At 72.9% G+C, this 57,671-nt stretch carries 46 protein-coding genes (2 of these 46 cut by a window edge); 27 read left to right on the top strand and 19 right to left on the bottom strand.

Translation table 11 applies throughout. The annotated features are described in order from the left end of the window. On the bottom strand, nt 1–1,049 hold the 5' portion of the coding sequence (locus tag ACFP3R_RS05520) for an aldehyde dehydrogenase family protein (RefSeq protein ID WP_380633468.1). Its footprint begins 379 nt before the window's first position; the window shows 1,049 of its 1,428 coding nt (coding positions 1–1,049); the start codon lies at nt 1,047–1,049; its stop codon lies beyond the left edge, outside the window. 151 nt (nt 1,050–1,200) lie between these two features. On the opposite strand from ACFP3R_RS05520, the gene ACFP3R_RS05525 reads away from it, so the two are divergent. The 3 genes from ACFP3R_RS05525 to ACFP3R_RS05535 all read left to right on the top strand — a co-directional run bounded on the left by ACFP3R_RS05525 (nt 1,201) and on the right by ACFP3R_RS05535 (nt 4,550). Continuing rightward, nucleotides 1,201–2,481, top strand: coding sequence for a PucR family transcriptional regulator (locus tag ACFP3R_RS05525; RefSeq protein ID WP_380633470.1), 1,281 nt, complete (start codon nt 1,201–1,203; stop codon nt 2,479–2,481). Nucleotides 2,482–2,529: 48 nt separating this feature from the next. Further along, nucleotides 2,530–3,012, top strand: a complete 483-nt coding sequence (locus ACFP3R_RS05530; RefSeq protein ID WP_380633471.1) for a hypothetical protein — start codon at nt 2,530–2,532, stop codon at nt 3,010–3,012. Nucleotides 3,013–3,245: 233 nt separating this feature from the next. After that, nucleotides 3,246–4,550, top strand: a complete 1,305-nt coding sequence (locus tag ACFP3R_RS05535; protein WP_380633472.1) for a serine/threonine-protein kinase — start codon at nt 3,246–3,248, stop codon at nt 4,548–4,550. Nucleotides 4,551–4,593: 43 nt separating this feature from the next. Here ACFP3R_RS05535 and ACFP3R_RS05540 read toward each other — a convergent pair whose 3' ends face one another. The 3 genes from ACFP3R_RS05540 to ACFP3R_RS05550 are packed head-to-tail and all read right to left on the bottom strand — an operon-like array spanning nt 4,594 to nt 6,996. Beyond that, nucleotides 4,594–5,556: an LLM class F420-dependent oxidoreductase gene (locus ACFP3R_RS05540; protein ID WP_380633473.1), complete on the bottom strand. Its 963-nt coding sequence runs from the start codon at nt 5,554–5,556 to the stop codon at nt 4,594–4,596. 10 nt (nt 5,557–5,566) lie between these two features. Beyond that, the gene (locus ACFP3R_RS05545) at nt 5,567–6,217 is read right to left on the bottom strand and encodes an HAD family hydrolase (protein WP_380633474.1); all 651 of its coding nucleotides are present in this window, start codon (nt 6,215–6,217) and stop codon (nt 5,567–5,569) included. A 50-nt stretch (nt 6,218–6,267) separates the two neighbouring features. Beyond that, entirely contained in the window at nt 6,268–6,996 is a 729-nt protein-coding gene (locus ACFP3R_RS05550) for an alpha/beta fold hydrolase (protein ID WP_380633476.1), read from the bottom strand. A gap of 275 nt (nt 6,997–7,271) precedes the next feature. Here ACFP3R_RS05550 and ACFP3R_RS05555 point away from each other — a divergent pair, with 275 nt between their 5' ends. From ACFP3R_RS05555 to ACFP3R_RS05570, 4 genes are read left to right on the top strand one after another with little or no spacing between them, the layout of a single operon-like run. Further along, nucleotides 7,272–8,180, top strand: a complete 909-nt coding sequence (locus tag ACFP3R_RS05555) for an ABC transporter ATP-binding protein (RefSeq protein WP_380633477.1) — start codon at nt 7,272–7,274, stop codon at nt 8,178–8,180. Nucleotides 8,181–8,188: 8 nt separating this feature from the next. Continuing rightward, entirely contained in the window at nt 8,189–8,914 is a 726-nt protein-coding gene (locus tag ACFP3R_RS05560) for an ABC transporter permease (RefSeq protein WP_380633478.1), read from the top strand. Between the two features lie 2 nt (nt 8,915–8,916). After that, the gene (locus ACFP3R_RS05565; RefSeq protein WP_380633480.1) at nt 8,917–10,116 is read left to right on the top strand and encodes a sensor histidine kinase; all 1,200 of its coding nucleotides are present in this window, start codon (nt 8,917–8,919) and stop codon (nt 10,114–10,116) included. Beyond that, the gene (locus tag ACFP3R_RS05570) at nt 10,113–10,730 is read left to right on the top strand and encodes a response regulator (protein ID WP_380633482.1); all 618 of its coding nucleotides are present in this window, start codon (nt 10,113–10,115) and stop codon (nt 10,728–10,730) included. The genes ACFP3R_RS05565 and ACFP3R_RS05570 overlap by 4 nt, the downstream gene beginning before the upstream one ends. A 273-nt stretch (nt 10,731–11,003) precedes the next feature. On the opposite strand, the gene ACFP3R_RS05575 is transcribed toward ACFP3R_RS05570, so the two are convergent. The 5 genes from ACFP3R_RS05575 to ACFP3R_RS05595 all read right to left on the bottom strand — a co-directional run bounded on the left by ACFP3R_RS05575 (nt 11,004) and on the right by ACFP3R_RS05595 (nt 16,937). Continuing rightward, entirely contained in the window at nt 11,004–11,486 is a 483-nt protein-coding gene (locus tag ACFP3R_RS05575; RefSeq protein WP_380633484.1) for a nucleoside deaminase, read from the bottom strand. A gap of 138 nt (nt 11,487–11,624) precedes the next feature. Continuing rightward, nucleotides 11,625–13,961 (bottom strand): xanthine dehydrogenase subunit D, encoded by a 2,337-nt coding sequence (gene pucD, locus ACFP3R_RS05580; protein ID WP_380633485.1) that lies wholly within the window; start codon nt 13,959–13,961, stop codon nt 11,625–11,627. Between the two features lie 251 nt (nt 13,962–14,212). Beyond that, entirely contained in the window at nt 14,213–15,571 is a 1,359-nt protein-coding gene (locus ACFP3R_RS05585) for an 8-oxoguanine deaminase (RefSeq protein ID WP_380633487.1), read from the bottom strand. Next, nucleotides 15,568–16,062 carry a (2Fe-2S)-binding protein gene (locus tag ACFP3R_RS05590; RefSeq protein ID WP_380633489.1) on the bottom strand — a complete coding sequence of 165 codons (495 nt, stop codon included), beginning with the start codon at nt 16,060–16,062 and terminating at the stop codon, nt 15,568–15,570. Before ACFP3R_RS05590 ends, ACFP3R_RS05585 begins: the two co-directional genes overlap by 4 nt. A gap of 2 nt (nt 16,063–16,064) precedes the next feature. Beyond that, complete coding sequence (locus tag ACFP3R_RS05595; RefSeq protein ID WP_380633491.1) at nt 16,065–16,937, bottom strand: FAD binding domain-containing protein; 873 nt, start codon at nt 16,935–16,937, stop codon at nt 16,065–16,067. Nucleotides 16,938–17,225: 288 nt separating this feature from the next. Between ACFP3R_RS05595 and ACFP3R_RS05600 the strand changes: the two genes are divergently transcribed. Then, nucleotides 17,226–18,839, top strand: coding sequence for a PucR family transcriptional regulator (locus ACFP3R_RS05600; protein ID WP_380633493.1), 1,614 nt, complete (start codon nt 17,226–17,228; stop codon nt 18,837–18,839). Between the two features lie 118 nt (nt 18,840–18,957). Here the strand turns inward: ACFP3R_RS05600 and ACFP3R_RS05605 are convergent, their stop codons facing one another. After that, nucleotides 18,958–20,370 carry a DUF1996 domain-containing protein gene (locus tag ACFP3R_RS05605; protein ID WP_380633495.1) on the bottom strand — a complete coding sequence of 471 codons (1,413 nt, stop codon included), beginning with the start codon at nt 20,368–20,370 and terminating at the stop codon, nt 18,958–18,960. Between the two features lie 284 nt (nt 20,371–20,654). Between ACFP3R_RS05605 and ACFP3R_RS05610 the strand changes: the two genes are divergently transcribed. After that, on the top strand, nt 20,655–22,703 hold the full coding sequence (locus ACFP3R_RS05610; RefSeq protein WP_380633497.1) for a tetratricopeptide repeat protein: 2,049 nt from the start codon (nt 20,655–20,657) through the stop codon (nt 22,701–22,703). Between the two features lie 151 nt (nt 22,704–22,854). Here ACFP3R_RS05610 and ACFP3R_RS05615 read toward each other — a convergent pair whose 3' ends face one another. Together ACFP3R_RS05615 and ACFP3R_RS05620 are read right to left on the bottom strand one after the other, a co-directional pair. Beyond that, on the bottom strand, nt 22,855–24,072 hold the full coding sequence (locus ACFP3R_RS05615; RefSeq protein WP_380633499.1) for a hypothetical protein: 1,218 nt from the start codon (nt 24,070–24,072) through the stop codon (nt 22,855–22,857). After that, a complete protein-coding gene (locus ACFP3R_RS05620; protein WP_380633501.1) occupies nt 24,069–25,355 on the bottom strand; it encodes a nucleotide sugar dehydrogenase in 1,287 nt (428 codons plus the stop codon). Before ACFP3R_RS05620 ends, ACFP3R_RS05615 begins: the two co-directional genes overlap by 4 nt. Nucleotides 25,356–25,709: 354 nt before the next feature. Between ACFP3R_RS05620 and ACFP3R_RS05625 the strand changes: the two genes are divergently transcribed. The 7 genes from ACFP3R_RS05625 (at nt 25,710) to ACFP3R_RS05655 (ending at nt 34,573) form a co-directional block, all read left to right on the top strand. Next, nucleotides 25,710–28,691 (top strand): AfsR/SARP family transcriptional regulator, encoded by a 2,982-nt coding sequence (locus ACFP3R_RS05625; protein ID WP_380633503.1) that lies wholly within the window; start codon nt 25,710–25,712, stop codon nt 28,689–28,691. Between the two features lie 129 nt (nt 28,692–28,820). Further along, nucleotides 28,821–29,027, top strand: coding sequence for a hypothetical protein (locus ACFP3R_RS05630; RefSeq protein ID WP_380633504.1), 207 nt, complete (start codon nt 28,821–28,823; stop codon nt 29,025–29,027). Between the two features lie 511 nt (nt 29,028–29,538). Next, nucleotides 29,539–30,468, top strand: coding sequence for an SMP-30/gluconolactonase/LRE family protein (locus ACFP3R_RS05635; RefSeq protein ID WP_380633506.1), 930 nt, complete (start codon nt 29,539–29,541; stop codon nt 30,466–30,468). Nucleotides 30,469–30,683: 215 nt separating this feature from the next. After that, nucleotides 30,684–33,146, top strand: a complete 2,463-nt coding sequence (locus tag ACFP3R_RS05640; RefSeq protein ID WP_380633508.1) for a sensor histidine kinase — start codon at nt 30,684–30,686, stop codon at nt 33,144–33,146. Between the two features lie 44 nt (nt 33,147–33,190). Next, nucleotides 33,191–33,628 carry a roadblock/LC7 domain-containing protein gene (locus ACFP3R_RS05645; protein ID WP_380633510.1) on the top strand — a complete coding sequence of 146 codons (438 nt, stop codon included), beginning with the start codon at nt 33,191–33,193 and terminating at the stop codon, nt 33,626–33,628. Continuing rightward, a complete protein-coding gene (locus tag ACFP3R_RS05650; RefSeq protein WP_380633512.1) occupies nt 33,628–33,999 on the top strand; it encodes a DUF742 domain-containing protein in 372 nt (123 codons plus the stop codon). Before ACFP3R_RS05645 ends, ACFP3R_RS05650 begins: the two co-directional genes overlap by 1 nt. Beyond that, a complete protein-coding gene (locus ACFP3R_RS05655; protein WP_380633514.1) occupies nt 33,980–34,573 on the top strand; it encodes a GTP-binding protein in 594 nt (197 codons plus the stop codon). Before ACFP3R_RS05650 ends, ACFP3R_RS05655 begins: the two co-directional genes overlap by 20 nt. A gap of 126 nt (nt 34,574–34,699) precedes the next feature. Here the strand turns inward: ACFP3R_RS05655 and ACFP3R_RS05660 are convergent, their stop codons facing one another. From ACFP3R_RS05660 to ACFP3R_RS05670, 3 genes are all read right to left on the bottom strand, one after another. After that, a complete protein-coding gene (locus tag ACFP3R_RS05660; RefSeq protein ID WP_380633516.1) occupies nt 34,700–36,067 on the bottom strand; it encodes a tryptophanase in 1,368 nt (455 codons plus the stop codon). Between the two features lie 10 nt (nt 36,068–36,077). Further along, entirely contained in the window at nt 36,078–37,169 is a 1,092-nt protein-coding gene (locus tag ACFP3R_RS05665) for a tryptophan dimethylallyltransferase family protein (protein WP_380633518.1), read from the bottom strand. A 422-nt stretch (nt 37,170–37,591) separates the two neighbouring features. After that, complete coding sequence (locus tag ACFP3R_RS05670; RefSeq protein WP_380633519.1) at nt 37,592–38,455, bottom strand: 3-hydroxybutyryl-CoA dehydrogenase; 864 nt, start codon at nt 38,453–38,455, stop codon at nt 37,592–37,594. A 58-nt stretch (nt 38,456–38,513) separates the two neighbouring features. Between ACFP3R_RS05670 and ACFP3R_RS05675 the strand changes: the two genes are divergently transcribed. Then, nucleotides 38,514–41,672 carry an NACHT domain-containing protein gene (locus ACFP3R_RS05675; protein WP_380633521.1) on the top strand — a complete coding sequence of 1,053 codons (3,159 nt, stop codon included), beginning with the start codon at nt 38,514–38,516 and terminating at the stop codon, nt 41,670–41,672. Nucleotides 41,673–41,733: 61 nt separating this feature from the next. On the opposite strand, the gene ACFP3R_RS05680 is transcribed toward ACFP3R_RS05675, so the two are convergent. Both ACFP3R_RS05680 and eat read right to left on the bottom strand, forming a co-directional pair. After that, nucleotides 41,734–42,195, bottom strand: coding sequence for a CAP domain-containing protein (locus tag ACFP3R_RS05680; RefSeq protein ID WP_380633523.1), 462 nt, complete (start codon nt 42,193–42,195; stop codon nt 41,734–41,736). Nucleotides 42,196–42,326: 131 nt separating this feature from the next. Beyond that, a complete protein-coding gene (gene eat / locus ACFP3R_RS05685) occupies nt 42,327–43,748 on the bottom strand; it encodes an ethanolamine permease (protein ID WP_380633524.1) in 1,422 nt (473 codons plus the stop codon). A gap of 207 nt (nt 43,749–43,955) precedes the next feature. On the opposite strand from eat, the gene ACFP3R_RS05690 reads away from it, so the two are divergent. Genes ACFP3R_RS05690 through ACFP3R_RS05710 form a run of 5 tightly spaced genes read left to right on the top strand, consistent with a single transcriptional unit; the run spans nt 43,956 to nt 48,930 of the window. After that, nucleotides 43,956–45,296 (top strand): glutamine synthetase family protein, encoded by a 1,341-nt coding sequence (locus ACFP3R_RS05690; protein ID WP_380633822.1) that lies wholly within the window; start codon nt 43,956–43,958, stop codon nt 45,294–45,296. Beyond that, complete coding sequence (locus tag ACFP3R_RS05695) at nt 45,277–46,098, top strand: gamma-glutamyl-gamma-aminobutyrate hydrolase family protein (protein ID WP_380633526.1); 822 nt, start codon at nt 45,277–45,279, stop codon at nt 46,096–46,098. The genes ACFP3R_RS05690 and ACFP3R_RS05695 overlap by 20 nt, the downstream gene beginning before the upstream one ends. Continuing rightward, entirely contained in the window at nt 46,095–47,453 is a 1,359-nt protein-coding gene (locus ACFP3R_RS05700; protein ID WP_380633528.1) for an aldehyde dehydrogenase family protein, read from the top strand. The genes ACFP3R_RS05695 and ACFP3R_RS05700 overlap by 4 nt, the downstream gene beginning before the upstream one ends. An 11-nt stretch (nt 47,454–47,464) precedes the next feature. Next, complete coding sequence (locus ACFP3R_RS05705) at nt 47,465–48,232, top strand: 3-oxoacyl-ACP reductase (protein WP_380633530.1); 768 nt, start codon at nt 47,465–47,467, stop codon at nt 48,230–48,232. Beyond that, nucleotides 48,229–48,930: a FadR/GntR family transcriptional regulator gene (locus ACFP3R_RS05710; protein ID WP_380633532.1), complete on the top strand. Its 702-nt coding sequence runs from the start codon at nt 48,229–48,231 to the stop codon at nt 48,928–48,930. The genes ACFP3R_RS05705 and ACFP3R_RS05710 overlap by 4 nt, the downstream gene beginning before the upstream one ends. On the opposite strand, the gene ACFP3R_RS05715 is transcribed toward ACFP3R_RS05710, so the two are convergent. Continuing rightward, nucleotides 48,927–49,259, bottom strand: a complete 333-nt coding sequence (locus ACFP3R_RS05715; protein ID WP_380633533.1) for a hypothetical protein — start codon at nt 49,257–49,259, stop codon at nt 48,927–48,929. The genes ACFP3R_RS05710 and ACFP3R_RS05715 overlap by 4 nt on opposite strands. 154 nt (nt 49,260–49,413) lie before the next feature. Here ACFP3R_RS05715 and ACFP3R_RS05720 point away from each other — a divergent pair, with 154 nt between their 5' ends. Continuing rightward, nucleotides 49,414–49,626: an RNA polymerase subunit sigma-70 gene (locus tag ACFP3R_RS05720; protein WP_380633534.1), complete on the top strand. Its 213-nt coding sequence runs from the start codon at nt 49,414–49,416 to the stop codon at nt 49,624–49,626. A 4-nt stretch (nt 49,627–49,630) separates the two neighbouring features. Then, nucleotides 49,631–50,290 (top strand): peptidase, encoded by a 660-nt coding sequence (locus tag ACFP3R_RS05725; RefSeq protein WP_380633536.1) that lies wholly within the window; start codon nt 49,631–49,633, stop codon nt 50,288–50,290. On the opposite strand, the gene ACFP3R_RS05730 is transcribed toward ACFP3R_RS05725, so the two are convergent. After that, on the bottom strand, nt 50,261–54,136 hold the full coding sequence (locus ACFP3R_RS05730; RefSeq protein ID WP_380633537.1) for a CHAT domain-containing protein: 3,876 nt from the start codon (nt 54,134–54,136) through the stop codon (nt 50,261–50,263). The two genes, ACFP3R_RS05725 and ACFP3R_RS05730, sit on opposite strands and share 30 nt — an antisense overlap. 157 nt (nt 54,137–54,293) lie before the next feature. Between ACFP3R_RS05730 and thrS the strand changes: the two genes are divergently transcribed. From thrS to ACFP3R_RS05745, 3 genes are all read left to right on the top strand, one after another. Further along, nucleotides 54,294–56,309, top strand: a complete 2,016-nt coding sequence (gene thrS, locus ACFP3R_RS05735) for a threonine--tRNA ligase (protein WP_380633539.1) — start codon at nt 54,294–54,296, stop codon at nt 56,307–56,309. Continuing rightward, nucleotides 56,306–56,851, top strand: coding sequence for an HIT family protein (locus ACFP3R_RS05740; RefSeq protein ID WP_380633540.1), 546 nt, complete (start codon nt 56,306–56,308; stop codon nt 56,849–56,851). The genes thrS and ACFP3R_RS05740 overlap by 4 nt, the downstream gene beginning before the upstream one ends. 321 nt (nt 56,852–57,172) lie before the next feature. Then, on the top strand, nt 57,173–57,671 hold the 5' portion of the coding sequence (locus tag ACFP3R_RS05745; protein WP_380633541.1) for a helix-turn-helix domain-containing protein. 341 nt of this gene lie beyond the right edge of the window; only the first 499 of its 840 coding nucleotides appear in the window; the start codon lies at nt 57,173–57,175; its stop codon lies off the right edge, out of view.

Raw genomic sequence — 57,671 nt, forward strand, 5'->3', positions numbered from 1 at the left:
CCGCCGGTCAGCACCCGGGCGCCCGCGGCGACCGCCTCGTCCACCCACTCCTGCACCCGGCGCGCGGCGGCCTCGTCGATCAGCGGACCGACGTCGGTGGCCGGGTCGGCCGGATTCCCCACCCCGAGCCCGCGCACGTGCGCCACCACCGCCCGCTCCAACTCCGGGTAGACCTCCCGGTGCGCGTACACGCGCTGCACCGAGATGCAGGACTGCCCGCCCTGGTACATGGCGAACGTGGCGATGCGCGAGGCGGCGAAGTCCAGGTCGGTCCAGTCCGGGCACACCACCGCCGCCGCGTTGCCGCCCAGCTCCAGCACCACGTGCTTGCGCGGCACCCGCTCCTGGATCGAGTACCCCACCGGACCCGAACCGGTGAACGACACCACCGGCAGCCTCGGGTCCTCGGCCAGCGCGCCCGCCACCTCGTTGGGCACCGGCAGCACCGACCACGACCCGGCCGGCAGGTCGGTCCCGGCCAGCAGCTCGCCGAGCAGCAGCGCCACCAGCGGCGTCGCGGGCGCGGGCTTGACCACGATCGGCGCGCCCACCGCCAGCGCCGGGGCGACCTTGTGCGCCACCAGGTTCAGCGGGAAGTTGAACGGCGCGATGCCCAGCACCGGCCCGCGCGGCACCCGCCGCACCAGCGCCAACCGGCCCGTCGCGGCCGGGTCGGTGTCCAGCCGCTGGAGCTCGCCGGAGAACCGCCGCGCCTCCTCCGCCGCCCACCGGAACACCGACACCGCCCGCGACACCTCCACCCGCGCCCACCGCACCGGCTTGCCCGACTCCGCGGTGATCAGCGCGGCCACCTCGTCGGCCCGCTCGGCCAACCGGCGCGACACGTGGTCCAGCGCCGCCGCGCGGGCGTGCGCGGGCAGCACGGCGAACCCGCCGGCCGCGGCGTGCGCGGCGGAGACCGCCCGCTCCACGTCCAGGGCCGACGCGTGCGACGTCACCCCCGCCAGCGCGCCGTCGTGCGGGCTGCGGACCTCGACCCGGTCCTCGCTCGTCGCGGGCTGTCCCGCGACCCAGTACGGCGTGCTCACTCCACGGCTCCTTCCACCACGTCCGGCCCCTCGGCCGGGTCGGTCACCCGGGTGCCGTCCACGTCGCGCGGGCTGGTCACGGTTCCAGGATCGTCCACCCGGACCAGGGGCGGCAGTGGTCGGACCGGCCACCGCGCTGTACACAGTGTCCATGCCGTTGACGGTGGGGGCGCTGGCCCGCGGGGTCGGTCTGCCGGTGGTGGTCGACGCGGGGCTGGACCGCGTGGTGGCCTGGGCGCACAGCACCGAGCTGGCCGACCCGACGCCGTTCCTGGAGGGCGGTGAGCTGCTGCTGACCACCGGCCTCGCGCTCGGCCCGCACGGGGACTACGTGCGGCGGCTCGTCGCGGCGGGGGTGGTCGGCCTGGGTTTCGGCACCGGCCTGAGCCACGACCGGGTGCCCCCCGACCTGGTCACGGCGGCGGAGGAGGCCGGGCTGGCGCTGCTGGAGGTGCCCAGGGCCACGCCGTTCATCGCGATCACCAAGGCGGTGGCCGCCGATGGCCACGCGGCCCTCACCCGGGTCGCCGAGGCGCACCGCGCGCTGGAGGGCGGCGCCGTCGCCGGGGGAGCCGGGGGCGTGGTGCGGCGGCTCGCCCGGCTGCTCGACGGGGCCGCGGTCCTGCTGGACGGGGCGGGCGCTCCCGTCCACGTCGCCGGCGACCCGCCCGAGCCCGTCCTGGCCGACTTCGCCGCGCAGGCCCGCCGGCTCGCGTCGTCCGGCGGACCGGCCGGGGCCGCGTGGCAGGTGGGGGAGCGGCACGCCGCGGTGCAGGCGCTCGGGCGACGCGGGTTCCTGGCCGTGCTGGCGCCGCGGCCGCTGGAGTCGGGGGTGGTCAACACCGCCGCCTCGCTGCTCACCCTGGCGCTGGTCCGGTCCGACGAGGTCGACCGGGTCCACCGGGAGTTGCGCGCCGAGCGGTTCCGGCTGCTGCTGGCGGGGGTGGCGGTGGCCGGGCTGCCCGAGGCGCCGTTCCGCGTGTTCCTGCCGGCGGCGCCGGTGCCCGACCCGCCTGGGTTCTGGGCCGAGGTCGACGGGCGGCAGGTGGTGCTCGCCCGGGACCTCGACGTGCCGGCCGCCGCGTCGAGCCCGGTGGGCGCGACGAGCGTCGCGCGCGGCTACCGCGAGGCGCTGCGGGCGCTGGAGGAGGGCGTGGCCAGGTTCGAGGACGTGGCCGCCGCGGGGCTGCTGGCCCCCGACGCGGCCGAGCACGCCGCGGCCCTGCTCGCCCCGCTGGACGACGTGCAGCGGGAGACGCTGCGGGTGTGGCTGGCGTGCCACGGCCAGTTCGACCCGGCCGCCGCCCGGCTCGGGGTGCACCGGCACACCGTGCGCAACCGCTTGCGGCGCGTCGAGCGGCTGCTCGGGCGCTCGCTGGACCCCGCGGGAACACGTGCGGAACTCTGGTTGGCCCTGCACGCCGCGCACTAGGCTCGAACCGCACCGCCACGCCCATCCCCAACCCACGAGGGGGTTGCTTTGGCGCGCTTGCGCTTGTTCGCGCACACGGCCGGTGTCCTCACGGCCACCGCCACGTTGATCGCCGCGGTGCTGACCAGCCCGGCGAGTGCGTGCAGCTGTGTGCCCGGCGACACCGAGCCCCAGCGGTACCAGCGGGCGAACCACGTGTTCAGCGGAACGGTGGTCGCCTCCGAGACCGAGGCGAACGACCCGTCCACGGTCGGCGACGACCGGTACCGCTACCGGGTCGAGGTGGACGTGGAGTACAAGGGCGACGTGCCGCCCATGGTCGACGTCCTGACCTCCGTCCACAGCTCCACCTGCGGCACCACGCTGGCGGTGGGGACGGAGTACCTCGTGTTCGCCTTCGGCGACTCCTCCGACGCCAGGGTGGACACCCACTCGTGCAGCGGCACCCGGCACGCCTCCGGCGGCCCGCCCACGAGCCAGGGCCCGACCGGGTCGTCCACCACGCCGACCTGTTCGACGCCCACGCCGTGACCCGTCGCCCCGGGACCTCTCGACCGGGTGGTCCCGGGGCCTGGTCCTTTCGCACCCCTCCGTGATCGGTTACGACCGGAAGTCCGCAAAAATTCAGAAGATCGGGTGGTTTACGGTTCGCCGTAGTGGGTAGGCGTCCCCGACGGAGGAGATGAGGCGGCCTGACCGCACCACGCGACCGGGTAGTTTCCGGCGTCCGAAAAACCTCGTCGACGCACGGAGGGACGACCCGGATGTGGGACGGTGACCTGACCGGAGAGGTCGTCGACGAACGGTACGAACTGGCCGACCTCTACGGCTCGGGTGGCATGGCCGAGGTGTACCGGGCGTCCGACCGACGGCTCGACCGCGGGGTCGCGATCAAGTTCTTCCAGGGCGAGGCGACCTCCGAGGACCGCATCCGGCTCGTCCGCGAGGCGGAGGTGCTGGGCGCCCTGCGCTGCCCCGGTCTGATCGAGGTCTACGACACCGGTGTGCACCGGGGCCGGCCGTACTTCGTGATGCAGCCGATCGAGGGCGGCACGCTGCGCCGACGGATGCGCGAGGCGCTGGCGCCCGCGGTGGTGGCCCACCTGGGCGCGCAGGTCGCCGAGGTGCTGGCCCACGTGCACGCCAACGGCGTGGTGCACCGCGACGTGAAGCCCTCGAACATCCTGCTCGACACCGGCGGCAGGCGCGCCTACCTGGCCGACTTCGGTCTGGCGCTCCAGGCGCAGGTCACCCGGGTCACCCGCACGGGCGTCCTGGTCGGCACCGCCGGCTACCTCGCCCCGGAGCAGGTGCGCGGCGCCGACGTGGGACCCGCCACCGACGTCTACGCCCTGGGCCTGGTGCTGCTGGAGTGCCTGACCGGCAGGCCCGAGTACCCCGGCGGAGACACCGAGGCCGCGCTCGCCCGCCTGCACCGCGAACCCCGCGTCCCCGTCAACCTGCCCCGGGCGTTCACCGCCGCGCTGACCGCCATGACCGCCACCGACCCCGACCACCGGCCCACCGCGGCCGAGTGCGCGCGCCTGCTCACCACCGCCGAACGCCTCTGCGCGGGCCTGCCGCCCCTGGCCCGGGTGGCGGTGGCGACGCCGAGCCCGGCCGCCCCGGCGCGCCGGCGGGGCAACGGCGTGCTGCTCGGCGGTGCGGTGGCGGCCGCGGCGGCGCTGACGCTGCTGGTGGTGCTGAACCTCGGGGACGCGCCACCCGGGGAGAACCGGACCGGGCAGCCGGAGCAGCCCGCCGGGACGACCACCGCCGTCCAGCCCGTCGTGCGGGTCCCCGCCACCACCGACGACCCGCGCCCGGAGGACGACCGGTCCCCGGTGACCGTGGTGCGGGAGGCGCCCGTCCAGGCGCCGCCGACCACGACCACCGCCGACGTCACCACGACCGGTGCTCCCGCCGCCACCGGGACCGGGAGCGCGGTCGACCACCGCGCGGTGGCGCCGACGACCGCCGGTCCCGCGATCCCGCACCTGCCCAACCAGGCCAAGACGCCCGCCAACCCGCAGTCGAAGTCAAAGGAACGCGGGCCGGGCAACGGCTGAACGGGACGGTCGGCGCAGGAGTTCGGCGCTCCGCGGTCAGCGGTCAGCGCAGGGCCGGCAGCAACTCGCCCTTGGCGAAGTCCAGGAACTCCCGCTGGTGGTCGCCGCCGATCTGGACCAGGGCCAGGTCGGTGAACCCGGCGTCGCGGAACTTCGCCGCCGCCTCCACGATCGGCCCCACCTCCGGCCCGCACGGGATCTGCTCGGCCACGTCCTCCGGCCGCACGAACCGCGTCGCGCCCGCGAACCCGGCAGTGCCGGGCAGCTCGGAGTTGACCTTCCACCCGCCCGCGAACCAGCGGAACTGCTCGTGCGCCCGCTCGACGGCCCGGTCCCGGTCGGTGTCCCAGCACACCGGCAGCTGGCCGATCTTGCGCGACGAGCCGCCCCCGCCCTGGAAGACGTCCCACTCCCGGCACAGCGCCGGTTCCGCCTCGGTCGACACCATCGCGTCGGCCAGCGGCGCGAACGTGCGCACCGACTGGTTCCCCGACACCGCCACCGCGATCGGCACCCGCTGCTCGGGCAGGTCCCACAGCTTCGCCGAGTCCACCCGGAAGTGCTCGCCGGAGTAGTTCACGTACCCGCCGTCGAACAGCAGCGAGATGATCTCCACGGCCTCGCGCAGCAGCTCGTGCCGCACGTTCACGGGCGGCCAGCCGCGGCCCACCACGTGCTCGTTGAGGTTCTCGCCCGCGCCCAGGCCCAGCGTGAACCGGTTGCCCGACAGCAGCTGCACGGTCGCGGCCTTCTGCGCCACCACGGCCGGGTGGTAGCGCACGGTCGGGCAGGTCACGTAGGTCATCAGCTCCACCCGTTCGGTGGCCTGGCTGACCGCGCCCAGCACGCTCCACGCGTACGGCGCGTGCCCCTGCTCGTCCAGCCACGGCGAGTAGTGGTCGCTCATGACCTCGAAGTCGAAGCCCGCGCCCTCGGCCAGGGCGGCGTGCTCGACCAGCTCGCGTGGACCGGCCTGCTCGGTCATCAGGGTGTAGCCGATCCGCACGATCGTCCTCCTAGGCCATCGGCAGGTCGGTGAGGTCCGCCCGCAACTGGTCGAGTTCCTCGTAGACTGCCGACGCCCCGTGCTCCCGCAACTCGGCCTCGCCGAAACCACCCGTGCGGAGGCAGACCACGGGCAGGCCGGCGCGGTGCGCGGCGTCGCAGTCCCACACCGAGTCTCCGATCACCACGGCCCGCCCACCGTCGCGGTCCACCTGCCGCAGCGCGACCTCGACGAGGTCGGGCGCGGGCTTGCTCTCCGCCACGTCGTCCGAGGACGTGGACGGCACGTCCGCCGCGTCGATCAGCCCGAGGTAGTGGTCCACGTGCCGGCGCTTGCCGGAGCTGGCCAGCACCACCGCGAGGTCCTGCTCCCGCGCCGCCGACACCAGCCGGTGCGCGCCCTCCAGCGGCCGGACCTCGGCCAGCATCGGCTCGAACTCCGCCACCCACGCCTCGCGCAGCTCGTCACCGCGGTCGCGCTCGACGTGCTCGCCCGCCACGGCCGCGACCAGCTTGTCGCCGCCCATGCCGATGGCGCGGTGCAGCCGCCAGGTCGGCACGGTGAGGTCGAAGCGGCGGAACGCGCGGAACCAGGCCACGGCGTGGTGGTAGTTGGTGTCCACCAGCGTGCCGTCCACGTCGAGGACCAGCGTGTTGGTCATGGGCCGGGGTTAGCCCGGCCGGACGACCCGCAAACCGGCCCCGGCCGGGGTCAGCCCAGGAACTCCTCGATCAGCCGGGCCCACTCGCGGGGCGCCTCCAGCGCGGGCGCGTGACCGCTGTCCAGCTCCGCCCACCGCGCGCCCGGGACCAGGTCGGCCAGCGCGCGGGTGGCGCTCGGCGAGATCAGCCGGTCGTGCTTGGTGCCGACGACGAGGGTCGGCACGTGCACGCGCGGCAGTTCGTCGGTCAGGTCGGTGCTCAGCACCAGGTCGACCTGCTCGGGGCTGCCCGGCGGGATCGTCGCGGCGATCAGGTCCAGGAACCCGGCCTCCTGCTCGGCGGTCATCCGCCGGTGGAACGGCTCGCCCAGCACGGTCGACATCAGGTAGCGGGCCACCGCGGTGCGGTTGCCCGCCGCCAACAGCCTGGACCACTCCTGCAACCGGGCCCGCGTCTCGTCGTCGGCGCGCACGAACCCGGCGGTGAGCACCAGGGCCGTCACGCGTTCGGGGTACCGCAGCGCCGCGCGCACCGCGACCGCGCACCCCAGGGAGAAGCCGACGACCGCGAACCGCTCCTCGGCGCCGGCGGCGGCCACGAGCCGGTCGGCCAGGTCGTCGAGCTCCAGCGGCCCGCCGGCGCGGGGCGTGGCGCCCGAACCGGGGAAGTCCACCGCGTGCACCTTGCGCTTGCGGGACAGCTGGGGGATGAGCGGGCTGAAGTTCGCCCGGACGGCGCCGCCGGCGCCGTGGGCCAACAGGAGCGAGGGGGGAGTCACGCGTCCGATTCTGCCGGTCGGCCCCCGTCCCCCGCCGCCGATCCGGGTGAAGCCCTCATGTCAACCACCTCACCCCACGCCCAAACCTTCACCCGAAAATCGCGAGTCGTACGTTCAGACCCACCGTGTCGTACGTTCAGGACCCCCGAGTTCAACATCCGGGTCCCCCCGAGACCCCCGTTCGGGGTGGTCTAGGGGACATCAACCGATCGGTTGACCCGGAGTCCGGCCCGCCGTGGGATCCGCCGGGCGGCCCCGTCGACCAGCCTGGGTGCATGGCGATCATCGAGGTGGTCGACCTCGTCAAGAGGTACGACCGGAAAGTCGCGGTGGACGGCGTGTCGTTCACCGTCGACGAGGGGGAGATCTTCGGGATCCTCGGCCCCAACGGAGCCGGGAAGACCACGACCGTCGAGTGCGTCGAGGGGTTGCGCTCGCCGGACGGCGGCACCATCCGGGTGGACGGGCTCGACCCCCGGCGCGACCGGGCCGAGTTGCGGACCAGGCTGGGCGTGCAGCTCCAGCAGAGCGAACTGCCCGACCGCATCCGGGTGGGCGAGGCGCTCGACCTGTACTCGTCCTTCTACCGCGACCCGGCCGACTGGCGGGAGCTGCTGGACCGCCTCGGCCTGGGCGACCGCGCCCGCACCGAGTACCGCCGGCTCTCCGGCGGCCAGAAGCAGCGCGTCTCCATCGCGCTGGCGCTGATCGGCAAGCCGCGGGTGGCCGTGCTCGACGAGCTGACCACCGGCCTGGACCCGCAGGCCCGCCGCGACACGTGGAGCCTGGTGGAGCAGGTCCGCGACTCCGGCGTCACGGTCGTGCTGGTCACGCACTTCATGGAGGAGGCCGAGCGCCTCTGCGACCGGCTGGCCCTGATCGACGGGGGCCGGCTCGTCGCCGTGGACAGCCCGGCCGGGCTGGTGTCCCGCGTGAACGACGAGCAGACGGTCCGGTTCCGGCCCACCGGCCCGCTCGACCTCGAACTGCTGCGGGAACTGCCCGAGGTGTCCCGCGTCGAGCAGCACGGCTCGCGGGTCGTCGTCACCGGCGGGGGCAACCTGCCGCACGCCGTCACCGCGATCCTCGCCCGCAACCACGTCGTCGCCGCCGACCTGCGCGTCGAGCAGGCGGACCTGGACGACGCCTTCATCCGCCTCACCGGCCACGCGCTCACGGAGTGATCCCGGACATGCTGAAGATCATCGCCATCGAGTGGAAGCTGTTCCTGCGCGAGCCGGTCACGGTCGCGTTCGCGATCTTCTTCCCCACCGTCCTGCTGCTGGTCCTGGGCGCGATCCCGGCCCTGCGCACCCCGGACCCCAATTTCGGGGACCAGCGGTTCATCGACGCCTACGTGTCCACGCTGGTGGTGATCGCGCTGGCGTTCCTGGGCCTGAACAAGCTGCCCGCCACCGTCGCCACCTACCGCGAGAAGGGCGTGCTGCGCCGCTTCTCCACCACGCCCGTCAGCCCGGCCCGCCTGCTGGTCGCGCAGCTGGTGGTGAACCTGATCGCCGGCACGGCGTCGGTGGTGCTGCTGATGGCCGTGTGCCGGGTCGTGTTCGACATCGACCTGCCGCACCACGCGCTCGGCTTCCTGCTGACGTTCCTGCTCGGCATGCTCTCGCTGTCCGCGCTGGGCCTGCTGGTGGCCGCGTGGGCGCCGACGGCCCGGGCCGCGGGCGGCTGGGCGACCGTGGTGTTCATGCTGGTCATGTTCTTCGGCGGCGCCTACCTGCCGCGGTTCCTGATGCCCGACCTGCTGGTCCGCATCGGCGAGCACCTGCCGCCCGGCGTGGGCGCGTTGCAGGAGTCGTGGCTCGGCGCCGCGCCGGACCCGGTGCACCTGGGCGTCCTGGCCCTGGTCACGGTGGTGGCGGGTACCGTCGCGGCGAAGTCCTTCCGCTGGGAGTAGCCGTGATCGACAAGCTCGAGGTGTGGGAACGCCGCCTGCACGCCGCGGACCACGCCATCCCGTACCTCGTGCTCACACTGCCGACGCTGGTGTACGTGCTGGTCATCCCGGACGCGCAGGGGACGAAGGCGGTCAACGTCGGCATCGCCGCCGCCACGGCCCTGTGGATGCTGTGGTGGCACACGCTGCACCCCGGGTGGCGCGACCGGCGCGGTCTCATGGCCGTGTTCTACGTCGGGATCCTGGTGGCCTACGCCGTGCTGGGCCTGCGGCACTCGATCTTCGGCTTCTTCTCGTTCGCCGGCTACATCTACGCGTTCGACGTGCTGCGGGGCCGCTGGAAGTTCGTTGGCGTGGTGTCCACCGGCGTGCTGGCCGCCACCTCGCTGAACGGCGGCCTGCCCGCGCCGGACCCGGTGTCGATCGGTGTCTACCTGGCGATCGTGTTCATCATCGTCACGATCGCCGGCACGTTCACCCTGCTCGCGCACTTCACCGACGCGCAGTCCCAGCGCCGCAAGGAGCTCATGGCCGAGATGGCCACGATGATGGAGGAGAACGCGGGACTGCACGCGCAGTTGCTCATCCAGGCCCACGAGGCGGGCGTGCTGGACGAGCGGCAGCGGCTGGCGCGGGAGATCCACGACACCCTCGCCCAGGGGTTCGCCGGCATCATCACCCAGCTCCAGGTCGACGAGGGCCCGCCCCGGCACGTCGAGACGGCGTTGCGGCTGGCCAGGGAGAACCTGGCCGAGGCGCGCCGCTCCGTGCACGCCCTGCGACCGCCGGCGCTGGTGGACGCGAACCTGCCCGACGCGTTGTCCGAGGTCGTGACCGGGTGGATCGACCAGACCGGGGTGGCGGCGACGGTCGCCACGACGGGGGCGGCGCGGCCGCTGCACCCGGAGGTGGAGGTGACGCTGCTGCGCGCCGCGCAGGAGGCGCTGTCCAACGTCGCCAAGCACGCGGGCGCGTCGCGGGTCGGGCTGACCCTGTCGTACATGGAGGACGTGGTGACGCTGGACGTGCGCGACGACGGCGCCGGGTTCGACCCCGCGCGCGCGACGGACGGCTTCGGCCTGGTCGGCATGCGGCAACGGGTGTCCAGGCTGGCGGGAGCGCTGGTGGTGGAGTCGGAGCCGGGCGGCGGCACGGCGGTGTCGGCGTCGGTGCCGGCGATCCCGGCGGGGGTGGCCCGGTGATCCGCGTGGTGGTGGTGGACGACCACCCGGTGGTGCGGGACGGGTTGCGCGGGATGCTCGCCACCGCCGGTGACGTCGAGGTGGTGGGGGAGGCGGCGGACGGCGCGGAGGCGGTGGCGGTGGTGCGCGCGGTGGCGCCGGACGTGGTGCTGATGGATCTGCGGATGCCCGGTGTGGACGGCGTGACCGCGATCGAGCGGCTGCGGGACTTCCCGACGCGCGTGCTGGTGCTCACCACCTACGACACCGACAGCGACGTGCTGCCCGCGATCAAGGCGGGGGCGACGGGATACCTGCTCAAGGACACGCCGCGCGACGAGCTGTTCCGGGCGGTGCGCTCGGCGGCGCGGGGCGAGGCGGTGCTGTCGCCGTCGGTGGCGACCCGGCTGGTGGGGCAGGTGCGGCAGCCCGCGGCGGAGCCGCTGAGCGACCGCGAGGTCGAGGTGCTGGGGCTGATCGCGCGCGGCTGCACCAACCGGGAGGCGGCGGTGAGGCTGTTCATCAGCGAGGCGACGGTGAAGACGCACCTGGTGCACGTCTACGCCAAGCTGGGGGTCAAGGACCGCGCCGCCGCCGTCGCCGTGGCCTACGAGCGGGGTCTGCTGGGCGCTTAGCCGCTCCCGGTTCGTTCGGTTGTCCACAGGCCCGTCACTCGACCGGGGGACATTTCGGGCCCTTCCCCGGACACCCCCGCCGACTTGTCCACAGCCCCGGCGGAAGCCGTTGTGCCACCGGAAAACCCGGCGCAACCTGGCCCCATGAACACCGCTCCCCCCACCACCGGCCACCCCGTCCCTTTCCCGCACCGCAGCCCTTTTCCACACCGCGGTCCTTTCCCGCGACGCAGCCCTTTCCCGCGACGCGGCCTCGCCGAGGTGCGCCCGAGCTCAGTAGTCGACCCGGTCCGCGCGGGACAGCCACGCCCTGAACGGTGCGTCGTCCACACCCGTGGAGACCTGCCGCACCGGCAGGGGCCAGGACTCGCGCGGCCTGGCGAACAGCTCGTGGAACTCGCGGTCGTCGAACCCGGCCGCGGCGGCGTCGTGCCGGTCCGCGGCGTAGACGACCCGGTCCACCCGCGCCCACAGGGCGGCCGAGAGGCACAGCGGGCACGGCTCGCACGAGGACACCAGCACGCAGCCGGTGAGCCGGAAGTCGCCGATCTCCCGGCAGGCGGCGCGGATCGCCACCACCTCGGCGTGGGCGGTCGGGTCGAGCGAGGCCGTCACCTGGTTGGTCCCGGTGGCGATGACGGCGCCATCGCGGACGACCACGGCGCCGAACGGCCCGCCGCCCGTCGTGACGCTGCGGGTGGCCAGCTCGACGGCCTCGCGCAGCCAGGCGTGGTCGGGGGAGACGGTCGTGGTCATGGGTGTCGTGCCCCTCGTCGCGGACGGGATCGCTGCGGGTCGGTCGGCCGGGCCGCCCGCCCGGCGCCGCTGCGGCGCCTGGGCGGTCTGCTCCGGGGCTTGGTCGGGAGGTGGTGGTCCGCGTCTCGGCGGGGGTGGTCAGGTGCCGGTGATGTGCTCCGGCCGCACGGGCACGCGCGGCAGGTCCCGGCCGGTCGCCGCGCGGACGGCGGCGACGATGGCCGGCGTCGAGGAGATGGTGGGCGGCTCGCCGACGCCGCGCACGCCGTAGGGCGCGTGGGGGTCGGCCAGCTCCAGCACGTCGATGGTCATCGGCGGCATGTCGAGCACGGTCGGGATGAGGTAGTCGGTGAACGACGGGTTGCGCACCCGCCCGCCCTCGACCTGGATCTCCTCCATCACCGCCAGCCCGAGGCCCTGCGCCGAGCCGCCCTGGATCTGGCCGAGGACGGCCTGCGGGTTGAGCGCCCGGCCCACGTCCTGGGCGCAGGCGAGCTCGACCACCTTCACCAGGCCCAGCTCGGTGTCGACGTCGACCACGGCCCGGTGGGCGGCGAAGCCGTACTGCACGTGCGCGTTGCCCTGCCCGGTCACCGGGTCGAGGGGTTCGGTGGCCCGGTGCCGCCACTCCGCGGTCTCCTCGATCACCTCGTTCCCGAGCAGCGCGGCCAGGTCGAACGGCGCGGGGTCGAACGGCGCGGGGTCGGGCGATGCCGGGTCGGGCGCGGGCGCGGTCGGGTCGAGCGCGGTGAGGTCGAGCGCGGTGAGGTCGAGCGCGGTCGGGTCGAGTCCTGCCGGGGTGCGGTCGCGCGCCAGCCGGGCCAGCCTCAGGCGCACCGCCGCGCAGGCCGCCTTCACCGCGCCGCCGGTCACGTAGGTCTGCCGGGAGGCCGAGGTGGAGCCGCCGTTGCCGATACCGGTGTCCATGGGCAGGATCGTCACCCGCTCCACGCCCAGCTCGGTGCGCACGATCTGCTGCATGATCGTCACCAGTCCCTGACCGACCTCGACCGCGGCGGTGTGCGCCAGCGCGACCGGCTCGCCGTTGATCACCTGGAGCCGGACCCGCGCGGTGGAGTAGTCGTCGAAGCCCTCGGAGAAGCAGATGTTCTTGATGCCGACCGCGTAGCCCACGCCGCGCACCACGCCCTCGCCGTGCGTGGTGTTGGAGACGCCGCCGGGCAGGTCGCGCAGGTCGACGGCGGTGGGCCGCGGCGGGAGCGGCTTGGCCCTGACCAGCTCCAGCAACCGCGCCACCGGCGCGGCGGAGTCGACCACCTGGCCGGTCGGCATCACCGAGCCCTCGCTCATCGCGTTGACCAACCGCAGGTCCACCGGGTCCATGCCCAGGGCCGCCGCGAGCTTGTCCATCTGGGACTCGTAGGCGAAACCGGTCTGCACCGCGCCGAAACCGCGCATCGCGCCGCACGGCGGGTTGTTGGTGTAGACGCCCCAGCAGTCCACGGTCACGTTGGGCACCTCGTACGGGCCGATGCCGAGCGTCGCCGCGTTGGCCACCACGGCGCCCGTGCTGGACGCGTACGCGCCGCCGTCGAGGTGGATCCGCGCCTTGACGTACACCAGCCTGCCGGTGCGGTCCGCGCCGTGCTCGTAGTGCAGGACCGCGGGGTGCCGGTGCACGTGCCCGTAGAACGACTCCTCGCGGTTGTAGACCATCTTGGTGGGCTTGCCGGTGTGCAGCGCGAGCAGGCACGCGTGCACCTGCATCGACAGGTCCTCGCGCCCGCCGAACGCGCCACCGACCCCGGAGAGGGTCAGCCGCACCTTCTCCAGCGGCAGGCCGAGCGCCGCGGCGACCTGGGCCTGGTCGACATGCAGCCACTGGGTGGCGACGTAGAGGTCCACGCCGCCGTCCTCGGCGGGCACGGCCAGGCCCGACTCGGGACCGAGGAACGCCTGGTCCTGCATACCGACCTCGTAGCGGCCGGTGACCACGACCTCGGCCCGCGCGTCCTGGTCGCCGCGCCGGATCGGGACGTGCCGCACGAGGTTGCCGCCGGGGTGCAGGGGCGGGTCGTCGACCGCCGTCTCCATGTCCACGACGGGTTCCAGCACCTCGTACTCGACCTCGATGCGCTCCATGGCGCGCCGCGCGGTCTCGGGGTGGTCGGCGCCCACGAGCGCGATCGGCTCGCCCTGGTAGCGCACGACGTCCTCGGCCAGGACCGGCTGGTCCTTGTGCTCCAGGCCGTAGAGGTTCAGGCCCGGCACGTCCCGGTGGGTGAGCACGGCGTACACCCCGGGCACCTGCAACGCCCCGGTGATGTCGACCGACCGGATCCGGGCGTGCGGGTGGGGGCTGCGCAGGGTGGCGCCCCAGATCATGTCCTCGTGCCACAGGTCCGAGGAGTAGGCGAACTCGCCCCGGACCTTGAGGTTGCCGTCGGGCCGCTGCGGGCTGGATCCGATGCCACCGGCGACGGCGGAGGTCAGTTCGGCGGGAGTCAGGCTCATCGCGTCCTACCGTTCTTCCTGGCGCGTACCGGCGGTCTCGACCCCGTACCCCGCCGTTCCCGCTGCTCGTACCGCTCCGCGCGGACCGGCGCCGCACCGTGCCCGGCCTGCCGGCGCCCCCACGGGCGTGGGCGAGCCGAACGCGGTGGCCGGGTCGTTTCTTGCGATGACCGGGTCGTTTTCCGCGGTGGCCGGGCCCTCCTCGCGCCCGCGCGCTGCCGCGTTCCCCTGTCCCGGGATCGTCCACCCCCTCATCGGGAAGCCGCCTTCAGCCGTCCGGCGGCGGCGCGCAGGTCGCGCGCGAGTTCGGCCTCCGGGGCGGTGCGCAGCTCGCCGTCGTCCACGACGGTCCGGCCGCCCACGAGCAGGAGCCTGAGCTTCGGCGCCGGTCCCAGGACGAGGGCGGCGATCGGGTCGTCGATGCCCGCGTGGTCGAGGCCGTCGAGCCGCCACACGGCCAGGTCGGCGAGCTTGCCGGGTTCGATCGAGCCGATCTCGTCGTCCCGACCGAGGCAGCGCGCGCCGCCCGCGGTGCCCAGCCACAGCGCCTCGCGGGCGTCCAGCGCCCGGGGACCGCCGCGCTGGCGGGCCTGGAGGAGCGCCTGGTGCAGTTCCTCGACCATGCCGCAGGACTCGTTGGACGCGGCGCCGTCCACGCCCAGGCCGACCGGCGCGCCGGCGTCGAGCAGGTCGCGGACCGGGGCGAGACCGGTGCCCAGGCGGCCGTTGGAGGTGGGGCAGTGCGCCGAGCCGGTGCCGGTGGCGCCCAGCCGCTTCACCGCCTCGGGCGACAGGTGCACGGTGTGCGCGAGCCACACGTCGTCCCCGAGCCAGCCGAGGCGCTCGGCGTACTCGGTCGGCGTGCAGCCGAACTCGGCCAGGCACTGCTCCTCCTCGTCGGTGGTCTCGGCGAGGTGGGTGTGCAGGCGGACGCCCCTGGCCCGAGCCAGCTCGGCGGCGCCGGTCATCAGCTCCCGGCTGACCGAGAACGGCGAGCACGGGCCGACGGCGACGCGGACCAGCGCGTCGGGCGCCGGGTCGTGGTGGTCGGCGATCGCGCGTTCGGTGGCGATGAGGGCGGCCTCGGTCTCCTCGACCAGGTTGTCCGGCGGCAGGCCGCCCCGCGACCGGCCGCGGTCCATCGAGCCGCGCACGGCGTGCAGGCGGATGCCGACGCGACGGGCCGCGCTCACCAGGGCCTCGAACTGGTCGCCGCCCTCGCGGGGGAAGACGTAGTGGTGGTCGGCGGCGGTCGTGCACCCGGTGGTCGCGAGCCTGGCCAGGCCCGCCGCCGCGGCGGCGTGGGTGATCCCGGCGTCCAGGCCGCGCCACACCGGGTACAGCGCGGTCAACCACTCGAACAGCGTGGCGTCCTGGGCGATGCCGCGCGTGGCCCACTGGTAGAGGTGGTGGTGCGTGTTGACGAGGCCGGGAGTGATCAGGCAGCCGCTGCCGTCGATCCACGTGTGGGGCCCGGCGGGCCTGGGCGCCTGGGCGGGGCCGACGGCGGTGATCCGGCCGTTCTCGACCACGACGTGGCCGGACGCGTGCTCCGTGCCGGCGGCGTCCACGGTGGCCACCGCGGCACCGTCGATGATCGTCGGGGTCATCGGCGTCCGTCCGCCCGGACGGCGGCCGCCAGCCGCACCGCGTCCAGGATCTTCTCGTAGCCGGTGCAGCGGCAGAGGTTGCCCGCCAGCGCCTCGCGGATCTCCGGGTCGCTCGGGAGCGGGACGCGGTTGAGCAGGTCGTGGGTCGCGATGACGAGACCGGGGGTGCAGAAGCCGCACTGCACCGCGCCCGCCTCGACGAACGCCTCCTGCACGGGGTCGAGCGCGTCGGCACCGGCGGAGGGGTCGCCCGTGGCGAGCCCCTCGACCGTGCGGACCTCGCGGTCCTGCACCTGGCCCGCGGCGACCAGGCACGCGCACACCGGCACGTCGTCCAGGTACACCGTGCACGAACCGCACTCGCCCTGCTCGCAGGCGTTCTTGGAGCCGGGCAGACCCAGTCGCTCGCGAAGGAGGAACAGGAGGCTCTCGCCTTCCCACACGTCGTCGGCCTGCCGCCGCTCGCCGTTCACCGTCACGTCCACGCGCATGGTCAGGCCGCCTTCCCGGAGTAGTCCTGCCAGGCCCAGCCCAGTGCGCGGCGGGCCAGCACGGACAGGGCGTGCTTGCGGTACGCGGCCGTGCCGCGGACGTCGTCGATGGGGCTCGCGGCCTCGGCCACCAGCTCGCCGAACCGCCGCTTCACCGAGTCGAGCAGCGGTCCCGGCGATTCCCACTGACCCGTGGAGGTGAGTTCACCGGACAGGAAGTCCTCGGCCGCCGACGCGCGGCGCGGTGTGGGCGCGGCCGAGCCGACGGCGGCGCCCACCGCACCCCGCGCCGGGTGCAGGGCCAGCGCGAACGAGCACACCGCGATGACCATGGCGTTCCGGGTGCCGACCTTGGCGAACTGCTGGGGTGCCCCCGTGACGGGCACGCGCACCGCGGTGATCAGTTCGTCGGGCTCCAGCGCGTTGCGCTTCACGCCCAGGTAGAACCCGGTGGCGGGGATGGTCCGGGTGCCGCGGGTCGAGGCGACCTCCACGGTCGCGCCGGCGGCCAGCAGCACCGGGTGCGTGTCGCCGGCGGGCGAGGCCGCGCCGAGGTTGCCGCCGACCGTGCCCCGGTTGCGGATCTGCGGCGAGCCCACCGTGCGGGAGGCCATGGCCAGGCCGGGCAGCCGGTCACCCAGCTCCTCGATGATCCGCGTGTACGGCACGCCCGCCCCGACGCGCACCGACCCGTCGGCCTGGTCCCACTCGCGCAGCTCGGCGATCCGGGTCAGGTCGAGCAGCGCGGTGGGCCTGCGGTGGTCGAAGTTCAGCTCGACCATCACGTCCGTGCCGCCCGCGATGGGCACGGCCTCCGGGCGCTGCGCCTTGAGGCTCAGCGCCTCGGCCAGGGTGGCGGGGCGAAGGAAGTCCATCGGCTACCTCGGCGGTCGGTGTGGTCGGTGTGGTCGGTGTGGGGAGTGCGATCGGAGGAGTGGGGTCGGAGGGGTGGGCGGTCGGTGCGGGGCGTGCGGTCGTTGTGGGTCGGAGCGGGGTCTTCGGGTCAGTACACAGACCGGTGCGCATGATCGGCTACGGCGGCGGTGCATGAACAACAGGCTCCTACGGCGACGTGATTTGTGCTTTCCTACAAACACGGTAGGGCGACGGTGAATCGCGGAGATGTCCCCCGTGCAACGATCCGCCAGGCCGGGCGAGGGGGCGTGGTGCGGGTCCGGGACCTGGTGGGGATGCCCGAGCTGGGGTTGCGCCCGGTCGTCGGCACCGAGCTGCTCGACCGGCCGGTGACCAGGCTCTACGGCACCGAGCTACCGGACCCGGCGCGGTACCTGTCCGGTGGGGAGCTGGTGCTGTCCGGGCTCCTGTGGCACCGCGCGGACGGCGACTGCGAGCGGTTCGTCTCCTCGCTGGCCGGGGCCGGGGTCGCCGCGCTGGCGGCCAGCCCGCCCGAGGCCGATGACCTGCCGGCGGCGCTCGTCGAGGCGTGCGAGCGGCACGGGGTGCCGCTGCTGGCGGTGCCGGTCGACCTGTCGTTCGCGACCATCACCGAGCGGGTGGTGCTGGAGCTGGCGGCCGAGCGGGTCGGTGACGCGGGCGCGCAGCTGGGCCGGCACCGGCGGCTGCTGACCGTGGTCGCCGAGGGCGGTGGGCTGTCGGAGCTGGTCGAGGCCGGGGCGGCGGAACTGGGCACGCCCTGCTGGGTGCTCTCGTGCGCCGGGCACGTGGTCGCGGGTCCCGACCTGCCGGGGGCGGCGGCGCTGGTGCGGGAGTTCCTGGTGGCCGAACGGCTGCCGAGGGTCGTGCGCGGGGTGACGTTGCTGCCGGTGACCGCGCGCGGTGGCGGGCGGTTGACCGCGTGGATCCTGGTCGTCTCCGGGGACCGCGCCGACGACGAGGCCGCCGTCGAACTGGCCAGCCTGGTCGGGGTGGAGCGGGCGCGGGTGGTGCAGGGGCGGCGGATCGAGAACCGCGCCGCCGGGCCCCTGCTGCGGCAGGTGCTGGCTGGTGGCGACGCGGCGGCCAGGATCGCGGACGTCGGTTGGGACCCGGACGCGCCGCTGCGGGTCGTGGCGGCCTCGGCGTCGGACGGGCCGGTCGAGCTGGTGGCGGCGCTGCTGGAGGAGGCGTTGGCCGCGGTGACGGCCGGGTTCCTGCTGACGACCGTCGAGGACGAGGTGTACGCGCTGGCGCCGTCCGGGCCGTGGGTCGAGCGGGTGAGGTCGGCGTTGCGGACCGCGGAACCGGGTCTGGGAACCACGCGGGTGCTGGTGGGCATCTCCTCCCCGGCGGGGCACGGCGGCTTGCGCGGGGCGGCCGAGGAGGCTTCCCACGCGCGTCGGCTGGCAGAGAGGCGGCTGAGGGAAGGAGGGCTGGGAGAGCGGCGGTTGGGAGAGGGAGGGCTGGGGGCAAGGCGGCTGGGAGAGAGGCGGCTGGGGGAGGAGCGGCGGGGAGAGAGGCAGCGGGCAGAGAGAGGGCGGGGAGAGCGGCGCGCGGGTCGGACGTGCGTGGTGGCGGGGGAGGAGATCGCGCTGCACCACCTGCTGCTGGCCGGCGTGCCGGAGGACCTGCGCGGGTCGCTGCGCCGCCGACTGCTGGGCCCGGTGCTGGACTACGACGCCGCGCACGGTTCGGACCTGGTCGGGACGCTGCGGGTGTTCCTCGACTGCTCGGGCTCCTGGACCGCGGCCGCCGCCCGGCTGCACGTCCACGTGAACACCCTGCGCTACCGCGTGGGGCGGGTCGAGGACCTGCTGGGCGCGGACCTGTCGAACTTCGCCGAACGCGTGGACCTCTACCTCGCGCTCCAGGCGGGGTAGAGGTCCATGCGGTCATGCGGTGGGTAGGTGCGGTGCCGGGGAACCGGGTCGCGGAGCGAGATCCCGGGGAACGCGCGGACCGCTCACTCCGGGCGTTGGCCCACCGCCCGGCACCGGCTCACTCCCGGCACCGGCGACCGGTGTTCACGCACTGGACCAGCCGGTCCATGATCTCCCGCGACATGACGTTGGCGAAGTCGTCGTGGTCGGAGAACGGGTTGTGCTCCTCCTCGGGGAACGCGTCGACCGCGTACTGGCCCGCCACCTGCACGTCGCGCGGGATGTCGTAGGTCAGGCTGATCCGCAGCTGCGGCACCGCGGTGAACCCGTTCGGGCACTCGCCCCGCTCGTTCGCGTACACCATGTGGTCGCGGTGGTTGGCGCTGTCGGTGTTCTGCCCGTCCCAGCAGCCGGCGAAGTCGTGCACGCGCTTGACCTTGCTGCCCTCCGGGCAGATCGGGTACTTGTTCATCAGCACGCGGTCCTCGAAACCGGTGCAGGTCCACGAGTTGCGCGCGTTGCGCGTGCCGTTGGTGGTCACCTTCGCGTCGCCGTAGAGCACCCGCAGGAACTGCGGCATCGCCTTGACCTTGCCGACCGGGCTGCCGCGGAAGGTGATGTCCACGACCTCCGGGCGCTGGATCTCGCCCTCGTTGCCGGGCAGCTCGTTCTCGTCGCTGCCGCTCTTGCCGTCGCCGTTCTCCGGCGCGTCGGGCTCGGCCTCCTTGGCGGCCTCGGCCACCTGCGCGTCGTTGGCGTCGCCGTCCTTCACCGTGCACGGGGCCAGCCGCCTCAGGCCGCGCGGGCGCTGGCCGAACCGGTCGACCACGTCGGCGATGCGCTCGATGGTGGCGGTCCGCTTGTCCCGCAACGGCCGGAGCACGCTGTTGTTGACGAAGTTCGGGTCGTCGACGTTCGCGGCGCCCTTGAGCTTGGCGTTCGCCTCGGCGACCTGGTCCTTGAGCGCCCGCAGCTGGCGGTCCACCTCGCCCCGCGCGCGTTGCGGGACGTCGCGCAGCTTGCGCTTCACGTCCGGGCACTCGACCTCGGCGTTGTTCGGCTCGCCAGGCTCCTCGTCCTCGCCCTCGCGGTCGATCCGCACCACCGGCCAGAAGTACGTGGACTTGTCGCCGTTCTTGCAGGTCGTGTCGGCGGCGAGCAGGCTCTCGTCGGTCGAGTCGGCGTCGGTGGAGACGTTGCCCACGTAGTCGTGCAGGTGCTGGGCGCCGTTGCGGACGCCCGGCTGGGCGATGAAGTTGTCCGGGTTGAAGTGGCCGTTCTCGTTGCGCCCGCAGTCGACCGTGAACGTGCCGGTGCTCGCCCCGCGCCGCGGCCGGGGCGCGTTGACGTTGCGCTGCTGCGTGGTGATGTCGACGAACAGGGAGATGTCGGCCCCGTCCGCCTGGGCGGTGCCCTGGTCGCCGGTGGTGCTGATCGCGACGGCCAGGCCGATCGTCAGCGCCAGCCCGGTAACGCCGGCGGTCAGCTTCGTGCGCCGGGAGAAGCGGTGCCGCCCCTGGTTTCGCGTCATGGATGTGTCACCTCGTCGTAGGTACGCGCATGTGCAACCGAACAACCGAACAACCCCGACCGCCGGTGGGCGGCGGACACAGGGGCATACGTGCGGTCTCGACGCCGCGACCTATCCGTTACCTTTTCGTTATCAAATGCCCACCCCTAACTTGCGCCCGGCGGCCAACCGGACGCAAGAGTCCACCCGGTGGCCCCCCGACGGGAGATGCCATTTCTGTGACACTCGAATCACGGGGAGTGCACGGGAGGACACGCGTGATTCGTCGGGGTGGGGAGAACGTGGTGTCCGGGACGGCGCACGGGCCCGTGGTGCAGGCGGACAGCGTCGGTGACGTGCACTTCCACGCCTCGCGCGGCGAACCGCCGATCCCCTACCAGCTCCCTCCCGCACCCCGGCTCTTCACCAGCAGGCACCGCGAGCTGGCGGCGCTGGACGGCTGGCTCGCCACCGAGGAGGCGCCGGTCGTGGTGGTCAGCGGTCCCGGCGGGGTGGGGAAGACCTCCCTGGCGTCGCGCTGGCTGCACGCCAACCGGTCGCGCTTCCCCGACGGCCAGCTGTACGTCGACCTCGCCGCGCACCCCGCGGACGGCCCCGCCACGCCCGAGGCGGTGCTGGAGTGGTTCCTCGTGGCGCTGGGCGTGCCCGCCGCGGAGGTCCCACCGGGGCTGGCCCGCAGGCAGGCGGCCTTCCGCAGCGCCACCGCCGACCGCGCCGTCGCGCTGATGCTGGACAACGCCGTGTCCGCCGCCCAGGTCCGCCCGCTGCTCCCCACCTCGGCCCGCAGCGCGGTCGTGGTGACGAGCAGGTGGCGGCTGGGCGGCCTGGCGGTCGACGGGGCCAGGTTCGTGGAGGTGGAGTCGTTCGACGAGTCCGCGTCGCTGGAGCTCCTGGCCCGCGCCGTGGGACCGCGGGTCGCCTCCGAGCCCGACGCGGCCCGGGAGCTGGCGCGCCTGTGCGCGGGCCTGCCCATCGCGCTGTCGGTGATCGGCGCGCGCCTCTCCACGCGCCCCCAGCGCTCGCTGTCCAAGGAGGTCGGCTCGCTGCGCGCGGAACGCCTGGCGGCCCTCACCCTGGGCGAGGTGTCCGTCGAGGCGGTGCTCGACCTGTCCTACTCGGACCTGCCGCCCGACCACGCCCGCGTCTACCGGCTGTGCGCCGTGCACCCCGGCGCGTTCTTCGGCGTCGAGGCCGCCGCCGCGGCCGCCGGTGAGCCGGCTCCCCTGGTCGAGCCCGTGCTGGAGCACCTGGTGGAGAAGAACCTCCTGACCGAGGTCGGCGACGAGCGGTTCCGCTTCCACGACCTGCTGAAGCTGCACGCCCGCCACCACGCCGACCGGGCGTCGCCCGCCGAGCGCGACGCCGCGCTCCGCCGCGTCGTCGAGTGGTACCTGGACCGCCTGGTCGACGCGGACCTCGCCCTGCGGCCGACCCGGCACCGGGTGGGGCCCCGGTACCGGGACCGGCGCTCGCCGTTCCGGGAGCGGCAGGACGCGTTGGCGTGGCTGGAACGCGAGCGCTCCAACCTCCGCGAGGCGTGCCGCGCCGCCGCCGCGCTCGACCTCGACGACGTCGTCTGGCAGTTCTGCGAGGCGATGTGGGGCTTCTTCCTGCACGCCCGGCACTACGACGACTGGTTCGCGGTGCACGAACTGGGCGTGCCGGCCGCGGTCCGCAGCGGTCATCGCGCGGCCGAGGCGAAGCTGCGCGCGCAGCTCGCGTACACCTACGGCGTGCTGCGCAGGTTCCCGGAGGCCGAGCGCGAGGGCGCCCGCGCGCTGGACATCGCCGAGGTCGACGGCGACCGCCAGGGCGTGGCGGTGGCGCTGACCGAACTCGGCGGCGTGGCCCAGGGCACCGGCGACCTGGAGCGCGCGCTGGACCACCTGACCCGGGCGCGGGAGATCCGCCGGCACATCGGCCCACCGCGGGCCGAGGCGCTGTGCACCCGGCGGGTCGGCGAGGTGCTGGCCCAACTGGGCCGGGACGACGAGGCCCTGGCCGAACTGCACGCGGCGGCCGAGGCGATGGGGCGGTTCGGCGACCACACCGGCCGGGCGAGGTGCCTGATGTCCGCGGGCGCGGTCGAGGCGCGCCGGGGCGAGGTCGCGGTGGCCGAGGCGCGCCTGTCCACCGCGCTGGACCTGCTCCGCCGAGCCGGCTCGCCCCACTACGAGGCCGAGGCGCTGGTGTTGTCGGGGGAGGTCGCCGAGGCCCGCGGCGACCTCCCCGCGGCACGCGAGCGCTACGCCGAGGCGCGGCGCCTGTTCGCCCACGTGGGGAACCCCAGGGCCGCCGCGATCGGCGCCGAGCTCGCGCGGCTCGACCCGTGAGGGAACCCGACCACCAGGTCGGCCAGCCCCAGGGCGTCCGGTCGGGCACGACCGAGCTCACCGATCACGACCTGGTCGGGACGGCGGCCCGGGGTGGCGACGACCAGCCGGTGCAGACCGGGACCCAGGCCGTCCACCACCAGCCACACCATCACGTCGGGTCCGGTCGCAACGGCACCGGGGCGGGCACCGCCTCGACGCGGGCCGGGCCGGTCGGCTCGGGCAGGTCCAGCAGCCGGTACATGGTCCGGCGCAGCTCGGCCGCCGCCGCGCCGGGACGCGACGACACCAGACCGGCCAGGTGGGACGCGCCGCTCCCCGGCACGGCCGCGGGCAGCTGCGGCAGCAGCGGCCGGGTGGGGTCGACCCGGGGGCAGCACCGGCGGACCGCGTCGGCCAGGCTGCCGCGGCGGACGTTGCCGTCCGGGAACGACGCCAGCGCCACCGGTGTCCCGATCGCGGCGGCGTACTGGGTCGTGGAACCGTGGTCGCCCAGCACGTGGTCGCTCGCGACGACGGTGGCCCGCCAGCCCTCCTCCGGCGGGATCACCAGCAGCCCCGCCTCGACGCACTCGTGCAGCCAGGCCCGCACCTGCCACCGCCCGTGCACGGCCCACGCGTTGGGGTGCAGCACCAGCGCCACCCGGTACCGCTCGGCGGGCAGCTCGTCCAGCAGCGCCCGGCACAGCGAGGGCCGGCTGCCGAAGGCCGAGTCCGGCGCCCAGGTCGAGCTCACCGTCACCAGCCGCCCGTCCTCGGGAACGCCCAGCGCCTCGCGGTAGCGGGACCGCAGGGGCGCGCTCGCCACCATGCGGTCCAGGCACGGGTCGCCCACGACGACCGCCGTGTGCAGCGCCTCCGGGCACGACGTCCGCAGCGCTGCCACCTCGTCCTCGTGGCTGAGCCCGATCGCGGCGGGCAGCACCCTGCCCCGCCGCGTGAGCGATTCCCGGCTCAGCCCGGTGTGCGGCAGGGCGCCGGGGCCCGCGTGCCTGCTGTACCTGCGCGACGCGAGGGTGCCCGCGCCGTGCGGCAGCAGCAGCAGCGGACCGCGCACCTGGTCGATGTCGTTGTAGCCGGCCGCCAGCACGAGGTCGAAGTCGAGCTGCGTGGCCTGGTCCCAGGGCACCACGAGTCCGCCCCGTGCGCGCACCTGGTCCTCGGTGCCGTGCCACCGCTGCCCGGTGTCGGTGACCGAGAACACCACCTGGACCCTCGGGTCGTCGCGCAGCAGGGGCACCACGTCCGAGAGCAGCCGCGTGCCCGCCGCCGGGTGCGGGACCACCACCAGCACGGTCCGGCACCCGGCCACCGTGACCCGCCGGTCGGCGTCGGGCCCGACCGGACCCCTGATCCACCGGGCGCTCACGCCGCCACCCCGACGTGCTCGACGACCCGGCGCGGCTCCCCGGTCGTGCAGTCGAACACCGGCAGGCCCCGGAGCGGCAGGTCGTCGTAGTGGCGGTGGGGCGTCATCAGCACCGCGAGGTCGAAGGCGCGGTGGTCGAAGGCGCGGTCGTCGAGGTCCGCCCGGCGCAGCCGGGTCCCGTCGGACAGCACCAGTTCCGGCACGTGGGGGTCGTGGTACTCGGCCGACGCCTCGCGGCGCAGCTCCTCCAGCACCGCCACGGCGGCCGACTGCCGCACGTTGGGCGTGTCGGCCTTGTAGGTCACCCCGAGCACCAGCACCCGGCAGTTCCGCAACGGCTTCGCCAGCACGCGCTCGGCCGTGTCGCGCAGCAGGTGGACCGTGCGCGCCGGCATCGCGTCGTTGATCGCCAGTGCCGCGTCGACCAGCGGGCTCAGCAGGCCGCGCCGCCGCGCCGCGGTGGACAGGAACCTCGCGGACACCGGCACGCAGTCACCGCCCGCCCCCGCGCTGGGCTGGTGCCCGAGGAAGCCGAACGGCTTGGTGCCCGCGGCCCGGAGCACCTCCGCCACGTCGACCCCGTACGCCCGGCACACCGAGGCGAACTCGTTGACCAGGGAGATGTTGACCAGCCGGAACGTGTTCTCGAACAGCTTGGCCAGTTCCGCGGCGCGGGTGCTCGTCACCTGCACCACGTCGTGAGCCATCGAGGAGAGGAACTGGGCCGCGCGGTGGGCGCACCGCGCGGTGTGCCCACCGACCACCCGCGGGATGGTGGTCAGCGGGTGCGCCCGGTTGCCGGGGTCGATCCGCATCGGCGCGCACGCCACGTGGAACGCGGAGCCGGCCCGCAGCCCGGAGACCTCCTCCAACACCGGCACCAGGGTGTGCGCGACCGTGCCGGGAGGGCACGTGCTCTGCACGAGCACCAGGTCTCCCCGGCGCAGCACGGCGGCCACCGCCCGCAGCGCCTGCGCCAGGGGCCGCAGGTCCACGCCGCCGCGCTGATCCGGGGGAGTGGGCAGGCACAGCACGTGGACGTCGCCCGCCGGCACGCCGGAGGCGACGTCGCGCACCACCAACCGCCCGCTCGCCAGCGCGTCGCCGAGCGCGGTCTCCGACACCGTGCCCAACCCGGAACCCGGCCGCGCGTCGAGCACCTCGGCGATCCGCCGCGCGCAGCTGTCCAGGCCGACGACCCGCATCCCGGCGGCGGCCGCCGCCACCGCGGTCGGCAGCCCGGTGAACCCGAGGCCGACCACCACCACATCCGGAGAAGCCATCGAAACCTCCACCGCGGCCCGCCGGGTCCGTCCCGCCGGGCGACTGGTGCCAGCGTGCCGGTGGCCGATGTCGAATCCGGTTCAGCGGACGGACGGATAGGCGAAACGCTAGCTCAGCGCGGTCGGCGTGATCATGTGGGGGAATGGAGTTGCACGTGCACCGGCATGTGCGTCCGGCGAACTTTCAGCAGCCTTTCAGCTCACATTCCGGTACGTCGCAGCCGGTTGGTCCAGTTGGACTACGGATTGTCACATCGAGGTATCGGAACGTGACGAACCGCTGGCTCGGGCAGGTGCGTACCGGCACACTCCGATGTGAATCATTGCTTCCAGCGAGGGGCGGCGCTGGTGAACTTGGATTTCAAGATCCTCGGACCGACATCTCTGCGCGCGGCTGGCGGGTTTACCCATGAATGGGGTGCGAGGAAGGAGCGAGCGGTCCTCGCAGTCCTGCTGCTGAACGTCGGTCGAGCCGTTCCGGTCCGCAATCTGGCGGAATGGGTATGGGAGGATGGTAAGGAGCCTCGCGACCCGGCTGCCACGCTGTCCACCTACACCACCCGAATACGCTCGGCGTTGAAACGGCTCGGCCTGCCCGGGCAACTCAAGACCGAAGACGGCGCGTACCGCTTCGTCGCGGATGCGATGAGCATCGACTTCCACTCCTTCCAGCGCAGCGTGCGCGACGCGCGGCGGATGGGCAGAGCGGGTGACGCCGAGGGCGCATGCGCCTTGATCGAATCCGCGCTGCTGTTGTGGAGCGAACGGCCGCTGGCCGATCTGGAGACCGATCGGGCCGAGAACTGGCGCCGGGTGGCAACCAGGGACGAGTGGCTCTCGGCGCACCACGCCCTGCTCTACGGCCTGCTCAACCTGGGTGAGCATGAAGAGGCCCTCCGCCTCGCGAAAGCGGTGCAGGTGGACCACGACACGGATGTGTTGCTGGCGAAACGCCGACTTCAGGCCCTGGTCGCCCTGCGGCAGAAGGAAGAGGCGGTCCAGTACTTCTACGACTACTACCAGCGGGCGAAGGCCGACGGCGCGCCGGAACGCGCCGAGGAACTCCGCGAGTTCCACAACGACCTGCTCAACGTGGCCAACGGCCGGAAGCCGGAGCTGCGGCCCGTGGGTCGGATCGTCGTCTCCCCCCGCCAACTGCCCTACGACGTCGACGGGTTCACCGGGCACGACGACCTGATCACCGACTTGGACGCCCTGATCACCACCCGACCGAAAGCCCGGTTGATCGCTCTGGACGGCTTGCCCGGCGTCGGCAAGACGGCGTTGGCGGTGCACTGGGCGCACCGGGTGCGCGACCGCTTCCCGGACGGCCAGTGGTACGCCAACCTCAACGGGTTCGGCGACGGCCCGTCGGTGACCGAGGAAGAGGTGGTCATCCGGCTGCTCGACGCGTTGCACGTGTCGGCGGACTGCCCGCCCTCCGCGGAGGCGCGCCGGAACAAGCTGCGCGACGTGCTTTCCACGCGGCAACTGCTCGTGCTGCTCGACAACGTCGCCGACGCCGGCCACGTGCGCGAACTGCTGCCGATCCTGTCCGGTTCCGTCGTGGTGGTGACCAGTCGGCTGCGCCTGAGCGACCTGGCGCTCGGCCATGGTGCCCGCTGCTTCACGGTCGCGCCCCTGAAACCGGAACTCGCGGTCGGTTGGTTGCGGGACCGGCTGGGCACCCGGACGTCCGCCGAACCCGACGCGGTGGACGAGATCGCGGCTTTGGCCGGTGGCATCCCGCTGGCCCTGGGGATCATCGGGGAGTACATCGCCGCCCAGCCTGGCAAACCGCTCGGGGACTTCGCCGTTCAGCTCCGCGCACGCGGTGCGGTCCTCGGCCTGAAGGCCGGCGGTTCGTCGGCCACCGTCCCGCTCAGCGCGGTGTTCGACTGCTCGTACCGGGCGTTGGGCGCCGACGTGCGCAGGCTCTTCCGCCTGTTGGGGTTGTACCCGGGGCTGGTGTTCCAGCGCGAAGCGGCCGCAGCGCTGGCGGGCCTGTCCGAGCGGGAGGTGTGCGACCAGTTGGAGCAGTTGGTGTGGGCCAGGTTGCTGGAAGCCCGTGAGGGCAACAGGTACGCGTTCCACGACCTGCTGAGGGAGTACGCCGGTGAACGCGCTGACGAGGACGAGAGCGAGGGCGAGCGGGAACTCGCAGCCGGTCGCCTTCTGGACTGGTACCTGCACACCTGCGACCGCGCCGACCGGCGGATCTTCGCCTCGCGGTTGCGGGTTCCGATGCTCGCGATGTCGGCCGACGTCGTCCCGTTGGAGTTTGCCGACGTGGAGTCCGCCGTGGACTGGTGCGGCCGCGAGCGGGCTGACTTGACGGCCGTGATCCAGTTCGCCGGTGCCCGCGGTTTCCAGGAGCACCTGTGGCGACTGCTCAACTGCGTCGGCGAGGTCATGATGCGACTGGGCTTCAAGGACGAGGTCCTGCAGGGCATGCGGGTGGCCGTCGAGGCCGCCAGGTCGGTCGACGACGGGTTCGCCGAAGCGGGGTCGCTGTGCAACCTGGGCCTGGCCCACGCGCGCTTCTACGAATACGACCAGGCGGAGCAGTGCTACCGCGCGGCACACCGGATGTTCGTCGAGATGGGCAGCGCGATCGGCATTGCGACGGTGCTGCGCAACATGGGGGAGCAGCGTACTGCCGTCGGTGAGATCGCCGGTGCCCTGAGGATCTTGGAAGAGTCGTTGACGGTCGCCGAGGAGCTGGGAAGTGCCGACGCGGAAGCCGGGATCCTGCACCGGATGGGGGAGGCGATGCGCTTGGGGGGGAGACTGGAGGACGCGAGCGCCAAATTCCACCACGCGTGGTCGTTGCGGGAACGCATAGGGGACATCGGCGGCATCGGCACCTCGATCGCCTCCCTCGCCGTGGTCCACCACGAGCAGGGCGATCACTTCGGCGCGCTCAACCTCGCGCACCGCGCCATGGTGATGCTGCACCAGGCCGGGGAGATCGCCCTGGAGGGGCAGGCGAGCACCACGCTGGCCGCTGTGCACCGCGACCTCGGAGACCTGGAGAAAGCGGAGTTCCACGCGCAGAGGGCGGTCGCGTTGACCAAGCAGGCTCGCGACTTCCTCCGCCAAGCGGGTGCGCAGGACGTCCTGGGACAGGTGCGGTGGGCACAGGGCAGGCACAGCGCCGCACGCGAGTGCTGGACATCGGCCTACGAATTGTACGCCGGCCTGAGGGATTCGCGGGCGAGTGGAATCCGGGCTCACCTGGACGAATGGGTAGAACCCGACGTGCCGCAGGGCAGGTCATCCGATATTGCACCGCAACGATCCCCCATCCGTGGCATTGGGACACCCGGGTCATGAGCGAGCATCGCCGAGTCTGCACGTCGGTGTACACGTGGTGATGATTGTGTCGCCCGGTCCAAGTGAATCGGTGCACGTGGCGTAGGGGCCGCTGCTCTGGTCGCAGGGGCGTCCTGAGATGATCTCCGCGTGACCAAACCGGAGAAGAAGGAGCGGGGAGCGGTACCCGTGGGGCGGCGTGCCAAGCGCGCGGTCGTCCCTGCCGCTCTCGTGCTCGTGTTCATGACGGCGGTGGCCGCGCCTGCATGCGCGACCACCGCCTTGGAAAAATCGACCAGTGCTCCGGCGACCGTCTCTCAACCCGGCCCGAGTTCCCTGTCGATGCTGTGGGGCTAGTTATTCGGTGAGTCCGCTGGTCGTAGACCAGTGAAGCTCTCCCCACATAGCACATCGTGCCCGGTTCGGAGCTAGACCGAACCGGGCACACTTATGTGCATTCGCAGCATGGCCTGGTGGACGCACTGTGTACAAGAGGCATGCCGCGTTAGTGCGGTCACACCTTCGGGTGATCTAGGGGGAAATTATCCCCAATGGTATGGAATTCGTGCTTCTACGTGCGACAAGGCATTGAGTGGAACACCGGAACAGGATCGTCCAACGCCGGTCAGTGGAGTTCTGGCAGGGCGGTCAACCGGTACACGGCCTGCTGCTGAGAGGTCCCGTACAACAGACTGGCGAGCAGGGGCGCCACGACCCCGGACCCGACGCGGACCAACAGGCCCGGTCGGACCGTTGATCCACTGGCCGTCACCCATCGGCTTCTCCTGTCGATTCGCTGTAGGCCCTTCTCACGACCCCCGCGGGCGCGGAACACTCCCGCGACGGACTCGAACCGCAAGGAGTGGTCATGTCTCGCACCCCCGGTGCGCTGGCCGCCGTGGTGCTGGGGGTCTCCCTGGTCATCACCGCACCCGCCACCGCAGCGCAAGCACATCCGTTCCCGACCGGATTCCCCCTGCCCGACGGCTTCCTGCCGGAGGGGATCGCGATCGGCTCGGCGCCCACCGCCTACTTCGGGTCGCGCGCCGACGGCGACCTGTTCCGCGTCGACCTGCGCACCGGGCGCGGGGAGGTGTTCAGCCAGGGTCCGGGCACGGCCTCGGTCGGGTTGAAGATCGATCGGCGCAAGAGGGTGTTCGTCGCCGGCGGGGCCGGGGGTGACGGCCGGGTCGTCGACGCGAGGACGGGAGAGGTCCTCAGGTCGTACCGGTTCGCGGAGGACGCGAACACGTTCGTCAACGACGTCGTGATCACCGGTGACGCCGCCTACTTCACCGACTCGCGCAAGGCGGTGCTCTACGCGCTGCCGTTCGGCCGGCGCGGCGACCTGCCGAAGTCGCACATCGCCATTCCGCTCGGCGGTGACTTCGTCCTGACGCCGGGCGTCAACAACGCCAACGGCATCGCCGAGACCCCCGACGGCAAGGCGCTGCTGGTCGTGCAGAGCAACACCGGCCAACTCCACCGGGTCGACAAGCGCTCGGGCGCGACCCGGGTCGTCGACCTGGGCGGCGAGGTGCTGACCAACGGTGACGGCCTGCTGGTCGAGGGCCGCACCCTCTACGTGGTGCAGAACCGGCTCAACGCGCTGGCCGTCTTCGACCTCGCCCGGAACGGGGCGGCGGGGGAGCTGGTGACCAAGATCACCGACCCGCGGTTCGACGTGCCGACCACGGTCGCCGCCTTCGGCAACCGGCTGTACCTGCCGAACGCCCGTTTCACCACCCCTCCCACGCCCACGACGACGTACGACGCGGTTTCCGTTCCCGAGGCGTGAAAGACAGGGGGTTGATGACAAGGAGTTCACATCGGCCCCCTGTTCGGGGTGTCACTCGACTGGGTAACCTCTTCGTCGCGTGGTGCGAGTGATCGCTGTCTCTTCGTAATAATGATCTTTCGGTGTTACCGTTCCGTGGCCGGATCGGGTGAACGAAGAGACAGCGCTCCTAGTGCTGCGCCTGACCTGGTACCTGGACGAGGCTGCGGAGTGCTGTGAAGCAGAAGAGCACCACGGAGACGAACTACAAGACGATCCGCTCGCGACTCACCGGTGTCGTCGTCGTCCCCAGCATCGTCCTGCTCATCATGTGGGCCCTGTTCTCCTCCTACACCGTCTTCGACGGCTTCTACCTGCGCGCGGTGGCGCAGGGCGTGCGGGACGCCTCGATCCCGGCCGTCCAGACGTTCGCCGCGATCCAGAAGGAGCGCGAGCTGAGCATGACGGCGCTGGCCCTGCCGGACGCCGGCACCAGCGACCTGGAGGCCCAGCAGCAGGACACCGACCGCGCGGTCGACGACATGCGCGCCGCGTTCACCGAGCTGGCCTCGCAGGCCCCGCCGGAGATCGTGGAGCGCATCGACGCGCTGAACGTGCTGGTGGACCAGCTGCCGCAGCGCCGCAGCGCCCTCGCGGCGGGCCGCGCGTCCAAGACCGAGATCTACACGTACTACAACAGCCTGCTCGACGCCGGTGACGCGCTGTTCAGCGTGCAGGCGCGCGTGGTGCCCGACGCCGAGTCGATGAAGGGCGCCATCACCGCCTCCGAGTACTTCAAGGCGTCCGACTGGATGTCCCGGGCCACCTCGCTGGCCTCGGGCGCGCTGGCCGCCGGGCGGTTCACGCCCGAGGAGCACGTGGAGTTCGCCAGCCTGGTCGGCGCCTACCACGCCTCGTTCAACTCGAACGAGGCCCACGCCCGGCCCGAGGTGCGCGAGCACTACCGGTTCATGGTCGAGGGCGAGGAGTGGAAGCGGCTGGTCGCGTTCGAGGGCAGGCTGGTCCAGAACGGCGACCGGCCCCTGGAGGCGGGCTCGCTCCAGGAGTGGCAGAACGTCAGCGGCCCGATGTCGGCCGAGCTGACCGCGCTGGTCAGCGAGCAGGCCGCCAGCGCCGTCGGGGTCACCATGTCGCGCGGCGAGAGCAAGTTCCGCACCGTGATCGTCGGCAGCCTGATCGCGCTGCTCGCGGTCATCATCGGCATCCTGATCGCCATCCGCACGTCGAACCGCCTGGTCAACAAGGCCCTGATCACGCGCCTGGCCTCGCTGAAGAAGGACTCGCTGGCCCTGGCCCACGAGCGCCTGCCCGACATCGTCGACCGGCTGCGCGAGGGCAAGCACGTGGACGTCGAGGTCGAGGTGCCGCCGCTGGACTACGGCAGCGACGAGATCGGCCAGGTGGCCGACGCGTTCAACGCCGCCCAGTACACCGCCGTGGCCGCGGCCGTGAAGGAGAGCCAGGCCCGCGAGGGCGTGAACCGGGTCTTCCTCGACATCGCGCACCGCAACCAGGGCCTGGTGCACCGCCAGCTGAAGATCCTGGACAAGCTGGAGCGCGAGGAGGAGAACCCCGAGCAGCTCGACGCCCTGTTCCAGCTCGACCACCTGGCCACCCGCGCCCGCCGCAACGCCGAGAACCTGATCATCCTGGCGGGCGAGCAGCCGGGCAGGCAGTGGCGCAAGCCGGTGCGGCTGCTCGACGTGCTGCGCGCGGGGGTGGCCGAGACCGAGCAGTACGTCCGGGTCAAGGTCAACCCGGTGCCGGACACCGCGCTGGTGGGCGCGGCCGTCGCGGACACCATCCACCTGGTCGCCGAGCTGGTGGACAACGCCACCGCGTTCTCCTCGCCGCGCTCGCAGGTGCAGGTCCACGCCAGCGAGGTGCCGCAGGGCATCGTGGTGGAGATCGAGGACCACGGCCTGGGCATCAACCCGGAGGACCGCGACCAGCACAACGCGATGCTGGCCGACCCGCCGGAGTTCGACGCGATGCGCCTGCGCGGCGAGTCCCGCCTCGGCCTGTTCGTGGTCGCCCGGCTGGCCGCCCGCCGCGGCATCCACGTCGAGCTGCGCGAGTCGCCCTACGGCGGCACGCTGGCGCTCGTGCTCATCCCCTCCGCGATCGTCGCGGGACCCACCACGGTGACCGAGCCCGCCGAGACGAGGCAGCTGCCCCGTCGACCCTTCCACGACATCCCCCAGCAGGGCGACGACCCAGTGCGAGACGCCGGCTTTCCCGACACCTCCCGAGACCTCGAAGGCTTCTGGGCCCAGGCCGAGGCCGCTGCCAACGCCGGCGCCCCGGTCAACAACCACACCCCCAACGCGACGACCACCGCGGATCCCCTTCCCGAGGTCGAGCGGATGAGCGGCGGGCTGGACCTGTCGCAGCGCAGTGGCGAACTGGAACTGCCGCAGCGCAAACGGGTCGAGGAGTGGCCCGGCACCGAACCGGACCCGTCCGCTGGCGGCACCGGCGGCGTGGGCCGGCCCGAACTGCCACGCCGGCGCAGGCAGCAGAACCTCGCGCCGCAGCTGGTGCGCAACGATTTCCACCCTTCGCCCGAACCGCTCGCCGAGGTCGACCCCGAGAAGTCCGATCGGGTCCGCAAGGGCCTGTCGGCTTTCCAGCGGGGCACTCGCGATGCCCGTCGCAGTGAGGACCTCGAACCCTGACCAGCAGCAGTGGCCGGACGACTGGAAACCGGAAAGGCAACCCGATGAACGACATGGCCAGCCAGCACAACGAACTGAACTGGTTGTTGGAGGACCTGGTCACACGCGTGGTCGGGGCCCGGCACGCCGTGGTCCTCTCGGCGGACGGGCTGCTGCTGGGCCGCTCGGGCGGTTTGTCGAAGGACGACTCGGACCACCTGTCCGCCATGGCCTCGGCGTTCCAGAGCCTCGCCCGCGGCACCGGGCGGCACTTCGGCGGCGGCGCGGTGCGGCAGACCATCGTCGAGATGGAGCACGCCTACCTCTTCGTCACGGCGGCGGGCCACGGCGCGTGCCTGGCCGTGCTCGGCGAGGAGGACTCCGACATGGGCATGATCGCCTACGAGATGAACATGCTGGTCAAGCGGGTGGGCACCTACCTGTCGTCCGCACCGCGCGGCACCACCGCGGCGAGCCTGCCCGTTGCCCGCAGGTCGTCATGATGAACGGCCGCGAGGACTGGTGGTACGACGAGGCGGCCGGCCCGCTGGTCCGGCCCTACGCGATGGTGCGCGGCCGCACCCGACCGCTGCGCCCGGAACTGCACCTGGTCACCCAGGTGCGCGCGATGCCCTCGCCGTCCGACCCGGACTCGCTGTCGGTCGAGCACCTCGAAATCATGGAGCTGTGCCGGCGACCGCTGTCCGTGGCGGAGGTCGCCGCCTACCTCGACGTGCCCCTGGTGGTCGTCAAGGTGCTGTTGAGCGACCTCATCCAACGCGGTGACGTCGTCGTCCGAGACCCCTCCCGAGCTCCGGTGGTACCGGACCGGAACCTGTTGCAGGCAGTGCTGGATGGTGTCCGTGGAATCTGAGCGGCCGGGCGGGGAACTGCTGGTCCCCACCCCAGTCAAGATCGTCATCGCCGGAGGTTTCGGCACCGGCAAGACGACGCTGGTCAACTCGGTCAGCGAAATCCCGCCGCTGCACACCGAGGAGTTGCTCACCGAGGCCGGTGTCGGCGTCGACGACGTGGTGGGCCTGGAGAACAAGGAGACCACCACGGTCGCCCTGGACTTCGGGCGCATCACGATCAACCCCGAGGTGGTGCTGTACCTGTTCGGCACCCCGGGCCAGAACCGCTTCTGGTTCATGTGGGACGAGCTGGCCTACGGTGCGATCGGCGCGGTGATCCTGGTGGACACGCGCCGGTTGGACAGCAGCTTCCCGTCGATCGACTTCTTCGAGCGGCGGGGCATCCCGTTCATCATCGCGGTGAACTGCTTCGAGGGCGCGCACCAGTACGGGGCCGAGGAGGTCCGGCGGGCGCTGGACGTCGACGAGGCCATCCCGCTGGTGCTGTGCGACGCGCGCGACCGCGAGTCGTCGAAGAACGTGCTGGTCAGCCTGATCCAGCACACGATGGACCGGCTCGACGCGATGGCCTAGAGGACCGCCGGGCGCTGCGGACCGCACCGCGGCGCCCCCGGTGGGACCCGCGGGATCTCGTGGGCTCCCGCGCCGCGAGGACGGCGGGGCCCGCGACCCCCTTCCCGGGGACCGCGGGCCCGACGCTCAGACCACCGGCTCCACGCGGCAGTTGAAGTGCCGCAACAGCTTCGGCACGTGGGTCAACCGGTAGCCGGGCACGCGCTCGGGGTTCTTCGCGATCCCGGCCAGCGTCTCGCCGACGTACTCCAGGTGGCTCTGCGTGTAGACCCGCCGCGGGATGGCCAGGCGCACCAGCTCGAACGGGGCGGCCTTGAGCAGCTCGCCCGCGTCGTCCAGCTCGCCCAGGTACAGCGACCCCAGCTCGGCGCACCGGATGCCGCCCGCCAGGTACAGCTCGGTGGCCAGCGCGAAGCCGGGGAACCGGCCCGGCGGCAGGTGGGGCAGCAGCCGCCCGGCGTTGAGGTACACCGCGTGCACCCCGGTCGGCCGGACGCTGTCCACCCCGGCCGCGGCGGCGAGCTCGGCGACGTACGCCGTGGCGGCGGCGCGCGCCCGCAGGTACTCGGGCTCGGTGACCTCCAGCAGGCCCTGGGCCAGCATCTCCAGGTCGCGGCCCGACAGCCCGCCGTAGGTGCGGAAGCCCTCGGTCGCGATCAGCAGCAGCTCGCACCGCTGGGCCAGTTCGGGATCGCGCACCGCGAGCAACCCGCCCATGTGGACGATGCCGTCCTTCTTCAGGCTCGCCACGCACCCGTCGGCCAGGCTGAACGCCTCCCGGGCGACCTCGCGCGGCGTGCGGTCGGCGTACCCCGGCTCCCGCTGGGTGACCAGCCACGCGTTCTCGGCGAAGCGCGCGGCGTCGAGGAAGAACGGCACGCCGTGCTTCCGGGCGAGTTCGCCCGCCGCCCTGATGTTGGCCATCGACACCGGCTGCCCGCCGCCGCCGTTGTTGGTGACGGTGATCAGCACGACCGCGACGTCCCGCGGACCCGACAGCACCGCCTCCAGCGCCTCCAGGTCGATGTCGCCCTTGAACGGCGCGTCGCTGTCGAGGTCCCCGGCGGCCCGGCACGGCAGGTCGACCGCCACGCCGCCGAGGATCTCGACGTTCGCCCGCGTGGTGTCGAAGTGGGTGTTGCTGACGCTGAGCTGACCGGGCTTGAGCAGGGCGGTGAACAGGATCCGCTCGGCGGCGCGCCCCTGGTGGACCGGGAAGGCGTGCGGGTACCCGGTCAGTTCCGCGACCACGTCGCGGAACCGGTAGTAGGAGCGCGCACCCGCGTAGGTCTCGTCGCCGCGCAGCCCGGCCGCCTGCTGCTCGGCGGACAGGGCGTTGGTGCCCGAGTCGCTGAGCAGGTCGATCGTCACGTCGGTGGCGGCGAGGTTGAACGGGTTGTACCCGGCGGCGGCCAGCGCCCGCTCCCGGTGCTCGCGCGTGGTGATCGGGATGGGCTCCACGACCTTGATGCGGTACGGCTCCATGATGGGCATGACGGGGCTCCTAGACGGCCAGGCTGACCGGGCGCGGCGCGGACACGTGGTACGCCTCGGACGACAGGTATGCGGTGATGCCGGGACGCGGCCGGCCCATGCGCAGCGACACGTGCGCGATGAGGCCGACGCCCTCGTCGAGCGGGCGCCGGGCCACGGCCCGCAGCGCGCGTTCGAACGGGGTGGGATCCAGGTCGTACTTCGTCATGACCGCGAGCACCCGGCGCCTGGCTTCCTCGTCGTCGGCCACGTAGTCCCGGATCGGCACGTACAGCGAATAGCCGCTGGGCGCGTGCGCGTCACCGTCCATGAACGTGTAGCTGGAAATCAGCGGGCGTTTGTCGAACGTCGCCGTGCCGCCGGTGAGCAGGCAGAAATCAGGGACCCGGTCCACGTCCACGCCCCGGGCGGCCCGCGCGGCGCGGGTGACGTCGCGCACTTCCGCGTCGTCGTGGGAGATGTACACCTTGGTCCGCGCGCGGCGTTGTTCGGTCAGGTCGAGCGCGAAGAACGAATACCGGTCCAACCCGGGACGGGTCACCGCGTGGTCGCGCAGCACCGGGAAACCGGCGGCGAAACCGCTCCGGCCCAGCCCCTCGCGCACCAACTCCTCCGCGGCGTCCTCGCCGCGGACTTCCGGGTTGAGGTACACCTTCACCATCGGTCGTTCACCGGCGCGGAACACCAGCGAATACCAGAACGCGAAGTCCCGCTCCGCCTCGGCGGGCAGGAACAGGTCGCGGACCGCGTCGAACTGGGCGGTGTCAACGTTGTAACGGCGCCGCATCCGGTCGAGCGCGGCGAGTGCCGCGGCGGTGTTGGCCTGGCGGGACGGCCTGGTGGCGGAGGTTTCGACGATCATGCGGACGACCGGGGACTCGTCCGGGCCGAACGCCGTGGAGAACTCGACCGGGGTGTGGTCGTCGGCGACGTCGGAAGGCCATGCGGGGCTGGTGGAAACCGGCCGCAGGCCGCCCGGACCCAGGGCGTCCGCGAGCAGTCCAACGCATTCCGGGACGTTTTCAGTGATGCCCACAGAATGTAGAAGGGCGCTCAACTGTCGTCCCGTGAAAACGCGTACGGGAATAGTTTTGGGTTCCAAGGCGGGGGTCTCCTTGTGGGGTGCGAACCGAAAGTTACGCTACGCGAAGCAATCTTGTCCACCAGGCGGCGGTAGCGTGACGTAGGGCACTCTAGGGCCAGCTCACAGGTCCTGTCGATCAGTGCGCGCCTGGCTCGGAACGGTAATCAAGACTACTCCGAACGGCCTATTGACTAGACCTCTGTCAGTCTTTTGCACCAATGCGCCGACGATCTTCGATGACGGATCGTGGCATTTTGCCCCGGGCTCGGACCGGTGTACGGTCGAATGTTCGGCAGGCAATGGCCTTCGGTCATTCAAGACAGTTCTGTTAATTGTTCCACAGTCACCGGGACGTGACTTCCGAGGTGCACCTGTGGTACGCGGCCCGACACCGGAGGGGCCGCCGACCACCCGGCCGACGGCCCCTCCGGCACCCCGGGTCAGGAGGAGTAGTCGTAGAACCCGCGCCCGCTCTTCTTGCCGAACAGGCCCGCGTCGACCATGCGCAGCAGCAGCGGCGGCGGGGAGTAGAGGGGCTCCTTGAACTCCTCGTACATCGACTCGGCGATCGCCTTGGTGGTGTCCAGGCCGATCAGGTCGGTCAGGCGCAGCGGTCCCATCGGGTGCGCGCAGCCGAGCACCATGCCGTTGTCGATGTCCTCGGCGCTGGCGAAGCCGGACTCCATCATCCGGATCGCGGACAGCAGGTAGGGGATGAGCAGGGCGTTGACCACGAACCCGGCCCGGTCCTGCGAGCGGATGACCTCCTTGCCCAGCACGCCGGTCACGAACGCCTCGGCGCGCGACCTGGTCTGCTCGCCGGTCAGCAGCGAGGGCACCAGCTCGACCAGCTTCAGCACCGGCACCGGGTTGAAGAAGTGCACGCCGATGACCTGCTCCGGGCGGCCGGTGGCCATGCCGAGCTTCATGATCGGGATGGACGAGGTGTTCGACGCGAAGATCGCGTCCGGGTCCTCGACGACCTTGTCCAGCGCCGCGAACACCTCGATCTTGACCTGCTCGTTCTCCGCGACGGCCTCCACGACCAGGTTCCGGTCGGCGAGGTCGCCCGGGTCGGTGGTGAACCGGAGGCGCTCCAGTGCGGCGTCCCGGTCCTCGGCGGACAGCTTCCCGCTGCGCACCCCGCGGCCGAGCGACGAGGCGATCCGCCCGCGCGCGGCCTCGGCGGCGTCCGGGTTGACCTCGGCCACCAGCACGTCCAGGCCCGCGCGTGCGCAGACCTCGGCGATGCCGGAGCCCATCAGACCCGAGCCCACCACTCCAACTCGTTGAATGTCACTCACGCCCCGATCCTGCCAGGGCGTTCGGCGGACGGCACGCCTCGTCCGGCACGATGGGGGCATGGGGGTCGAAGCCGTGCTCATCCCGCTGGGCGCATCGGTGGTGCGCAGCGCGCTCAAGCTCTGGCTGGGCGACAAGTCGGTCACCGCCGCGGCCGGCGGCACCGGCGTCGACCTGCTGGAACGACGCCTCACCAACGCGCTCGACCAGCGCAAGCTGCGGCGGGTGGCGGAGCAGTTCACCGACGCGGTGGTGGAGCGGGTGCAGCCCATCGTGGACACCGAGTACCGCCGATTACCCGAGCACGAGCGCCTGGCCGCGATCGAGGCCGTGCGCGAGACGTTCGAGGAGGCCGCGCTCGACCACGACGACCTGTTCGCCGCGGACCTCGACGCCCGCCGGCTGGACCGCCACCTGCGCGGCCGCGTGCCGACCGCGCCCGACGGGCTGTCCACCGACGGCGCGCAGCTGTACGGGCTGCTGCTGCGCGAGTGCGCGGGCTACGTGATCGAGGTGTCCCGGGCCCTGCCGGCGTTCGGCCCGAGCGCGTTGACCGAGATCCTGCGCCGGGAGACCGAGATCGTCACCGAGGTCCGCAAGGTGCTGGACCGCCTGCCCCAGCGGCGCGCCTCCGCCGACTTCTCCTACGACTACCGGCAACTGGTCGCCGGCACGCTCGACCAGGTCGAGATGTTCGGCGCGACGCTGTCCGAGGCGAGCCGCCGCTACCCGCTGTCGGTCGCCTACATCAGCCTCACCGCCGAGGGCGGGCCGGGGGACTACGCCGCGGCCGGTCGGCGGGTGGAGGACCTGCTGGCCACCGGGGAGCGGATCTTCATCCGCGGCGAGGCGGGGCTGGGCAAGACCACCCTGCTCCAGTGGATCGCCGTCCGCGGCGCGCAGCGGGACTTCGTCGACCCGCTGACCGCGTGGAACGACGCGGTCCCCTTCCTGGTCCCGCTCCGCCGCTACGCCGACCGGGACCTGCCCGCCCCGGAGCGGTTCCCGGACGAGGTCGGCAGGCACATCGCGGACGAGATGCCGCCCGGCTGGGTGCAGGCGCAGCTGCGGTCGGGGCGGGGGCTGGTCCTCGTGGACGGCGTCGACGAGCTGGCGCCCGACCGCCGACAGGAGGCGCGGGAGTGGCTGCGGTCCCTGATCCTGACCTTCCCGGGCGCCCGTTACGTGGTCACCTCGAGACCGAGCGCCGTCGACCCCGACTGGCTGGCCGCCGACGGCTTCACGGTGGCGTCGTTGCGCCCCATGACACCGGCCGACGTGCGCGTGTTCGTCGAGCGCTGGCACGACGCGGCGCGCGCCGGGCTGGCCGACGAGCGGGCCCACCAGGAGGTGGCGGAGCACCGGCAGCGCCTGCTGGCGCAGCTCGACGCGCGCCACCACCTGCGCAAGCTGGCGGGCTACCCGCTCCTGTGCGCGTTGCTGTGCGCACTGCACCGCGACCGGCGCGGCGACCTGCCCGACAGCCGCATGGAGCTGTACGACACCGCCCTCCAGATGCTCCTGGAGCGGCGGGACGCGGAGCGGCGCATCGAGGCGATGCCCGGCCTGTCCCGCACGCGGAAGGCGCTGCTGCTGGGAGACCTCGCGTACTGGTTCATCCGCAACGACCTCACCGACGCGCCGGTGCCCGGGGCCGTCGGCCAGGTGGGGCGCAGGCTGACCTCGATGCCGGAGGTGCGGGCGTCCGCCGAGGAGGTGTACCGGCACCTGCTGGAGCGCACCGGACTGCTGCGCGAACCGGTGGAGGGCCGCGTCGACTTCGTGCACCGCACGTTCCAGGAGTACCTGGCGGCCAAAGCGGCCGTCGACGTGGACGACCTGGGCGCCCTGGTCGCCCACGCCCACCACGACCAGTGGCACGAGGTGGTGGTGATGGCCGCCGGGCACGCCCCGGGCACGCGCCGCGAGGAGCTGTTCGACCGGTTGCTGACCCGGGGCGACGAGGCGCGCAGGCACCGCGACGCGCTGCACCTGCTGGCGGTCGCGTGCCTGGAGACCGCGCCGGAACTGGCCCCCGCGACGCGGGCGCGGGTGGAGGCCGCGGCGGCCCGGCTGCTCCCGCCGCGCGGGTTGGCGGCGGCCAAGGCGTTCGCCTCCGCGGGACCGTTCGTGCTCGACCTGCTGGCCGCGGCGCGGCCGCGCTCGGAGGCCGAGGTGGCCGCGACCGTCCGGGCCGCCGCCGCCACCGGCCTGGACGACGCGCTGCCGCTGCTCGCGGAGTACCGCCGCGACGAGCGGGAGAAGGTGCAGCAGGAGCTGGTGGCCGCGTGGGGCGACTTCGACCCGGACGCCTACGCCGCCGCCGTGCTCGCGGAGCTGCCGGTGCGGTCGGTCAGCGTGCCGGAGCCCCGGATGGCACGGGCCCTGCGCCACCTGACCCTGGTCCGGCGGGTCTCCTGCCCGGCGCCCCCGGGACCGCTGGACTTCGTGCCGCCCCAGGTCGAGGTGCTCACCCTGGCGATGGGCGACGACGTCGACCTGGGCACCCTGCGGACACCCGGGCTGACGCACCTGAGGCTGGTGCACCCGCGCCACCTGGACGTCTCGCCCCTCGGCGGGTTCGCCTCGCTGCGCTCGCTGCGCGTCACCGCCGAGCGGATCACGGGCCTGTCCGGGCTGCGCCGGGCGCCGACCCTGAACCACCTGCACCTGATCGGCGGCTGCGACCTGGCCGAGCTGGGCGCCCTGGCGCGGGGCTGGCGGTTGCGGGTGGTCAAGTTGACCAGGGTCCCCGGCCTGGACCTGTTGCGTCAGCTGGCGTTCCTGGCCGGCCCGGTGGAGCTCCGGTTGACGCGCCTGGACCTGGTGAACCTCGACGTGATCGGGTGGTGGGCCGGGACGCTGGAGCGCCTGGCCCTGCGCGGCTGTGGCACGCTCGACCTCGCGCCGGTCGCCGCCCTGGAGAAGCTGGTCGACCTGGACCTGGCCGGCACCACGGTGCTCGACCTGCGACCGCTGGCCGACCTGCGCCGGCTGACGAGCCTGACGCTCGACTCGACGCGCGACGTCCGCTCGCTCGCGCCGATCGCCCACCTGGCCCTCCGGGAGATCCGCTTCACCGAGGGCAGCCCGGTCAACCTGGCCGCGTTCGCGGGCCGGCGCGGGCTGAGGATCAGGGTGGAGGGGCGGCTGACCAAGGTCGTCGGCGCCGAGTTGCTGGGCGAGGGCAGCGCTGTGGTGCCGTGGGACGGGAAGTGAGGCGGCGCCTGAGCCGGCGCCGCCGCCCACGCCATTGCCGTGTGAGTCACCGCCACCCGCGTCACTGCCGCACGCCGAACTCCTGGGTCCAGTAGGCCCGCCCGCCCGCGTCCACGCCGTACGCCACACCGAGGTCCCGCAGTTCGCAGTTGAGGATGTTGGCCCGGTGCCCCGCGCTGTTCATCCAGTCCCGCACGACCTCCCCCGCCGTCCCCTGCCCGGCGGCGATGTTCTCGGCCGTCACCCGGTACGGGTACCCGGCCTCGGACACCCGCTGGGCGGCGGTGCTGCCGTCCACCCCCGTGTGGCTGAAGTTGCCGGTCCTGATCATCTCGTCGTTGTGCCGTCGGGCCGCCGCGGCGAGCTGGTCGTTGACCGCGAGTGCCGGACACCCGGCCGCGGAGCGCTCCTGGTTGGTCAGCGACAGCACCGATTCCTGCTGGGTCGGCGCGGCGCCCGCCGTGCCGGTGGTGACGATCAGTGCCGCGATGGCCAGGCCAACCGCAACCTTCTTGGGTGTCATGGTTCAACCTCCTCCTCGGTGGCACCCGATGGATGAGGTATTCCCGTTGCGGAGCGGAACTTGATTCCACGTTAGGGGGAACCTGGTTCGGGTGGCGTGGATGAGCCGGGAAACCACCCGAACCGGCGGTGTCAGTCCTTCAACTCCTGTTCGGCGCGCGCGATCGCGGCGAACTCCTCCTCCGGCGCGGACGCCACGAGGTGGTGCCGGCTGTAGAACCAGAAGTAGGCCAGCGCCACCACCACGATGCCCGCGGTGATCCCCGCGGCCAGCTCGTCGACGAAGAACGTCGCCACCACCGCCGCCACCGCGAGCACCAGCGCGACCCCCGTCGTCACCACGCCGCCCGGCGTCCGGTACGGCCGCTCCAGCTCGGGCTCGCGGACGCGCAGCACGATGTGCGACACCATCATCAGCACGTAGGACAGCGCCGCGCCGAACACCGCGATGTTGATCAGCTGCGCCCCGTCGCGGGTGATCGCCGCCAGCGCGAAGCCGATCACGCCCGGCACGGCCAGCGCCAGGTACGGCGTCTTGCGCCGGCCGGTCCGCGACAGCCACCGCGGCAGGTACCCGGCCCGCGACAGCGCGAACAGCTGCCGCGAGTAGGCGAAGATCAGCGAGAAGAAGCTCGCCACCAGCCCGGCCAGGCCGACGTAGTTCACCACCTGCGCCAGCACGCTGCCCTCGCCGTAGGCCGCGCGCGCCGCCGCCGGCAGCGGGTTGTCCGACGCCTTCAGCGCCTCCGAGCCCGCGCCGCCCGGCGCCAGCACCAGGATGGCGCCCGCGAACACCAGCAGCACCAGCATCGCGCCGATGATCCCGCGCGGCATGTCCCGCTTCGGGTCGCGCGCCTCCTCGGCCGCCACCGGCACGCCCTCCACGCCGAGGAAGAACCAGATGGCGTACACCAGCGCCCCCAGCGCGCCCGCCACGCCGAACGGCAGGAACCCGCCGTCGCCGCCCACCACGTCGAACAGCTTGTCCGGGTCGAACGCGGGCACCATGCCGATCACGAACACGACCAGCGCCACCACGGCCACCCCGGTGATCACGAACATCAGCCGCAGCGCCTCGCCCACGCCGTACAGGTGCACGCCGATGAAGACCGCGAAGCACACCAGGTACACGGGCCAGGAGTTGGTCAGCCCGAACAGCCCCAGCGTCTCCACGTACCCGCCGATGAACACCGCGATGGCCGCGGGCGCCATGGCGTACTCGATGAGGATCGCGACACCGGTGGCGAACCCGCCGAGCGGGCCGAGCGCGCGCCGGGCGAAGCCGTACCCGCCGCCCGCCACGGGCAGCGCGGAGGCCAGCTCCGCCAGGCCGAACACCATGCACGTGTACATGGCGCCCATCAGGACCGTCGCGACGAGCAGGCCGCCCCAACCGCCCTGCTCCAACCCGAAGTTCCACCCGGCGAAGTCGCCGGAGATCACGTAGGAGACCCCGAGCCCGGCCAGCAGCACCCACCCCGCCGCGCCGCGCTTGAGCTGCCGCTGCTCCAGGTAGTCGCTGCCCACCGTCTCGTACTCGACGTGCTTGGCCATGTGCGCTCCCTCTAATGGGTCAGTCGCGCTCCATTGCTGCGGGTGTTGAGCGTGGCCGAGCCACCCGACCGTGTCAACGGCGGTCCGGGTGCGGATTCCGGGCCCCGGCGGGAGGACGAGCGGTCCGGGCGGTGGCGTGCCCTCACCCGGTGGTGTCAAGATGAGGCGGTCCAATGGCTCGCCGTCATACCTTTGGGAGTGGTGCGGATGCTCGCCGTGGAGGAGTTGCGCGTGCTGGTGGACTCGGGTGAGGTGGACACGGTGCTCGTCGCCGTGGTCGACATGCAGGGCCGCCTCCAGGGCAAGCGCTGCGCCGCCCGCTACTTCCTCGACGAGGTGCTGGAGCACTCCGCCGAGGGGTGCGACTACCTGCTCGCCGTGGACGTGGAGATGAACACCGTCGCCGGCTACGCCAACTCGTCCTGGGACCAGGGCTACGGCGACCTGGTGATGCGGCCCGACCTGGCCACGCTGCGCCGCGTCCCGTGGCAGGAGGGCACCGCCCTGGTCCTGTGCGACGTCGTGGACCACCACGGCGAGCCCATGTCCGTCTCGCCGCGGCAGGTGCTCAAGCGCCAGCTCGACCGCCTCGCCGAGCGCGGCCTGCGCGCGTTCGCGGGCACGGAGCTGGAGTTCATCGTCTTCAACGACACCTACGAGCAGGCGTGGGACCGCGGCTACCACGGCCTCACCCCGGCCAACCAGTACAACGTGGACTACTCGCTGCTCGGCACCGGGCGCGTCGAGCCGCTGCTGCGCGACATCCGCAACCACATGACGGGCGCGGGCATGGTGGTCGAGTCCGCCAAGGGCGAGTGCAACCCCGGCCAGCACGAGATCGCGTTCCGCTACACCGAGGCGCTCGCCACGTGCGACAACCACGGCATCTACAAGACCGGCGCCAAGGAGGTCGCGGCGCTGCACGGCAAGTCGCTGACGTTCATGGCCAAGTACAACGAGCGCGAGGGCAGCTCCTGCCACATCCACCTCAGCCTGCGCTCCGCCGACGACGAGCTGGTGTTCGCCGACGGCGACGGCATGTCGAAGACCATGGAGCACTTCCTGGCGGGCCAGCTGGCCGCCCTGCGCGAGCTGACCTGCTTCCTCGCCCCGAACATCAACTCCTACAAGCGGTTCGCGCGCGGCAGCTTCGCGCCCACGGCGGTGGCGTGGGGCCGGGACAACCGGACGTGCGCGCTGCGCGTGGTCGGCAAGGGCCCGTCGCTGCGGTTCGAGAACCGGGTGCCCGGCGCGGACGTCAACCCGTACCTGGCGGTCGCCGCGCTCATCGCGGCGGGCCTGCACGGCCTGGACAACGAGCTGCCGCTGGAGGAGGAGTTCATCGGCAACGCCTACGCCTCCGACCGGCCCACGGTGCCCACCACGCTGCGCGACGCCGCGTCCCTGCTCTCCCGCAGCGAGATCGCCCGCGAGGCGTTCGGGACGGACGTGGTGGAGCACTACCTCAACGCGGCGCGGGTGGAGCTGACCGCGTTCGACTCGGCCGTGACCGACTGGGAGCGCGTCCGTGGCTTCGAACGGCTCTAGGCCGCTGATCGGCGTCAGCACCTACCTGGAGCGCACCACGTTCGGCGTGTGGGACGTGGACGCGGCCGTGCTGCACCGCGACTACCTCGACGCGGTGGTGCGGGCCGGCGGCAACCCGGTGCTGCTGCCGCCGGTCGGCACCTGGGACGCCGACGGCATCGGGTTCCTCGACGGCCTGGTGCTCTCCGGCGGCGCGGACGTGGACCCCGCGCGCTACGGCCGCCCGCGCGACCCGCGCACCGGCCCGGCGCGACCCGAGCGGGACGCCGCAGAGCTGGACCTGGCCCACGCCGCGCTCAAGCTGGACCTGCCGGTGCTCGCGGTGTGCCGGGGGATGCAGGTGCTCAACGTGGCGCTGGGCGGCACGCTGCTCCAGCACGTGGACGGCCACAACCCGGCGCCGGGGGTGTTCGGCCACACCGGGATCGCGGTGGCGCCGGGTTCGGTGCTCGCCTCGGTCGTCGGGCCGGCGACCACCGTGCACTGCCACCACCACCAGGCCCTGGACACCGTCGGCGACGGCCTGCGGGTGGTGGCGAGGGCCCCGGACGGCACCGCGGAGGCGGTCGAGCTGCGGGGGTCGCGGTTCGTGCTCGGCGTGCAGTCGCACCCCGAGGCCGACAGCGAGGACGACCGCCTGTTCGCCGCCCTGGTCGGGGCCGCCCGCGACCGCGCGGCGCGGGAGCTGGCCGCCCTGGAGAAGGCGGCGCGGGAGAAGGCGGCCCAGGAGCGGGCCGCCCTGGAGAAGGCCGTCCGGGACGAGGTCCGGGACCGGCCGGTTCGGCAGCGAGGAGCGCGATGACCGCCCACGACGTGATCAACCCGGCCACCGGCGAGGTGGTCCGGTCGGTGCCCTCGACCTCGGCCGAGGAGACCGACGCGGCGATCGACCGCGCGGCCCGCGCGCTGCCCGCGTGGCGCGCGGTGGCGCCGGGGGACCGGGCGCGGCTGCTGCGGCGCTTCGCCGACGCGGTCGACGGCGCGGTGGGGGAGCTCGCCGCGCTGGAGGTGCTCAACGCCGGGCACACCATCGGCAACGCCCGCTGGGAGGCGGGCAACGTCCGCGACGTCCTGCACTACTACGCGGCCGCGCCCGAGCGGCTGTTCGGCCGGCAGATCCCGGTGGCGGGCGGGTGGGACGTCACCTTCCAGGAGCCGGTCGGCGTGGTCGGCGTGATCGTGCCGTGGAACTTCCCCATGCCCATTGCCGCGTGGGGCTTCGCGCCCGCGCTCGCGGCGGGCTGCACCGTGGTGCTCAAGCCCGCCGAGCTGACGCCGCTGACCGCGCTGCGGCTGGCCGGGCTGGCGCTGGAGGCGGGCATCCCCGAGGACGTGTTCCAGGTGCTGCCGGGCGCCGGGGCGGTGGTGGGGCAGCGGTTCGTCACGCACCCGGCCGTGCGCAAGGTCGTGTTCACCGGGTCCACGCGGGTCGGCAGGCAGGTCATGGCCGGGTGCGCGGAGCAGGTCAAGCGGGTCACCCTGGAGCTGGGCGGCAAGTCGGCCAACGTCGTGTTCGCCGACGCGGACCTGGAGCGGGCCGCGGCGACCGCGCCCTACGGGGTGTTCGACAACGCCGGGCAGGACTGCTGCGCCCGCTCGCGCATCCTGGTGCAGTCCTCGGTCTACGACCGGTTCATGGAGCTGCTGGAACCCGCGGTCAAGGGCGTCGTGGTGGGTCCGCCCGGCGACGAGGCGACCGAGATGGGGCCGCTGATCTCCGCCGCCCACCGCGAGCGGGTGGCCTCCTACGTGCCGCCGGACGCGCCCGTGGCGTTCCGGGGCTCGGCGCCGGGCGGTCCCGGCTTCTGGTTCCCGCCCACGGTGCTCGCGCCGGTCGCGCCGACCGACCCGGTGGCCGTGGAGGAGGTCTTCGGGCCGGTGGTGGCCGTGCTGCCGTTCACCGACGAGGAGGACGCCGTGCGGCTGGCCAACGACAGCTCGTTCGGGCTGTCCGGCTCGATCTGGACGCGCGACGTGGGGCGCGCGCTGCGGGTGTCGCGGGCCCTGGAGGCCGGGAACCTGTCGGTGAACTCCCACTCGTCGGTGCGGTACTGGACCCCGTTCGGCGGGTTCAAGCAGTCCGGCCTGGGCCGTGAGCTGGGCCCGGACGCGCTCGACGCGTTCACCGAGACCAAGAACGTCTTCCTCGCGCACTGATCGGAGTGGCAATGGTTCAGCGACTTGAGGGCCGCGTGGCCGTGGTGACCGGCGGCGGCAGCGGCATCGGCCTGGCCTCGGCGCGGCGGCTCGCGGCGGAGGGCGCGCGGGTCGTCGTGGCCGATGTGGACGGTGACGCGGGCAAGGCCGCGGCGGAGGCCGTGGACGGGCTGTTCGTGCAGGTCGACGTGACCGACGAGGAGCAGGTCCAGGCCCTGTTCCAGACGGCCGTGGACGCCTACGGCTCGCTGGACGTGGCGTTCAACAACGCGGGCATCTCGCCGCCGGAGGACGACTCGATCCTGACCACCGGCATCGAGGCGTGGGACCGGGTGCAGCGGGTGAACCTCACCTCGGTGTACCTGTGCTGCAAGTACGCCATCCCGCACATGCTCGACCGGGGCAGGGGGTCCGTGATCAACACGGCGTCGTTCGTGGCCACCATGGGCGCGGCCACGTCGCAGATCTCCTACACCGCGTCCAAGGGCGGGGTGCTGGCGATGAGCCGGGAGCTGGGCGTGCAGTTCGCGCGGCAGGGGGTGCGGGTCAACGCGCTGTCCCCCGGACCGGTGAACACCCCGCTGCTGCGGGAGCTGTTCGCCAAGGACCCGGAGCGCGCCGCGCGGCGGCTGGTGCACGTGCCGCTGGGCCGGTTCGCCGAGCCGGAGGAGATCGCGGGCGCGGTCGCGTTCCTGGCCAGTGACGACTCCTCGTTCATCACCGCCGCCAACTTCCTGGTGGACGGTGGCATCGCCGGGGCCTACGTGACACCGCTGTGACGCCGCTGCGGGACGCGGTGTTCCGCCCCGTGCGGGCGGGCAACGCGTTCGAGGAGACCGTGGAGCGGCTCGTGCGGGCGATCCGGCTGGGCGTGGTCGGACCGGGGGAGCGGCTGCCCGCCGAGCGGGAGCTGGCCGGCCGGCTCGGCGTGAGCCGGGTGACGCTGCGCGAGGCGATCAGGTCCCTCCAGGACGCCGGGTACGTCGAGTCGCGGCGCGGCCGGTACGGCGGCACGTTCGTCACCTCGCCGCCGCCCGTCCCGGCGGCGGGGGGCCGGGTCGCGGCGGCCGACCTGGTGGACGCCCTGACGTGGCGCGCGGCGGTGGAGACGGGGGCGGCGGAGTGCGCGGCCGGCCGGGCGCTGGGCCCGGTCGAGCGGCGCGACCTGCTGGGGCGGCTGGCCGAGTGCGGCGGCGCGGCGCTGGAGGAGTACCGGCGCAAGGACTCGCGGCTGCACCTGGCGATCGCGGAGGCGACGGGCTCGGCGTCGCTGACCGCGGCCGTGGCCGACGCCCGCACGCGGGTCAACGAGCTGCTGGACCGGATTCCGCTGCTGTCGCCGAACCTGGCTCACTCGAACGAGCAGCACGAGGGGATCGTCGGCCACATCCTGGCGGGGAACGGCGAAGCCGCGCGGCGGGCGATGGCCGAGCACCTGGACGGCACGGCCGTGCTGCTGCGCGGCTTCCTCGCCTAGCGGTCGCCCCGGTCCGGGCGGTCCCCCCGGTCTCCCCGTTGCCCGCGCTCCTCGCGCTCCCCTCGCTCTCCCCGGTCGAAATCGCCGCGTCCGGGCCCGCGGTCGTCGAACCGCGAGGTGCCGGGGCGGTCGGCGTTGCCGAAGCGGTGGTGGTCGCGGTCGAGGAGCGCGACGAGCCCGCCGCCGAGGACCAGACCGAGCAGGCCGACGGCGACCAGCTGGGTGGCCCGGTGCCGGACGACGCGGCCGAACCTCCGGCGCGGGGCTGTCGGGGGAGGGGGCTGCTCGGCGGCGGGGCGAGGTTCCGGTGCGGGCGGTTGCTCGGACATGGCGGCCTCTCCTCTGCTGTCTGACCTGCGGCAAGGGTGCGCGCTCAACCTGAGCGGACGCTGTGCGGCCGGTCACGGCCCGCTGTCGATCCGCTGTGGAATCCGCCGTCGGCATGTGTTGACGCTCGTTCGGTCGTCAGCATAAGCTGACGACATGTCGGCGATCACCGAGTTGGACCAGGCCGTGCGGGGGACCGACCCGGACGCGGGACTGCGCGCCGTGGCCCGCCTGCGCCGCCTGGTCGAGCAGCTGGAGGCGCACCACGTCGCCAACGCCCGCCGCGCCGGCTGGTCGTGGCGGGACATCGCGCTGCGGTTGGGCGTGACCAAGCAGACCGTCCACCGCAAGCACGGCAAGGAGGGGTGAGCAGGTGTTCCGAGGCGATCACCCGGAGCTGGGCCGGACGATGGGGCGGGCCCAGGCGCTGGCCCGCGAGCTGGGCCACCCGAGGACGGGCGGCGAACACCTCCTGCTGGCCCTGACCGACCTGGTCGGGCACGCCGACGCGCTGCGCGAGGCCGTCCGCGCGGCGCCCGGCGACGGCGCGGGCGCGGCGGCCGACCGCGAGACCCTGGCCGTGCTGGGGGTGGACCCGGGCGACCTGCTGGGCGTCGTCGACCGACCGCCGGCCCGGGAACCGCTGCTGCCCCTGGGCGCGCGACGGGCCCGCGAGCGCTGTGCCCGCACGGAGCCGCCCCTCGGCCTGGACGCCCAGGCGGCCTACGCGGCGTCGCTGCGGTTGGCGTTGGCGCGCCGCGAGCGTGAGCACCGCCGGGAGCACCTGGCGCTGACCCTGGTCACCCTCGACCCGGGCGTGGCCTGGCTGCTCGCGACCGCGCGCGTGAACCGGGCGGCTGTGCTGGCCGACCTGGTGACGAGGTTCCCGCCGCCGCGCCGCAACCCGCTGCTGCGCGCCGAACGCCGCCTCGGGCACGGGGCGCGCCGCCGCGACCTGGTCCGGCGTTATGAGCGCACGACCGGCCGCGAGGTGGTGTCCGGCTCAGCCGTTCCCGGTCTCATCCTGGGCTGAGACCACGATCCTCCGCCAGGCGTCCGGGTCCACCTCGACCTCGCCGGCCAGCACGTCCAGCAGGTACCGGAGGAGGACCGAGTCGAACCCGGAGACGCCGTCCACCGACGTCACCTCCTCACCGGAGCGCAAGCGCCGCAGAACTCCGGCCAGCTGCCGGTTCCTCTCGCCCAGCCTGGACACGAAGACCTCCACGAGCGCGCCCGCGTCCTCTGCTTCCCCACCGCCGCGAGCCACCGCGAGCAGGGCGGACGCGATCGGTTCGAACCGCCTCGCCCCGTCCGTCAGCGACCGGGCGGCCTCTCCCACTATCCGCAGGACCTCGGCGAGGGCTGCGGGTCCGTCGACGGTGTGCCGCGCCAGTTCCGCGACCATCTCGGCGAAACGCACGCCCTCGACCCGCTCCACGAGATCGCGGACGGTGTCGAAGCTGTCCGTCGACCACCTCCTGACGGCGAGCAGTGCGCCGAGGCTCCGCACGGTGATCGCCAGGTAGCCGTTGCCGGCCTGGTGCGCGATCACCGCGCCCGCGGCGGCGTGCGCCCAGGCCGACGCCTCGTCCCCGCGGGCGAGGACGAGGCAGTCGGAGAGGTTGTGGTGTGCCGTGATGATCGCCGCGGTGTCCCCGGCCAGGTACTGCAACCGCAGGGACTCCCGTCCGAGGCCCGCCGCCACGTCGTGGTGGTCGAGCGCCGCCTCCACCTCGGCGAGCGCGCCCAGCACCTTTCCCGTGCCGCCGATGTCGTTGTTCGCCTCGTAGACCGGCAGGCACCGGCGCAGCAGCCCCTGGGCCTCGGCGGTACGTCCCAGGGCGAGCAGGGGGCTGTAGTCGTTGAACGCGGCGTTCGCCCGTTCCAGTTCGCTCGCGTCCCGATCGGCCTGGGAGGTGAGGGTGATGGCGTTCAGGTCCAGGGCGTACTGCCACCGGCCGAGTTCACCGGCCGCGAGCGCGCCGAGCGATGCCGTGTTCTCCCGCACGCTCCACGTCGGGGAGAGTTCCGGCTCCCCGGAGTTGACAGGCAGTTCGGCCATGGCTTCCAGGTGGCGTCCGACAGCCTGGAGGACCTGCTCGTAGTGGCCCTCTTCGTACAGCAGGTTGAGGCGGTGCCCGTCACTGGCGATCCGCGTCCACGGGCCCAACCCGTCCCGCGCCACGTAGTCGGACATGTCCTCGGCCAGGCGGCGGGCTTCCACCCACCGCCCCCGTCTGTTGAGCAACTGGATGAGGTTGGATGCGATCGACGACGCCTGCGTGAACCGCCCCTCGGCAACCGCGGTGGTGAGGAGTTCCCGGTACAGCGACTCGCACCGAACGGGGTCGATGCGCTCCACGGCACGTGCTCGGTTGTGGCCGAGGAACAGGGCGAGTTCCGTGCCCAGGGTGGCGTCGACCGCGGTGTCCAGCACGGGCAGCAGGGCGGCGGCGGTGGCCGAGGAGCTGTCGCGGTTCAGCGCTTGACCGACCGCGGTGTCCAGTTCGTCCCACGCTTGCAGGCGCAGCAGGTAGGGCGTCGCCGCGAGAGCCGCGCGGCGCACCAACCCTCCGAGCCGGCCGCCGGCCTCCTGCACCACCGCGTGTCGGAGCGTTTTCAGCCAAAAGTCCGCCGCGACGGTGTCCACCACCTCCCCGAAGCTCTCCGGAGCGGACCTGCGCCCGGCCTCGGCCACCCCGGGGTGGATGCCGTGGTGACCGGTCTCGGCCACCACCGTGACCAGGGCGTGTTCGACCAGCGGCCGGACCAGCTCCTCCGCCGGGCCGGCGTCCTCCAGCGCCGGCGGCCGGCAGCGCTCGATCACCGGGGAGATCCGGTCGTCGTCCTCCAGGCAGCACAGGAACTGGAAGAACAGCCGCGACCCCGGCGGCAGGGCGGCAGCCGTGGCCAGCGTCCAGCCCTTCACCACGGCGAGGTAGTCCTCACCGTCCGGCGTTCCGCCCTCACCCCTCAGGAACGGCTCCAGCCGCACCCCGCGCGCCCGCCACTCCCCATCCGCCCCGTCCAACCGCTCCGCCAGCGCCACCGGATCACCGGCGTGCCCCTCGGCCAGCTCCAGCAGCTTCGGGTGCCCCTGCACCACCCCCAGGGCCCGAGCGGCCAACCCCTGGTCCGAGTCGACGAGACGACGCAGGTTCGGCCACTCCCGGGCCAGCAGCACGCTCTCCCGCAGCGACAGCGCGTGCACGCCCTCCACCACCACGGCCCCCGGCACGTCCACGAACCTCCGCCGCGACGTGAGCACCACTCGCGACAACCCGCCGTGGCCGAGCAGCGCGCCGACCAACAACCCCCACGACTCGTCGCGCCACCGCCCGTCCCCGGTCAGCAGCGACTCGCAGTTGTCCACCACGATCAGCACCCGGTCCTGCTCCAGCGCCTCGCTCAACGCGGGCAGCGCCGCCCGCAGCGCGTCCGGGCTGGTCACGCGGTGGGCCAGCCTCAACCCCGGTAGCTGCCGCTCCAGCGCGAAGGCGAAGTCCACCAGCGAGGTGGTGATCGCGTGCCCCTCGGGCGGCGCGGCGTACCAGGCCAGCGACCCGAACGAGTCCTGGTGGGTGTAGGCCAGCTCCAGCGCGCAGGCGGTCTTCCCGACCCCCGCCATCCCGTGGAACAGCACCCCGGCACGTCCGCCGCCCGGCGCCAGCGCGGTCGTGGCCCGGGTCATCGGCCCCACCCGCCCCACGAACCGGTCCGGCTGCGGCGGGAACCCGGCCAGCTTCCGGTGTTCCACCTGGAACACCAGCGGCTCGCCGGCGGGCGGCACGAGGCGCAGGTCGGCGGCTCGGGCGCCGAACAGGGTCGGGGTCGCCGACGCGAGCCCGGTCGCCTTCGCCAGCGACAGGGCCAGGGCCCGCGCGACCGGCTGCCCCTTGCCCAGCACGAGCCGGTAGAAGGAGCCGGCCAGCGCGATCGCGAAGTCGTCCGTCACGGGGTACCGCATGGCCAGCGCGGCGCAGTCCAGCCTGCCGACCACCTCGGTGGCCACGGCGGGCAGCGAGCCGACCGGGGCGGTGTCGGCCCGGACCGCCGGGCCCAGGCCCAGGTGGTGCAGGTGCTCGGCGGCGGTCACGGCGGCGGACTCGCAGGCGAACAGGGTGACCAGCTTGAGCTGGTTCGAGGTCAGGTCCAGCAGGTCGACCAGGTCGGTGCCGGTGATCAGGTCGCGCCCGCCGGCCTCGTCCTCCAGCACCAGCCCGGCGGGCAGGCCGTGGCCGGACAGGTGGACCACGTCCCAGCCTTCCTGCTCCAGCAGCGCGTCCTCCAGCCGCTCGCGGGTCGCGCCGTACTGGAGCACGCGCAGCTCGACGCCCTTGTGGTGGACCTTGGCGATGTCGTGGACCAGGCGGGCGAGGGCGTGGCGCTCCTTGCGCAGGTTCAGCGCGCCCGCGTCCTCCGGCAGGCTGAACACGGCGAGCATCCGCAGCTTGTCGCCCACCTCGGCCTTGGCCACGGGCCGGCGGGGCGACCGGTCCACCACGAAGACCACCCGGTGCTCGGCCAGCGTCCGCCCGTCGACCCGGGCCAGCTCCCACGGCAGGTGGCCCAGCACGCCCGCGCCGACCTCCAGCCGCACCGGCCGCCGCGCCGCGGCCAGCGCGCCCGCGATCGGGCCCAGGACGCGGTCCGCGACCCAGTCCCCGACCTGGGCGACCAGCTCCGCCTCGTGGGCCGCCCGCCGGTCGGGGGCGGCGTGCCACCGCAGGTAGCGGTAGAGGTCGGTGAACGCCTCGAACCGCCACTCCGCCGGGTCCAACCCGACCAGGTGATCGGCGACGAAGGCGCCGCCGTCGGTCAGCCGCCACCGCCAGGAGGTCGCGTCGCGGTGGTCCAGCACTTCGAGCCGCAGCACGGGGACCACCTCGTTTCCTCCGCGGTCACTACCGGTGACGATCGGGGGTCGGGAGCGGCACGTTACCCGGCGTGCCGGAGCGGTGCGGCCGAAAACGAGTCGGTGAGCACCGATAACATCTCGGGGGAAGGACCGCCCGCACACCCGAGGAGTCATCGTGTCCCAGCCACGTCCCGCAGCCGCTCAAGCCCCACCGCGCGTGGTGGTGCCGGCGGGGACCACCGCGGGGACGGCGGTGCGCGAGGCGGGTCTGCCCGGCAAGGGCGCCGACGCCGTCGTGGTCGTGCGCGATCCCGAAGGCCACCTGCGGGACCTGTCGTGGGCGCCGTCGGTCGAGGTGGAGGTGGAGGCGGTCGCCGCCGACACCGAGGACGGCCGCTCGGTCATCCGCCACTCCGCCGCCCACGTGCTGGCGCAGGCCGTGCAGCAGCAGTTCCCCGAGGCGAAGCTGGGGATCGGACCGCCGGTCAAGGACGGCTTCTACTACGACTTCCAGGTCGGCCGGCCGTTCACCCCCGAGGACCTCCAGGCGCTGGAGAAGCGCATGAAGGCGATCGTCAAGGGCGCCCAGCGGTTCAACCGCCGGGTGGTGGAGTCGGTGGACGCGGCGAAGGCCGAGCTGGCGGCGGAGCCGTTCAAGCTGGAGCTGGTCGACCTCAAGAGCGACGTCGACACCTCCGAGGTGATGGAGGTCGGCTCGGGCGAGCTGACCGTCTACGACAACCTCGACCCGCGCTCGGGCGAGCGGGTGTGGGGCGACCTGTGCCGCGGCCCGCACGTGCCGACGACCAAGCACATCCCGGCGTTCAAGCTGACCCGCCCGGCCGCCGCCTACTGGCGCGGTGACGAGAAGAACCCGCAGCTCCAGCGCATCTACGGCACCGCGTGGGAGTCGCAGGAGGCGCTGGACGCCCACCTGGAGCGCCTTGCCGAGGCCGAGCGGCGCGACCACCGCAAGCTCGGCGTCGAGCTGGACCTGTTCAGCTTCCCCGACGAGCTGGGCTCCGGCCTGGCGGTGTTCCACCCCCGGGGCGGCATCATCCGCCGCGAGCTGGAGGACTACGCGCGCCGCCGGCACGAGGACGCCGACTACGAGTTCGTGAACACCCCGCACATCAGCAAGAGCGGGCTGTTCCACACCTCGGGCCACCTGCCGTACTACGCGGACACGATGTTCCCGCCCATCCAGTTCGAGGGCGAGGACTACTACCTCAAGGCCATGAACTGCCCGATGCACAACCTGATCTTCAGGTCGCGCGGGCGGTCCTACCGGGAACTGCCGCTGCGGCTGTTCGAGTTCGGCACGGTCTACCGGTACGAGAAGTCCGGTGTGGTCCACGGCCTCACCCGGGTGCGCGGCCTGACCATGGACGACTCGCACATCTACTGCACCAAGGAGCAGATGCCGGGCGAGCTGCGGTCGCTGCTCAAGTTCGTGCTGGACCTGCTCGCCGACTACGGCCTGAGCGACTTCTACCTGGAGCTGTCCACCCGGGACGACTCGCCGAAGTTCATCGGCGACCCGGAGGAGTGGGAAGAGGCCACCGAGACGCTGCGGCAGGCCGCGGTCGACTCCGGGCTGGAACTGGTGCCGGACCCGGGCGGCGCGGCGTACTACGGGCCGAAGATCTCCGTGCAGGCCAAGGACGCCATCGGCCGGTCGTGGCAGATGTCGACCATCCAGCTGGACTTCAACCAGCCCAAGCGGTTCGAGCTGGAGTACACCGCCCCGGACGGCTCGCGGCAGCGGCCGATCATGATCCACCGGGCGCTGTTCGGCTCGATCGAGCGGTTCTTCGGCGTGCTGACCGAGCACTACGCGGGCGCGTTCCCGGCGTGGCTGGCGCCCGTGCAGGTGGTCGGCATCCCGATCGCCGACGAGCACGTGGAGCACCTGCGCGAGGTCGCCGCGGCGCTGAAGTCGCGGGGCATCCGGGTCGAGGTGGACGCCTCGGACGACCGGATGCAGAAGAAGATCCGCACGCACACCACGCAGAAGGTGCCGTTCATGCTGCTGGCCGGCGGCAAGGACGTGGAGGAGGGCGCGGTGTCGTTCCGCTTCCGCGACGGCACGCAGGTCAACGGCGTGCCGGTGGCGCGGGCCGTGGAGCTGGTCGTCGACTGGGTCTCCCGGCGGGAGAACTCCTCGCCCACCGCGGACCTCCTCAGGTGACGACGGACTACGAGGAGCAGGACGGGGTCGGGGTCCACGACGCGCTCCAGCGGCTGTGGACCCCGCACCGCCTGTCCTACGTGCGCGGCGAGGGCAAGGCGGTCGGGGACGAGCCGGAGGGGTGCCCGTTCTGCCGGGTGACCGGTCTGGCCGACGCCGAGGGGTTGATCCTGGCGCGCGGCGAACTGGTGTTCGCGGTGCTGAACCTGTACCCGTACAACCCGGGTCACCTGATGGTCCTGCCGTACCGGCACGTGCCGGACTACACGGACCTGACGCCCGCCGAGACGGTCGAGTTCGCCGAGTTCACCCAGCGGGCGATGCGGGTGATCCGCCTGGTGGCGAGCCCGCACGGCTTCAACATCGGCATGAACCAGGGCGTGGTGGCGGGCGCGGGCATCGCGGCCCACCTGCACCAGCACGTGGTGCCGCGCTGGGGCGGCGACGCCAACTTCATGCCGGTCATCGGCCACACCAAGGTCCTGCCGCAGCTGCTGCCCGAGACCCGGGCACTGCTGGCGGAAGCCTGGTCCACCGCCTGAACCCCGCGCGAGTCGTACGTCCAGGCCCCCCGTGTCGTACTTCCAGGACCCCCGAGTTACACGTTCAGGACGCACTCGCGGGTGCGCGAACGTGTAACTCGGGGGTCCTGAACGTGCGACTCGCGGGTCGCGAACGTACGACTCGCGCGTTCTGGACGTACGACTCGCGCGGGGTTCGGTGGGTGCACGGGCGGGTGCACGTGCGTTTGCGCGTGATCGTCATCGGCGTAATGCAGATCACCAACGAGTGACATGTCAAGGGGCCGCAAGCACCGTGGTGGCCGATCGTCAAGAGGGTTGGCGATCGATACGGTGCGTTGCATGACCGCACCTGAGCGTTCGCGGCTGGCCCGAGAACGGCTCTCGCGCGAGTTACGAAGGCTGCGCACCGAGGCCAAGATGACGGGTACGGCCACGGCGCGCGCCACCGGGATGAGCCAGTCCAAGTTGTCGAAGATCGAGAACGGTATGCTCCTCCCGTCCGTGACCGACGTGGAGCGCCTGGTCGCCGAGCTGTCCGCGACCAGGGAGACCAGGGTCGAACTGGTCGAGCTGGCCCGCCAGCTGCACGCCGAGGCCGAGACCCGCCGGGTGGTGCTGCACCGCGGGGCCCACCGCCACCAGCAGACCGTGGCCCGCATCGAGGCCCGCGCCACCACCAGCCGGTTCTTCCAGAACGCGGGTGTGCCCTCGCTGCTCCAGAGCGAGAACTACCTCCGGGTCGTGCTGAACTCGACCCCCTCCCACGAGCAGGACACCGCGATCGCCACGCTGCGCAGCCGCCGGGCGCGCATGGACGACCTGGGCAAGCGGTTCGTGT

It is taken from the genome of Saccharothrix lopnurensis, assembly GCF_042658445.1.
Taxonomy (GTDB): Bacteria; Actinomycetota; Actinomycetes; order Mycobacteriales; family Pseudonocardiaceae; genus Actinosynnema; species Actinosynnema lopnurensis.

Coding starts and splice junctions, on each gene's coding strand:
- ACFP3R_RS05525 (WP_380633470.1), top strand. CDS start 1,201: ATGCCGTTGACGGTGGGGGCGCTGGCCCGCGGGGTCGGTCTGCCGGTG.
- ACFP3R_RS05535 (WP_380633472.1), top strand. CDS start 3,246: ATGTGGGACGGTGACCTGACCGGAGAGGTCGTCGACGAACGGTACGAA.
- ACFP3R_RS05545 (WP_380633474.1), bottom strand. CDS start 6,217: ATGACCAACACGCTGGTCCTCGACGTGGACGGCACGCTGGTGGACACC.
- ACFP3R_RS05555 (WP_380633477.1), top strand. CDS start 7,272: ATGGCGATCATCGAGGTGGTCGACCTCGTCAAGAGGTACGACCGGAAA.
- ACFP3R_RS05560 (WP_380633478.1), top strand. CDS start 8,189: ATGCTGAAGATCATCGCCATCGAGTGGAAGCTGTTCCTGCGCGAGCCG.
- ACFP3R_RS05575 (WP_380633484.1), bottom strand. CDS start 11,486: ATGACCACGACCGTCTCCCCCGACCACGCCTGGCTGCGCGAGGCCGTC.
- pucD (WP_380633485.1), bottom strand. CDS start 13,961: ATGAGCCTGACTCCCGCCGAACTGACCTCCGCCGTCGCCGGTGGCATC.
- ACFP3R_RS05585 (WP_380633487.1), bottom strand. CDS start 15,571: ATGACCCCGACGATCATCGACGGTGCCGCGGTGGCCACCGTGGACGCC.
- ACFP3R_RS05590 (WP_380633489.1), bottom strand. CDS start 16,062: ATGCGCGTGGACGTGACGGTGAACGGCGAGCGGCGGCAGGCCGACGAC.
- ACFP3R_RS05595 (WP_380633491.1), bottom strand. CDS start 16,937: ATGGACTTCCTTCGCCCCGCCACCCTGGCCGAGGCGCTGAGCCTCAAG.
- ACFP3R_RS05605 (WP_380633495.1), bottom strand. CDS start 20,370: ATGACGCGAAACCAGGGGCGGCACCGCTTCTCCCGGCGCACGAAGCTG.
- ACFP3R_RS05620 (WP_380633501.1), bottom strand. CDS start 25,355: ATGGCTTCTCCGGATGTGGTGGTGGTCGGCCTCGGGTTCACCGGGCTG.
- ACFP3R_RS05635 (WP_380633506.1), top strand. CDS start 29,539: ATGTCTCGCACCCCCGGTGCGCTGGCCGCCGTGGTGCTGGGGGTCTCC.
- ACFP3R_RS05645 (WP_380633510.1), top strand. CDS start 33,191: ATGAACGACATGGCCAGCCAGCACAACGAACTGAACTGGTTGTTGGAG.
- ACFP3R_RS05650 (WP_380633512.1), top strand. CDS start 33,628: ATGAACGGCCGCGAGGACTGGTGGTACGACGAGGCGGCCGGCCCGCTG.
- ACFP3R_RS05655 (WP_380633514.1), top strand. CDS start 33,980: ATGGTGTCCGTGGAATCTGAGCGGCCGGGCGGGGAACTGCTGGTCCCC.
- ACFP3R_RS05660 (WP_380633516.1), bottom strand. CDS start 36,067: ATGCCCATCATGGAGCCGTACCGCATCAAGGTCGTGGAGCCCATCCCG.
- ACFP3R_RS05675 (WP_380633521.1), top strand. CDS start 38,514: ATGGGGGTCGAAGCCGTGCTCATCCCGCTGGGCGCATCGGTGGTGCGC.
- ACFP3R_RS05680 (WP_380633523.1), bottom strand. CDS start 42,195: ATGACACCCAAGAAGGTTGCGGTTGGCCTGGCCATCGCGGCACTGATC.
- eat (WP_380633524.1), bottom strand. CDS start 43,748: ATGGCCAAGCACGTCGAGTACGAGACGGTGGGCAGCGACTACCTGGAG.
- ACFP3R_RS05690 (WP_380633822.1), top strand. CDS start 43,956: ATGCTCGCCGTGGAGGAGTTGCGCGTGCTGGTGGACTCGGGTGAGGTG.
- ACFP3R_RS05700 (WP_380633528.1), top strand. CDS start 46,095: ATGACCGCCCACGACGTGATCAACCCGGCCACCGGCGAGGTGGTCCGG.
- ACFP3R_RS05705 (WP_380633530.1), top strand. CDS start 47,465: ATGGTTCAGCGACTTGAGGGCCGCGTGGCCGTGGTGACCGGCGGCGGC.
- ACFP3R_RS05715 (WP_380633533.1), bottom strand. CDS start 49,259: ATGTCCGAGCAACCGCCCGCACCGGAACCTCGCCCCGCCGCCGAGCAG.
- ACFP3R_RS05720 (WP_380633534.1), top strand. CDS start 49,414: ATGTCGGCGATCACCGAGTTGGACCAGGCCGTGCGGGGGACCGACCCG.